Here is a 57671-nt window from a genome sequence, read left to right on the forward strand (position 1 = left end):
AATTTACTAAAAGAAATATAGTGGTTGTGAAAATAATGTTGAAATATTTTACTAAAAATGTTAGCAAAACAAGGTTTTGAATACCTAGTTTTGTACTATGTTTTTGAATTGCAAGACTTGGTTTAGTTTTCATTATGGCACGTATGAGCCTAAGAAATTGATAGCGCACGCTAAAGATTTAGGTATTAAATCTTTGGCGCTGACGAATATTAATTCGACGGCGGATTGCTGGGATTTTGTGGATAAATGCCAAAAGGAAGGTATTAAACCAATTATTGGCACTGAAGTGCGCAATGAAGATAACTTTTGTTATGTGCTGTTAGCCAAGAATAATGCAGGGCTTTTGGCGATACATACTTTCTTGTCTTACCATAAACAAAAGCAAATTCCTTTTCCTGCTAAGCCAAGTTTTACTGTGCACGACGTGTGGGTGATTTATCGTTATGAAGAACATATTTTACAACAGCACTTTGGTCCGAATGAACTGATTGGCTTGGATATTCCGCATCTAAATAATCTGACTTGGCAGTTGCATTTGGGATTGGACAAATTTGTGATTTTGCATCCAGTGACGTATCAGGACAAAACGCATTATGATGTACATCGGATTCTGCGTGCAATAGCAAAGAATACTTTGCTGTCCAAATTGAGTAAATCTGATTATGCAGGCGATGGAGAAATTCTGTTGGAAGAACAAGAGTTGGTGAGGGCTTTTGCACGTTTTCCATCCGTTATTTCCAAGACGATGGTAGTCATTAATACTTGTTCCATCGAAATGGAATTTCATACGGATAAGAATCGGAAATATTTCACCACTTCTGCGGAAGATGATTCAGCCTTGCTGCGCAAATTAGCAATGGAGGGATGTAAAGTACGTTATGGGCTACGAAACAAAGTCGCACTAGAACGAGTAGAGAAAGAGCTGAAAATGATTGCTGATTTGGGATTTAATGCTTACTTTCTGATAGTTTGGGATATTTTACGCTATGCGAATGAGCGTGGATTTTATCATGTGGGACGAGGGAGCGGGGCAAATTCTGTCGTAGCGTATTGTTTGCGAATTACGGATGTAGACCCGATTAAACTGGATTTATATTTCGAACGTTTTTTGAATCCTAATCGTACTTCGCCACCCGATTTTGATATTGATTTCAGTTGGCAGGATCGTGATGCCATTTTTGAATATATGTTTATGCGCTATGGTCGACAGTATGTGTCGTTATTGGGCATGTATAATACCCTTCAGCGACGAGCTATTATTCGGGAATTGGGAAAAGTTTTTGGTCTTCCCAAAGAAGAAATTGATCGGTTGGTAAGTGCTAGGGAATGGAATGCAGAAGATAAATTTCAACGCTGGATAAAGAAATATGGCGAGTTGCTGATCAATTTTCCGACAAATATTTCGGTACATGCAGGAGGGGTGCTTATAAGTGAAAAACCTTTAAATCAATATGCGGTGACCGAATTACCTCCAAAAGGTTTTGTGACAGCACATATGGATATGTTTGAAGCCGATAGGATAGGGCTATATAAATTTGATATTCTGAGCCAGCGTGGATTGGGACATATCAAAGATGCGTTGGAATTGATTGCCAAGAATCGAGGAAAGCACATTGATATTCATCAGGTCGAAGGCTTTTTTAATGATCCTAAATTGGCAAAAAAGATACGTGAAGCAGACACTATTGGCTGTTTTTATATAGAAAGCCCAGCTATGCGTCAGCTTTTGGGAAAATTGAAATGTTCGGATTACTTGACTTTGGTAGCAGCGAGTTCGATCATTCGTCCAGGTGTGGCGCAATCTGGTATGATGAAGCAATATATTGAGCGTTATCTTGATAAGGATAAAGTTGTTTATCTGCATCCTAAAATGAAAGAATTGCTTGAAGAAACTTATGGTGTAATGGTGTATCAAGAAGATGTAATCAAGGTAGCGCATCATTTTGGAGGTATTTCATTGGATGAAGCGGATATCTTGCGTCGGGCGATGAGTGGAAAATATCGTTCGGAAAATAAGTTTGAAATTCTACGACAAAAGTTCTTTGCAAACTGTCGTGCATTTGGTTACGAAGAATCTGTCACATCAGAAGTGTGGCGTCAGATGGAAAGTTTTGGTGGGTATTCTTTTGCGAAAGGGCACTCGGCTTCGTTTGCGGTAGAAAGCTACCAAAGTCTTTTTCTCAAAACCTATTATCCGCAGGAATTCTATGTTGCAGTAATCAACAATTTTGGCGGTTTCTATCGTACGGAATTTTACTTTCATGAGTTGCGTCGCAATGGTGGCGATATTCAGTTGCCTTGCCTCAATAACAGCGATTATCTAACGCATATTCAAGGCAATAAAGTCTATGTGGGTTTTATTCATTTGCAAGGTTTGGAAGAACGTTTTGCACATCAAATTATTGCGGAACGAAAACAACATGGTCCGTATCGCGACTTACATGATGTTTTCCAACGTTTGCACCCTTCTTCCGAACAGTTAAACTTATTGATTCGAATAGGCGCGTTGCGGTTTACAGGTTTGGATAAGAAAACATTGCTTTGGGAAGCAAATTTCAAAAGTAAGCGTGTAGAAAAGGAAATTCCAGTCAGTTTATTTTCTACAGATGAACCACATTTTTCGTTACCAACTTTCGAAGAAGATCGTTTGGAAGATTTGAAGGACGAATTGGATTTATTGGGATTTGTAGTGGGCGATTTTTTTGAACTGCTGGAAGAAAAATATTTGCAAGGCGTTATAAAAGCCAAAGATTTACCACAATATTTAGGACAACAGGTAAAAATCGTTGGACGGTTTGTGACGTTAAAAGAAACTTGGACGATAAAAAGGGAACGAATGTGTTTCGGAACTTTCTTGGATGCAGAAGGCGATTGGCTGGATACCGTTCATTTTCCACCAGTGTATAAACAATATCCTTTTTTAGGCGCTGGTTTTTATGAAATACACGGTCAAGTGCTGGAAGAATTTGGTGTGTATAGCATCGATGTATCCAGTATGCGCAAGTTAGGGTATAAGTTTGGAACTAAGAATAGGTGAAATTAAAAAATAAATATATCAAAAATGAAAAAGTATTCTATAGTAGTTCATCCTGCTGAGTTGTTGGATGAAATTAAGAAAATCAAACAAGGTTTAAAATCTCTAATAGGTTGGTATAGCAGTGTCAATGCATTGGCGCATTTTACGATTTGTGAGTTTTGGGCTGATGAAATACAGCTTTATAAAGTAAAAAAGGAAGTATCGAAGTTAGTGGCGACCTGGACTATACGATTTATTATTTTAGATTCTTTTGACGCTTTCAAAGGAGGAGCTTTCTACATTAGGCCAGATGAAGACTCTAGTCTTTATTTGCAAGAATTATTAAAAGCTGTAGGAACCAAAGTAAAAGAAATCATCCCAGAAGCTTATACCTGCACAACTCCCCATTTATCCATTGGGAGAAGATTAAATGAAGAACAATTGGAAGTAGCTAAAAGAACTTTTACTTAATATACGAATTCTTTTATTTGTGATGGCGTAATGATTCGGGAATTTAATCCTATACGTAAGCAGTATGATTTGAAGGAATTTATTCGGTTTTAAAAGCAGAGAAGGAATAGCATCCGCTATTCCTTCTCTTGTTTATTCTCGTCATCTTGTTTCAAATCCTCATAGGGATTGACTTCACTTTCATTGATTTCTTTATAAGTCATAGTAGCTTCAGGCTTTTCACCATCAGGCGTTTCTATTTGGACATCGACCTCAATTTTCTTTTTATTTTTCGGCATGCGTACAATACCCCATTTCATTAAGAGTTCTTGAGTCGAGTTGCGTTTCAAATGTTCTTTTTCAGGTTCACCAATTAAGAAACCGAAAGCTTCCATTGAAGGAATTGCATCAAAAAGAACTTTCAGTGTCGCTATAAAAGGTAAGGCTATAATTAAACCTGCCAAACCAAATAACATGCCACCAATTAAAATACCGACAATTGCCATCAAAGGATTGATACTGACTTTGCTGCCCACAATATTTGGCGTAATGATATTTCCCTCTAGAAATTGTACGACCTGAAACCAAGCTATTACACCTACAGCGTACCAAGCACTATCTTTCACCGCCAAAGCAAATAATGCAGGTAAGATGGAGCCAATCGCAATACCTATATAAGGTAGTAGCATTAATAGAGAAGCAAGAGAGCCGAAGAACCAAGCATACTCAATTCCCATAAGCATCAAACCAGCGGTGTTTAAGACTGCTACAATCCCCATTACGGTGATTAAACCAACCAAATAACTTTGAACAACTTCGTATATTTTGTTCAAAACTTCGTTGACTTTACGTTGCTGTGTAGATTTAAACGCTTTAAAGAAAAATTCGCGGAAGAAATCACGATAGTACAGCATAAAGAAACAGTACAAAGGTACCAAGATGGCATTCGCTAGTGTATTACCAAGAGAACCAAATGTCGATGTGATTAATCCTCCTACGTTTTCCATGGACTTGTTGCCTTGTTCACGCAATTTGTCCATAACTTGATTTCTTTCTATTCCAAATTTCTCTTGTAACCAAGTTTGTCCTTGTTCTAATACCGATAGTACCTTCCCGGTTATAGAAGAAGCATCTTTACCGATAATGATACTTTGGTGTACAATAAACCAAATAATTCCAGAAATAATAGCTATGGCAACCGTAACAGCTAAGATTGCTGCGAATGCTTTTCCTAACCTTAATTTCTCGAAAAGTCGAGCTAAAGGAAACAGCGAAATGGAAATAAGCGTGGCAAATAAGATAGGAATCAATAAGCTTTGTGACACATACATGAGTGCCAATATTAATACCAAAGCAAAGAGGCTCGAAGCCAAATTGATGGAATACGGTTTTTTAGAAGATGGTGAATCCATAATTTATATGGGTTAATAGTGCTGTGATTTTTTAGTTTTTTCCCAATAATAAATATACAGTAAAGCTATAAATACTACAATGGCATTCGCGTAGAAGATTTGCGGCACTCTATTCATTATATCTTGGTAAATATAACCTGCAAATAATGCGCCAAATCCGATGCCTGCTTCCAAAGCTATGTACATTGTAGCCATCGCTCTACCTCTATGCGATGGTTCTGACAAATCAATTGTCCAAGCATTCAGTGCAGGCGACAAAATACCACTTCCGATTCCAAAAATACTTGCGCCAAGAATAAGGTAATTAACGCTTTTACCAAAACCCAATACAAACAAGGAAAGAGCCATTATAACAATACCAATTCGCATCATAATGATGCGCCCATATTGATCCGCTGCCTTTCGTGATAACAATCGGATAGCTACAGAAGCAACAGTATATACTGTGAAAAATAATCCTTTATTGAGTACACCAAGGTTTTCGCTCCAATCTGGTATCAACGTCAGGATTACCCCAGAAGCACTGTAGCATAAAAGCATCACAATAGCAGCTGGCAATACCCGAACTTCCAGAATATCTTTTTTGGAGATGCTTAGCATGGAAGTATGGAACGGTCGTTTGGTTTTCAGAGTTTCTTTCATATTGAAAACAATAATGATAGAAAGAAAAGCAAATAGCGAGGAGAAGTAAAACATTGTATTGATTCCATACGTTTGCGCTACAAAGCCTCCTAAGGCAGGTCCTACAGCACTACCAATACTATAGCACAACCCGTGCATCCCCAAAGCTTCTCCCCATCGGTTCGAAGGAATAATATCTGCTATATAAGCGGAAGTAGCCGTAGGTTTGAAACCTGTAGAGAAACCATGAACCAATCTCAGAAGAAAAAATCCCGATAAACTGCTCAAAATAGGGTAGAGGAAACCACAGATCACACACACAATGGAGCCTATTGCCATAACAGGTACACGTCCCCATTGATCGGTTAATTTTCCGCTAAAAGGTCGAGATATTCCTGCAGTCAACGTGAATAAGGAAATAATTAATCCTTTATGTTCCGCACCACCTAAGGAAGATAGGTAGTTTGGTAATTCGGGAATAATCATATTAAAACTTGCTGAAAAAAGCAAAGTACTTGCGCACAATAAAAAGAAAGGGAGTGTATAGATTGATCGGTTTTGTTCGGAATCCATAGAAAGAGTGAGGAATGCTATTTTAATTTTTGTCTACTCAATTCAGAGCAAAATATAGTGGTAGCTACGGCTACATTTAAAGATTCAGCTTCGCCGATACGCGGAATCGTTACTGTTTTGTCGATTTTCGGAATCAAGCTAGGACGAATACCATTGCCCTCATTTCCCATTATTATTAGTCCTTCTGAACCAAAAGCAGTTTCGTAAATGGATTGTCCCTTAAGCAAGGCACCAAAGGTTGGTAAGGTAGTCTCTTCAATAAATTTTTCCAAATCCACATAATAAATCTGTACGCGAGATAAAGACCCCATAGTAGCCTGTACTACTTTAGGATTAAAAGCATCTACTGTTCCAATAGAACAAATAATATTTTTGATTCCAAACCATTCAGCGGTACGAATAATTGTTCCCAAGTTACCTGGATCTTGTACATCATCTAAGACGATGTGGTGCTTGCCTCGTAGTTGGGCGATGTCTAACTTATTGTTTTGCGGTAATTCTACTAATGCTAAAGCACCTTGTGGATTTTTTAAGCTCGATATTTTTTGAAATTCTCCTTCTGTTACCTCTTCTAATTTTATATTATGCGGTATTTTCTCCAACTTTGTCTGGGCTTGTGGGGTAGCATATATTTTTTGTACCTTGTATGAAGAATTGACAAACTCTAATACAGATTTAATTCCCTCTACGACAAAAATTTGATGTTGTAATCTGAACTTTTTGTTTTGTAAGGATGTGATTAAACTTATTTGAGCTTTTGATAACATTGGATTAATGAATATAAAGAGTAGATTATTTTTTATTGCAAGTATAACATTTTTACTTCTAATTTTTGAATCTTGCCGCTCGGCAAAATATCTGGAAGAAGATCAAGCTCTAGTTACAAAAGTTCATTTAGAAGGCTTTCCATCAAATCTAAAAGAACAAGCTTATCAATATATTTCCAACGAGATACGCCCCAATTCTGCATTAAATCTTACCATTTATAATATTTTCAATACCAAAAATGGTAAATATAAGACCGAAAAAATTCGTTCTGTGGGTGAAGCTCCGAGGGTGCTGGATAGCTCTTTGGTTGAACTATCCGCTTTGCAGATACAGCGTTTTTTACAAACGAAGGGTTATTTCAGAGCCAAGGTAAATCCACAAATATTCATCAATAACAAAAGATCGCGAATTAATTTTGAAGCCTATGCGGATTCCTTGTTTCATATTGGAAATGTCAAAACAAAGTTTGATACCTCGTTCGTAGAAGAAGTATATCAACAAAACGTAGTGGAAGATTCGAAGTTGAGATCTGGCCAACCTTATGATGTGAAAGTTTTCGCTGAATTGCGAGAGTCCATGTATGATGCGATGCGCAATGAGGGATATTATGATTATCTACGTCAATATATGCGTATTGCGGTGGACACGAATAGAAAGGTTCAAACAGCGGATATTGAGATTCAAGTTAATTTGCCGGATTCGGAAAGGCTTCAAGCCTATGACATTAACGATGTTTCGCTAAAAATAAATCATTATAGCGGTAATAATGCGGCGAATCTATCTGTCATAACGGATACATCGAAAGGAATAGAATTTATAGATCAGAATGCTAAGTACAAATTACGGCCTATTTCTCGCTATATGTTTCTACGAAAAGGAGATAGATATAGTTTAGAGAATGAAAATTTGTCCTACGACAGATTGTATGAAATGAATGGGTTCCGAAGTGTAAAAATCAATTACGAAAAGGAAAATGATAGTTTACTGAATGTCAATTATGAATTAACTCCTCGTTCGTTGATGTCTAACCAAATCGAAGGCGAATATACTTTTAGCTCAGGTATGAGTGGTTTCAATATTGGTAATACATTTTCCCACCGTAATATTTTTGGTGGTTCTGAATTGCTCGAATTGAAACTTAAATACGGTGTGCTTTTTGATCCTCGTCTAACTGGAAGTTTGTCTGATAAGATATTTAATAATGATTTTCAAGCTGGGGTCAATTTGATTATTCCGCGACTTATTCTTCCTTTCGGATGGAATGTGGAAGGAAAGTATGGATTACCACGCACGACTTTTTCCTCTAATGTGCAAATTTTCAACCAAGACCGTACCTATTCCAATACGTATTTTATTAATACCCTGAATTATTCCTGGTGGCAGACACCCAATCTTCAACACAGTTATACCCCAATTGTAGTTGAATACAGGGATGGACGTTTTGATGAAAGCTTCAGACGCCAATTGGAAGAAGAGGGGTATCAACTATATATAGCTTCCAATGACAGGCAGTACTTTGGTTTAGGCGCACAATATGCGTTAACCTATAACGCGAAGAAATTGCAATCACTTGATAACTTTCAGTTTTTTAGAGGAGCTATAGATTTGAGCGGAAACTCGTTGGGACTGTTAAGTAATATTTTCAACTTCCAAAAAAATGCAGACGGCACAAAAACACTTTTTGGCGTGACGTACTTACAGTATATTAAAGGGGAAATCGATTATAGATTGTATAAACATTTAGGCGGAAACCAACAGTTTATCTTTAGGTTTAATGGTGGAGCAATTGTCCCTTATGGCAATAATTCTAGTTTATTGATTTTCGAAAAAAGTTTTTATGCAGGAGGTATGAATGGTATTCGCGCTTGGCAAGCTCGTACATTAGGGCCAGGTAACTACAATCGTAGTTCTATTCGAGAAGAACTTAGAGTAAATTTGAGAAATCTGGATCAGTTGGGAGAGATGAAATTGGAAACGAACTTAGAGTATCGATTCCGAATTCTGAATAGATTTTTCGGAGCGAAGCTCAATGGGGCTACATTCTTGGATATGGGGAATGTGTGGTTGTTGCGTGAAAATCAGTTGAATGAAGGTGGGGTTTTCAAGTTCAATAAATTCTTTTCTCAAGTTGCCGTAGGAACAGGCTTTGGGTTACGTTTTGATCTGGATTATTTCACGATTCGTTTGGATACAGGATTGAAAATAAAAGATCCGCAATTTGTCGGTAAGGACCAATGGGTCATTAGACATTTGTTCACTTCATCCGACTTTAAAGATCGCTATTACGAATCTCATAAACCAGATCGCTATGGCTTATTTCAATACAACTTTGGGGTAGGATTACCTTTTTAAAACAAATTTTTCAATACATGAAAGGCGCTTTCCAATATTTGTGAAATGGAAAGTCCTTTGCTAAATGAAAAATATCCATAAACAACCGCTAATATGATAAACGTACTAAATAAACGTTTTGCTGTATAAGCAATCAACAAAATTATTGCGGGTATAATCAACAGCAACAGACCATTGATTTTAACAGGTGTGATCTTGTTTTCCTTTTTATACAGGAAATAAAGTTTACTTGTTGTTTTCTCCTGGTTTTTGTGTTTAAATAGTGCAAATGTAGAACTTTCAATTGGGTGCGAAGGAACGGCAACACCATTATTGAAAGCTAATGACTGTTCAAAACCGTTAATAGTGAATTTGAAAGTCCCATGAATATAATCTTGTGCTACCTCCGAAGAATCCACAGCGATGATAGCTACTTTTCCATTCGAAGTGAGATTTTCTTTAATAATAAAATTGTCAATATGCTGGTAAGTCGATTGTCCTTGGCTGACAATCGAAATCAACAAAAGTACAGATGTGATTAAAAATTTTCTCATATGAATAATTCATCGCAATATTACTAAATTATTCAGGGATAAAGAGCAATATTCCATGTTTTTAATGGACAAAATATTTTTGAAATGTAGATATACTTTGTACATTTGCAATAGTTAAAAAAGAGCATATTATTATGGAAAATACAGCAGCACAAAGACAACCGAAAAAAACTGATAACAATGCTAATCAAACGCATTACTATGTGACATTGACTATTGCTATAATCATTGGTTTATTTGGTGTGTTTGTAAGATTCGTGCCAGATGAAGTGACCGCGTTGAATCAATATACATTTTTATTTTCTACTCTAGCTAACATTGCAATCGTGATTGCTTCTTTTGTAGCCTTCAAAGTAGTTTTCAAAATTTTAGGTTTCGGAAATAAATAAGATAGCATACGCTAAATCTTTTCAAAAAGATACTATATGTGAAAGCAGCGAACAACATTCGCTGCTTTTATTTTTTACAATAATATTATCTTAAATATCTTAATAAGTTCTTAAATTTAAACTTAACGGTTTATTAACCATTTGTTCGCAACTAATTCGTTGCTTTGGATTGTACACACATATTCTTATAACTTATAAATCAAACTATTGAGATTTGCAGCAATTGACATCGGTTCCAATGCAGTACGTTTACTTATTGCAGATATCTTAAGGAAAGATAGCCGAGTTTATTATACAAAGAACACCCTTTTGCGAGTTCCTCTACGTTTGGGGGATGATGCTTTTGTAGAGAAGAAGATATCTCCACCCAAATTTGAAGATATGGTCAAGACCATGCGTGCATTCAAAGATTTGTTGGATGTATATAAGGTAAGTGATTATATCGCTTGCGCGACATCTGCCATGCGTGATTCCGAAAACGGTTCTCAAGTCGTAGCTGCTTGTAAAGAAGTGGGAATTGATATCCGTATAATCGATGGAGGTGTAGAAGCTAAAATCATTTATAGCGCTTATTTGAGTGGGATAATGGATAAGAATAAAGTCTATCTGTATATCGATGTAGGCGGAGGTAGTACAGAGGTCTCTTTATTTGCCAATGGTGAATTAAAAGGTTCTCGTTCATTTAATTTAGGTACTATTCGTGTTTTGGATAATCAAGATACACCCGAGACTTGGCAAGAGTTGCGAATTTGGGTCAAAGAGATAACGAAAGGGTATAAGGAAATCTACGGAATCGGTACTGGAGGAAACATCAATAAACTTTCGCGAATAGCCAACAAAGGGGAAGACAAGCCGTTTAGCTATGCCAAATTAAAGGCGATATATGATCATTTAAATTCGTTTTCACTAAAAGATCGTATCCATGATTTAGGACTCCGTTCTGATCGTGCCGATGTAATTATTCCAGCTGCTGAAATATTCTTAACGATTATGAAGGCGGGACATTTAAAGAATGTTGTGGCTCCACGTGTGGGTTTGGTGGATGGTATTATTCAGCAATTGATTCAAAAGAATTATGCAAAAATATTATCCGATTAACTCTTGCAAGTATTGAAAAAAGATATATTTTTGTGCCTATAAACACCTAGGTGGCGAAATTGGTAGACGCACCATCTTGAGGGGGTGGCGCTCGCAAGGGCGTGGCAGTTCGAATCTGCTCCTAGGTACAAAAAAGAAAGAGGAAAGTGTAAACTTTCCTCTTCTCATTTATTACAACCTATTTGCTCTAACAGTGATTTCGGCGATGTCCAATACCTGTATTTCCTGTTCTTTCTCCTTGACTTTTACTCCATCACGAAGCATAGTCATACAAAATGGACAAGCCGCTGCCACGATATTTGCTTTACTTTCAATGACGTCTTCCACACGTTCGACGTTGATATCTTTTTTACCTGGTTCAGGCTCTTTGAACATTTGAGCACCACCTGCGCCACAGCAAAGACCATTGTTTCGGCATCTTTTTAATTCCACTAAATCTGCGTCCAATGTTTCCAGCACTTTTCGAGGAGCTTCATACACTTCATTTGCACGACCTAAATAACAAGGATCATGATATGTGATTCTTTTTCCTTTGAATTCATTGCTATCATTAGGTTTTAATTTACCTTCATCAATTAAGGACTGGATTAATTGCGTATGATGTATGACTTCATAATGCCCCCCTAAAGCAGGGTATTCATTCTTGATAGTATTAAAACAATGCGGACAAGCTGTAACTATCTTTTTTATCTCATAGCCATCCAATACCTGAATATTCATCATGGCTTGCATTTGAAAGACAAATTCGTTACCTGCTCGTTTGGCAGGATCTCCAGTACAACTTTCTTCTGTGCCCAGTATAGCAAACTTAATACCTACGTGCTGTAATATTTTACAGATGTCACGCGTGATGCGTTGAGCTCGCTCATCGAATGAACCAGCACAGCCCACCCAAAATAATAAATCTGGCGCTTCTCCTTGCGCTAACAATTCAGCTACAGTAGGGATATGTATACGATTTTCCATAGAATTTGCAGTTTAATTTTGTACCCAATTAGCGCGATCTGCCTGTGCATATTTCCAAGGCGCGCCATTGTTTTCTAGATTTCCCAACATATTATTGATGCTGGAAGGAGCTTGTGATTCTTCCATAATGGCGTATTGACGTAAACCCATAATAATTTCCAATGGATTTATGTTCACAGGACATTGTTCTACACAAGCATTACAGCTTGTACATGCCCAAATTTCTTCTCTACTGATGTAGGAATCCAATAAGGATTTACCATCATCTACAAAAGATTTATTTTTATCTATATTCTTGCCCACTTCTTCAATACGATCTCTAGTGTCCATCATGATCTTACGTGGAGATAATAACTTTCCAGTGATATTTGCGGGACAAGATGCGGTACAACGACCACATTCTGTACAGGTGTAAGCATCCAACAAATTTTTCCAAGTCAAATCGTGAACATCCTTCACTCCAAAACGGCTTACTTCTCCAGATGGAGGAGGTAATGAAGGATCCAGCATGGCTTTTACTTCAGCAGTAACGCTCTCCATATTATTGAATTTGCCCTTTGGTTCCAAATTTGAAAAGTAGGTATTTGGAAAAGCTAGAATAATGTGCAAATGCTTTGAAATAGGTAAATAGTTCAAAAATGCCATAACACCTATGATATGGAACCACCAAGCAAAACGCTCTATAAAAACCAAGCTGCTAACTGTTTCTGGCAAAATTCCTACTATATATTGGCTGATAGGAAAGGAGCCCGCAGTGCTATAGTGATCGGTACCTAGTTGTTGTAATTTGTAATCAGCAGCATTCATTAATAAGAAAGCTGTCATCAATAGGATTTCTGTGATCAGAATGTAATTGGCATCTGATTTTGGCCAATTATTTAATTCGGGCTGATTTAGACGTTTTAATTTTAATACATTTCTGCGAATTAAAAATACCACACAGGATACGAATACTGTAAATGCAAGTACTTCAAATGAAGCGATCAAAAAGTCATAAAAGCCGCCTAGGAAAGATAATACACGATGCGTGCCCACAAGACCATCGATTAAGATTTCTAACATTTCAATGTTGATGATGCAAAATCCTACATACACAAATAAGTGTAAAATTGCAGGTATAGGTCTTTTGAACATTTTCTTTTGTCCTAAAGCAACGTGAAGCATAGTCTTCAGTCGCTCAGAAGGATTGTCAAATCTATTTACCGATTTCCCCAATCGAATATTACGATAGATCTTGCTTGCGTTTTTATAAAAAAACAAGACAGCAGCAATAAATACGATAGCAAATAGTAGTTGGCTTATCATAATGTTTATTCAGGTTTATAAACAAATATAATAATCTAATTAATATTATGCATGCATAATATAATATTTAGAAGAATTAAAAATAAATAAACAAAAAAAGGTGACTTTCTACAAAGTCACCTTTTTCTACATATAAATCGTTATTCTTATTTAATACCCAATTTAGTTTTTACGTCAGCTGATACATCTTCGCCACCAGCATAGTAAACAGCAGCACCAGAACCAATATCAAAGATATAAGCATAACCTTTTTCTTTAGCTACTGAAGTAATCGCATTCATTACTTTTGTTTGAATAGGAGCCATTAATTCTTGTTGTTTTTTAGCAACTTCCTCTTGTGCTACTTTTTGAACCTCTTGCACACGTTGTTGCATTTGTTGGTATTCTTGACCAATTGTTTGCAATTTAGTTTGTGTTTCCGCTTTATTAGCTTCGCTTTGGTTCAACATCAAATCGTTAGCTTCTTTTTCTTTCTTTTGAAGCTCCGTGATCATGCCTTCGATTTCCTTTTGCTTTGTTTCACTTAAAGTTTTAAGTGTAGCTGTTGCAGTTTTAAACTCTGCAGTTTGTTGAAATATTTCGTCAGCGTTGATATGTCCAATTTTTTGTTGTGCATTTGCAACAGAAGTAGCTGCAAACATACCTACTAATAATACTGCTCCTTTTAATAAATTTTTCATTCTTTTCATTTTAATCTCAATAATTACAAAAGTAATTTTTCTATACTATATTTTATATGTTAATAAATCAGTTTTATTCGACTATTAATTTCCTTGTAGCAATGAAGGATTAGGTTTGTAACCTAATTTAGTGATGACATCATTGCTCTTATCTAAAGCAGGGTTAACGTATAGGAATGTTAATTGACTTCCCTTATCTACGATAAAATCAAAACCTTGAGCTTTAGCATAATCTTGTACAGCTTTTGATACTTTATCCTGTACCGGCTGGAATAATCTAGCTCTTTCTTTTTCTAACTCACCACCGTAGCTGAATTTTTGACGTTGCAAATCTTTTACTTGTTTTTCTTTATTTACGATTTCATCTTCTCTACGTCTACGCATGTCTTCACTTAATAGTGCGTGATCATTTTGATAAGCTTTATACAATTTTTCGATTTCTGCATATTGATTATCAATTTCGTCTTGCCACTTTTTAGTTAAGTCGTCTATTTGTTTTTGGGCTGAAGTATACTCAGGTACATGTCTCAGGATATATTCAGAATCAACATAAGCCATGCGTTGCGCAAACGTAGCACTGATGCTTAATGTTAAGAATGTTAAAATTGCAAAAATCTTTTTCATATACTACAAATTACTTTTTTACTATAAGACAACAATTATACTAAAAAGTTTAATCTATTAAAAACCTCCCATATTTTGGATAATACTGAACGTAAAGCTTTGTTTCCAAGAGTCTGTACGCATACCAGGAATAGGGTCAAAGGCGTGTCCATAGTCAATACCCAACATACCAAAGATAGGTAAGAAGATACGTGCACCAACACCTGCCGAACGACGCATTTTGAATGGGTTCACTTCGGAGAATTTATTCCAAGTATTACCTGCTTCAGCAAATGCTAATGCAAATACTGTTGCTTGATCATTTAATAAAATCGGGTGACGCAATTCTAATTGATATTTCGCGTAAATAGGACTACCTGAGTTGATCGCAATATTTTGGTAACCATTACCTGTAGATGCAGGAATAATTGTACCATTTGCATAGCCTCTCATTGCAATGATTTCAGAACCTTGTAAGAAGTCAAAACCTTGCATACCGTCACCACCTAATTTGAAACGTTCGAATGTTGATGTTTCTGTTCTGTTAGTATAATTACCTAAATATCCGAATTGAGCTTGAGATTTTAAGATCAACTTACCAGCAATCTTTGTATACCATTGTGAATCAAATTTCCATTTGTGGTATTCTGTCCATTTGTAACGCACAGGATCTGGATCGGTTTTGTAATTGATATCATTCCATGATGAATATGGAGGCGTCAATGATACAGAGAATCGAATATTCGAACCCGAAGTAGGGTAGATAGGCGCATCTATAGAGTTACGGCTTATCTCTTGTGTAAAGTTGATGTTATAAGCAGTACCGTCAGAGAACAAGAAGTAGTTTCCGTAGTTCTGTAATTTATAACGTTGGAAAGACAATGAACTATTAATTTGGAAATAGTTGTCTGGCCATTGTAGACGTTTTCCCAATGAAGCAGTCACACCCGACATCCAAATACGTTGTAATTCTCTATCCGCAACCATTTGCTCTCCCGTATAGTAGTTGAAACCACCATAAGAAGAGTTCGAAGTATACGCACTCAAACCAAAGTAAATTGGTTTTTTACCACCTAACCAAGGTTCTGAGAATGAGAAACTATAGGATTGGTAACGTTTACCTGATGTTTGTCCACGAATACTCAACTTTTGTCCATCTCCACGAGGAAGTGGCTTCCAAGCTTCTTTTTTAAAGAAATTACTTGTAGAGAAGTTGTTAAATGTCAAACCTAATGTACCGATAATCTGTCCAGCACCGTAACCGCCCGATAGTTCTACTTGATCCGAAGGTTTTTCCACTACGTTGAATACCACATCAGTAGTACCTTCATCGTGGTTCATCGTAGAAGAAGGGATATCTGGAGTGATTTTTTGTTCGTCAAACATACCCAATTGAGAAATCTCACGAATACTACGCATGATCAATTCTCTAGAATACTTTTGACCAGGTTTTGTATAAATAGAACGCAACACTACACGGTCGTTTGTTACGTCGTTACCTTTTACGATGACATTGTTAATCGTGTATTGTTTACCTTCTGAAATTTGAATTTCAAGGTCAATAGTATCGTTATATATTCTTTTGATAATTGGATTAACATTGAATGTTAAATAACCATCATTTTGGTAAATAGCACTGATATCGTCACTATTACGTGTAGGCCCCATCAATTTACTTGTCAATTTCTCTTCAGAATAGATATTTCCTTTTTCTATACCTAAGATGATATTCAAAACAGAGTCTGTAAATTTCGTATTACCCGTCCAATCAATGTTACCTACATAATAACGAGGACCTTCGTACACTTCAATATCGATAGCAACTTCATTATTATCAAAACGGTATACCGAATCACGTATAATCTGTGCATCACGGTAACCCTTATCTTGCAGTTTAGCGACTAATTTTTCTTTTGCTTCTTTGTATTTATCATCTTTGAATTTGCCAGGGCCAAAGATTCTGTACCATTTACGAGGTCTTACACCTTTAAGGTATTTAGTAAGTTCACTGTTGCTGAATGTTTCATTTCCTGAGAAGTGAACACTATTAACTTTGATTTTTTTGTTTTTATCTACATCTACAACAACAATTTCGTTATTCGATTGAGCAGAATCTTTCAATGTCTGGATTTTAATATCCGGATACAAGAATGATTTTTCGCGTAAGAATTTGGTAATGGTATTTTTTGTAGATTGAAGCAAGTTGTCATTTACAATACGACCTGCATTTGCATTTAATCTTTTGTTGATTTCTTCGGTTTGTGATTTGCTAAGACCATTGATGTCAATGCGTGTCAAACGAGGTCTTTCTTGTACACGAATTTCGAAAAATATATTTTCTCCATCGATACGTGTCGCCCAAAGCTGCACATCTTCAAATAAGTTTTGAGCCATCAAATCTTTGATCACATTGGAAGTAGATTCACTGGGTACTTCGATATATTGTCCTACAGACAATTTGGAAATTGTAATCAAAACATCCGTATCCAGGTATTGAGCTCCTTTTACGGTCACTCCGGCAATGACATACTCTTTTGGTTGTAAGTAGCTAAATTCATCGGGATCCGAAAGATTGATAGGACCTTGAACTTGAGCAAAAGTATTGGACCAAGTGAATAATATAAATGCTAATGTCAGAATGTATAGTTGCTTCATTTATTTCTAATTATGGATGCTAAAGTACATCAAACTCTTGTTAATTTTTGTTAAAAGATAAATTATTGAAAACGGCGTTTAAATAGTCATTAAAGCTGTTCGCTGGTCTTTCCAAACCTTCTTTCGCGGTTTTGAAAATCGAGAATTGCACCAAATAAATCCTCTCTTGTGAAATCAGGCCATAGTTTTGGAGAGAACCACAATTCAGTGTAAGCCAATTGCCAAAGTAAAAAATTACTTATTCTTTGTTCTCCACTGGTACGAATCATCAAATCAGGATCAGGTGTTCCAGCAGTTTGAAGATTTTCAGAAAAAAGATTGTCATTGATGTCCTCAACCTTGATTTCGCCTTGAGCAACTTTTTGTGCTATATTCTTGGTAGTTTCGATTATTTCATCACGTGAGCCATAACTCAATGCTAATGTCAATACACAGGTGGTATTATTTTTTGTAAGTTCGATGGTGTCTGCCAATGTCTTTTGACAGTTTGAAGGTAGATTGGTAATGGAACCTATAGCTTTTACACGTACGCCATTTTCTTGGAAAGTAGGAAGCTCTTTATTCAACGAATTGATTAATAATTCCATTAAAGCTTGTACTTCCATTTTTGGTCGACTCCAATTTTCGGAAGAAAAAGCATATAAGGTAAGGTGTTTTACACCAACTTCAATCGCGCCTTCTAATACTTCGCGTACAGCAGTCACCCCATTTTTGTGTCCAAAAACTCTCAACTTACCCAATCCTTTCGCCCATCTGCCATTACCATCCATGATGATAGCAATATGTTGAGGTAGTTTTGATCTATCTATCTTATTCTTCAAGCTCATTCTCTTATCTTTTTATCCAGCAGTAGCAATTACGGTCAAATATAGTATACGTTAATGTAATTCCTGCTGTCATATACCCATCTTTACTTTTTCCATCGCCACGTGCCGTGCCACCATTCGCGTTCAAATTTTCAGAAGGATCAGCCAAATATCTCCAATCATTGGTGTCAAAAGGACGAGGATTGGCACCGCCTACCGTGATATTTGGAAAACTGATATCAGTCGGTAAACTGGTAGCGTAGTCGCGGTTCACATTATCCAAATAATCCGTAAAAGCCACTCGATAGTTTGCTTCGATACCAATTGCCCAAGCACTATTTAATTTATACTTGATACCTACAGCCAAAGGTATTGCAATATTCCAATTAGGATATACCTGAGCATTAGATTGCTCGTCGTACTCTAACTTTAACGGTCTTAGCAAGACTTTATTTTGGTCGTAATAAATATATGGGTCATGTTTAATTGCTGCGACACCAACCGAAACATAAGGTGTCAATTTTGATTTATGTCTGCTATCAAAGTAGGTCCAGAAATTAAAATCCAATCCCAATGCTACTTCTGTAATTTGATTTCTAAATTTTAAATTACGGATTTGCTGATGGTCATTTTCAAAATCCTGATCATTTCCTGAGATAAGTAAGTGGTTAGCACTTAATTTTAAACCCCATGTAGGATCAAGATTGTATTTAACAAAAAGACCTCCTCCATAATTTTTAAAATAGAATGGATTAGAAGTATTGATGTCACCCATGTAGCCTGTTGCCGCACCATTAGCACCAATTTCGTACCGTTGCGCATAGATTTCTAGCGACAACAACGATAAGAGGGTTAATATGGTTAAGCGTAAAAAACTCAAAGTCGTTTATTTTGGTTGTAAAGATAAAATTTTTGGAATAATTGTAATGATTTAAAGTAGGAAAACTCTATTAATAGTTTCTTACATCGATTCCCCAAAGCAACTTCTCTCGTAAAGTTCCAAAATAACTGTCATTCTGCAGTCTAATCAAATTTATCTCAAATGGTGCTTTACGAATAGTAATCTCAATATCTGTGGATAGTGTTTCACTTTTTGAGTCACAACTTAAAATATATTTGTCCGTTCTGCTTTCAATTTTTAGCTTGAGCGTCATGTCAGCTGAAACCACGATAGGGCGTACATTTAAATTATGTGGTGAAATAGGGGTAATCACAAAATTACCACTTCCGGGCATAATAATTGGACCTCCACAACTCAAGGAATAGGCGGTGGAACCTGTTGGTGTTGCAATGATCAATCCATCTGCCCAATAAGAATTTAACAATTCATCATTAAGCAAAGCATTTACGGTAATCATTGAGGAAGAATCAAATCTGAAAACAGTAATATCATTCAGGGCAAAGTTATCCTGACCAAATAATTCTTTTTGATCACTTTCCACACTCAGAAGTGTTCTTTTTTGAATCGTATATTGATTTTCTAAAATTTTGCTTAAAGCAGATTCGATATTTTCTTTCGGAATATTAGCCAAAAAGCCCAAACGTCCCAAATTGATACCTGCTATCGGAATGCCAGAATCTCGAATGACCGAAACAGCCGCCAACATGGTGCCATCGCCTCCAAGACTCAACAGAAAGTCAATGTCTTTTGGAAGATCAAGATGTGTATCAAAAGTCGTAAGATTCAACGGACATTTGCTAGTATTTAATAGGAAATCATAAAATTCACGATAAATGACGACTTCAATTTTTTTACTTTCCAAATAATTGAATAGTGTCTCAATGAATGGAGTGATAGATGTATTAAATACTCTTCCAAATATGGCAATCTTTTGATGTTGCATTTTTGCAGATTTGATATTCCTTACAAAGGTGCGAAGAATTGCTTATAAATCTAAATAATTCATCAAAAGGTCGTATCTGTCTTGTATATCAGACTGTGCACCACCATCTCTAAACGTAGCTTTGACGACATAATCATTTCGCCATAACGATGCTATAACTGAAGAAATATTTGTTTTATTTACTTTGATGGTCATTTCCAATTTTGAACTATCTGGAATTTGATGAACCGCCGTGCTCAGAATGGAAGTATTTTCGGCTTCTATGATACGTGCTACATGTGAGAGCGCATTATCGCGCATACCTAATTCCAGTACAATAATGGCGCCTTCGTCATTACCCAGGGTACTATTCAAGGCAGTTAACAATCCTTGCTTGGTCAGCACACCCTGGTACTCATGGTTTTTATTCAAAATAGGAATAAAGCAATAGTCAAATGCGACCATACTTTGCAACGCGTCATAGATGTGTTGGTAGTCAAAAAGGTAAACTGATTTGAAAAGAATCTTTATAGTTTCAAGAGAAGCGTACGGATCAATTTGATCTAATAAGACATCTTCGGTGATGATACCATAAAAAATTTGATCTTCGACAACCGCCAATTGTTTCAGGTGATTGTCCATCATTTTGTTTAAGGCAAAGTCAATGCTGTCAGAAAGTAAAACTTCGTGGTAATCAGTAGATATGTGTTGTCCTATGAACATGACTATGCTTTATTAAGTTAAACTTTAATTATTGCAAATCGTTTAATAAATATTGAAAAAAAATGGAGCAAAAGCAAAATTAACGGAATAAATATTGTAATTTATATCCATATTCGAGCATTATTTTTTATTTTTACGCGTCCTGATTTGTAGAGAAAACCGTGACAGATCGTATCATATGGCTGAAGATAAGAAGAAGTTTATACAGATAAGAGAAGTAATACGTAAGAAAAGCCCAGGTTTGGCCAAATGGATTCCAAGTCCTTTAGTAAGCTATCTTGAAAGAACTATACATGAAGATGATATCAATGACATCATGTACCGTTTTAGAGATCTGAAAGGGTTAGATTTCGTAGATGCTCTGATCAATGATTTAGGAGTTGATGTGGTATTGGAAGGGGAGGAAAACATTCCGAAAGACGACAGTGTTATTTTTGCTTCAAATCATCCGCTTGGTGGATTAGATGGTATTGCATTTATGCAAGCAATAGGACGTGTACGTAAGGATGTGAAATTTTTAGTCAACGATATACTCATGAATGTGGTTAATTTAGAACCGTTGTTTGTGGGAGTTAATAAGATCGGGGGACAAAATAAAAGTGCAGTATCGGCGATTGAAGAAGCTTATGCTGCTGATCATGCTTTGTTAGTATTTCCTGCAGGACTAGTTTCCCGCAAGATCAAAGGACAAATAGTAGATTTGGAATGGAAAAAAAGTTTTATTTCCAAGTCCAAAAAATATAAAAAGGATATTATTCCAGTATATATTGAAGGAAGAAATTCCAATTTTTTTTACAACCTTTCTAATTGGAGAAATAGATTAGGCGTAAAATTTAATTTAGAAATGTTGTATTTAGTGGATGAGTTTTTTGCGCAACGCAATCAGCGTGTCACCATTCGTGTAGGGGAGCGTATTCCTTATACAACATTTGATAATTCAAGGAATGAAAAACAGTGGGCTGCAGAAGTGAAGCAGTTGGTATACGATTTGAAGACGCAGAAATAATTATATGGAAGAAATTATTGCTCCAGTTGAGAGAGAATTGATTAAGGCAGAGTTGACGAGAGAAGCTTTTTTACGTTACACTAATAACGGCAACAACGAAGTGTATTTGGTTAACTACCATACAGCGCCCAATATTATGCGTGAGATAGGTCGTTTGCGAGAGGTAACTTTTAGAGCAGCGGGAGGAGGCACAGGTCAAGCATTGGATATTGATGAAAACGATACATGTACGCATAATTATGATCAATTAATAGCATGGAATCCAGATGATGAAGAGATTATTGCGGGATATAGAACTATTCGTTGTGATCAATCTGTAGATGAGAATGGAGATATTCATTTGTCCACCTCGCATTATTTTCAGTTTTCAGAAGAATTTAATAAAGAGTATTTACCTTATACGATTGAATTAGGTCGTTCATGGGTGCAACCCAAGTATCAGCCTTCTATAGATAACCGCAAAGGTTTATTTTCATTGGATAATCTTTGGGATGGATTAGGAGCATTAGTAGTAATCAATCCTGATATTAAATATCTTTTTGGAAAGGTGACCATGTATCCACACTTTAATGCTGAAGCTCGTGACTTGCTGATGTATTTTATGGAAACATATTTCCCAGATCGTAAAAATTTGGTGAAACCATTACCACATCTTAACTTAGGCTATAAGACAGATATTTCTAAATATATCGGCTTATTCGATGGGTTGAATTATAAAGATGGTTATAAGGTCCTAAATAAACATATTCGTGAGTTAGGCGAAAATATTCCTCCTTTGATCAATACGTATATGAATCTTTCGCCAACTATGATGACCTTCGGTACGGCTTTGAATGATGAATTTGGTGAAGTCGAAGAAACGGGTATATTAATTACTTTAGAAGATATTTATGTTCCGAAAAAAGAACGTCATATCAGTACATTTGAAAGAGACAAAGTATTTGTAGAGAAATAAGACTGCAAGAATTTTATAAAGAATAGAGCCTTTTATCGATGAGATAAAAGGTTTTTTATTAAGAAAGTCACAACGACTCTCTTTATTCAACCTTTGAAATATCCAATAAAGATTTCGGTAAGTTATCGATTAATAAAGATGGGGAGACCACTTCGTAGTGCTGGGCTAATTTATCTCCTGTATAGCCATGTATAAAACAGCCTAAAATTGCAGCCTCTTGTGGATTTAAACCTCTTGCCAACAAAGCTGCTATACATCCCGTGAGTGCATCACCCATTCCGCCTTGAGCCATTGCAGGATTGCCAGTGGAGTTTATGAATACTTTGCCATTAGGTGTGCATATATAGGTGTATTGATTTTTTAAGACGATGATTATCTTTAATTTTTCTGCAGACTTTTTGGCTGTTTGTAAACGTTCATACCATGATTCGTGCTGGCCGAATAATCGGTCAAATTCATTTACATGTGGGGTTATTATTAAGGATTCATGAGGATTCTTTGGAAAATCTTCCAACTGCAAAACATTCAATGCATCAGCGTCTAAGACTAATGGGGTGTTTTGCCTTAAAAAATAATGTACTAGTTCTTTTGCTTTTTCATCCGTGCCTAAGCCTGGACCGATAGCAATAGAAGAGAATTTTTCAAGGTTTATATCTTTGAATTGATTAATGTTCTTCGTCATCAGTTCAGGAGCTAAAACATTCACGAAAGGGAAAAAATCAGAATTCGTCAATAATGTTATGAGCCCAGCTCCTGTTTTTAAGACTGCTTTCGCGCATAATAAACTTGCTCCACGCATGTGTGGACTTCCCGCACAGACCAATACATGTCCGTAGGTGCCTTTATGTGTGAACTTCTTTCGTCTAGGCAACAATGATTTTGCGGCTTCTTTATCTACCCATAAATATTCCGAAGTAATAGATTGTATATATTCTTGTGATAAACCAATATCTACAACTTCAAAATCTTCAGTAACCATTTGAGATTCGGGAAGAGTAAAGAAGAACTTTGGTCTTTGAAAGGAAATGGTTAACTGTGCTCGAATTCCATTGTAGGAATTGTAATTGAAGGAATCAACATTGCAACCTGATGGTACATCTACGGAAACAATAAAATTACTGTTTGTATTGATGTGTTTAAAAATAGACGTAAAAAATAAATCCAGTTCTCTATTAAATCCTGATCCTAAAATTGCATCTATGGCTACATCAAACGTTGGAGGTAAATCATTTAGTGCAGTACAATGTAATATAGGAACTTCTGTTTGTTTAAGTCGCTCGTAGTTGATTACAAAGTCATTAGATTCGGAATTGAATTTTTCTAATATATAGACTTTAATATTTTTAAAACCTGTTTGATGCAAAAGTCTTGCAATTGCTAAGCCATCTCCACCATTATTTCCTTTACCAACAATAATGTACACTTCTCGTTCCGGATTGCAATAGCTTATGAAAGCTTTTACAAAAGCTATGGCTGCTTTTTCCATTAAGTCGACAGATGGAATTTTTAAGTTTTCGCAAGTGTAGGCATCTGCCATTCGCATCTGTTGATTAGTAATAAGATTGAGCATATTTTTTATATGCAATTTAATAAAATTGTGAGTAAAATAATATAGCCTTTTATCGATGAGATAAAAGGCTATATTATTAAAGGATATTATTATTTAAATATTATTAAAAAGGAGCGTCGTCAGGCATATCGTTCATACGAGAAGGCATGGTGATACCACCGCCACCCATGAAATCATCAAATGAGGATGAAGGCGACATCGCTGAACCACTAAAAGGAGAATCATTACTTCCGAATGAATCACCTCCACCCATTCCACCAAAGTCTTCATCCAAATCCGTAAATTTCACATATTTACCTACGAATTTCAACGGAACAATACCTGTTTCACCATTACGGTGTTTCGCAATGATAACTTCACCTACACCTGCAGTCGAACGACCTTCTTCGTCTTCTGTCAAACCATAATATTCTGGACGGTATAAGAATAATACCATATCGGCATCCTGCTCGATAGAACCAGATTCACGTAAATCGGATAACATTGGACGTTTACTATTTCCAGGACGTGACTCTACGGCACGGCTCAATTGGGACAAGGCTAATACAGGTACGTTCAATTCTTTCGCAACAGATTTCAATGCACGCGAAATACTACCGATTTCTTGCTCACGGTTACCGCCGCCTTTTCCTTCCGATTTACCATGCATTAACTGCAAGTAATCCACAATAACCATTTGAATATCGTGTTGCGCTTTTAGACGACGGCATTTTGCACGGAACTCAAATACGTTCAACGCAGGCGTGTCATCAATAATAATTGGAGCTTCTGTCAAGCGACCAATACGCGAGTGTAACTGTTGCCATTCGTGATCGGCAAGGTTACCCTTTTTTAATTTTTCTTGTTCGATTTCGGTTTCACCTGCAATAAGACGATTAACTAACTGAACCGATGACATCTCCAAAGAAAATACAACGACAGGTCTCTGGTGGTCTACTGCTGCATTACGCGCTACCGACAGTACAAAGGCCGTTTTACCCATCGCAGGACGAGCCGCGATAATAACTAAATCGGATGGTTGCCATCCAGAAGTCATTCTATCCAATGCGGTCAATCCAGAAGGAATCCCTGTAAGACCGTCCGTACGATCACGTAATAATTCAAGGTTGTTGATCGCTTCACGCATAATGTCATCCATTTTACGTGAGTCTCTTCTTAAGTTGTTTTGAGCAATATCAAATAGACTTTTCTCCGCTTGATCTAATAAATCAAAAATATCAGATGTCTCATCATAAGAGGAATTGATAATTTCTGTTGAAACTTTAATTAACTCACGTTGAATATATTTTTGCGAGATGATACGTGCGTGGTATTCAATATTAGCTGCAGAAACAACTCTATCTGTTAATTGCGTAATATAATAAGCGCCACCCACCATTTCCAATGCACCCATTTTGCGCAATTCGGCAGTGACCGTCAAAATATCTATAGGAGAAGTTTTTTGAAACAAAGAAAAAATTGCTTCAAAAATCTTTTGATGTGCTTCTTTATAAAATGAATCTGGCTTCAAAATATCAATGACTTCACTCAGTGCATTTTTCTCCAACATCAATGCGCCAAGTACTGCCTCTTCCAAGTCTACAGCTTGAGGAGGTAGCTTACCTAAACCACTAATCATGTTATTCAGACTAGTACGTTTTTTATTGACATTAGCTCTGTTAAAGTTTGTGTTTTGACCCGAAAATTCTTGCTCCATTATCCCGTTGATTATTTCTGTTTTTCAATAGATTCACTCTTGTGTTATACCAGTAAATCATCGTATAACAAAAGTAGTAAAAATACTTTCCATAGCGATTTTTAATTGTTCACATTCCTTTGTGAAGTAATTTTTGTAAATGCATTTTGTTCTATTTTATAACGGTTTATTATTAACATCTATTGTGGAATATGTGTGGACTGGGTTGTTAATATATTGTAAAACAATCCTTTAAAAATATGTGGAAAACTCTCTGCTGTGTTAATAACCTGAAATTGGTTGTTGTATCAATTGCTTGATTATACCAAGGTAAGTTAGTTTTTCATTATCAGTACTTTAAGAAAATTTCGTGTCGTAAAGAGCAATTTTTTCTTTTTTATAGTACATAAAATATATACTATCTTTGTCGTATGTCAAATGAAGCTTCTACACTAAAACCATATAAGTCGAAAGACGGAGGAAAAAAAGAACAAGTCGCAGATATGTTTAACAATATCTCGAAGAAATACGATCTTTTGAATCGTCTTATGACGATGCGTATTGATGTTATATGGCGTAAAAAAGCAATCAAATTACTTCAGGCTATTCAGCCACAAACCATCCTTGATGTAGCGACAGGAACAGGTGATTTTGCAATTGAGTCAATTAAGATTTTGGGACCAAAGAAAATTATTGGGGTCGATATCTCGCAAGGAATGTTGGAAGTTGCTAAAGAAAAGATTGTAAAGAAAGGGCTTCAAGAAGTATTTGAAGTGCAATTAGGTGATTCTGAAAATCTTCAATTTGCGGATAATTCATTTGATGCGGTAACCGTTGCCTTTGGGGTTCGTAATTTTGAAGATTTGGAAAAAGGCCTTTCTGAAATTCATCGCGTCTTGAAGCCAGGAGGTAAAGCTATTATTTTGGAATTGTCGAATCCAACGGCTTTTCCAATCAAACAGTTCTATAACTTTTATTTCCACAAAATTGTACCTGCATACGGTAAATTGATCTCTAAAGATTCAAGTGCGTACTCGTATTTGCCGGAGTCTGTGGCGAAATTTCCGGATGGACAGCGTTTCGCAAAAATTACGGATAAAGTTGGGTTTGCTTCTACTCATGTAAGACCCCAAACTTTTGGATTCTGTACGATTTACGAAGCTTCAAAATGATCAAATATGGCTTTACTATAATTATATCTTTTCTGCTAACAATTTCCACATCGTTGGCACAGAGTTTTGTGAGTTTCCCATTTAGCGGTTATGATGAAGATGCCGTAATTCAGATTGGGTTTCAGTATAATTATATAAATCAAAACTATCAATTGAAATTAAAGGATAATTGGAAGCAATTATTTGACAATTTCGATGATGATCCGCAGGATATTACTTATCTGGGAGGAATAAAATCTGTTAATAGCAAACGTTCACATGGATTTGCTATAGGTATTCCTATGGATTTCAGATGGAGTGAGAGACTTTCGATAAATTTCTCGCCTTCATTTAATATTCTTAATTCTCACAGCATTGACTACACGCCTTTAGATGTGGAGAAAGCTATTATTTCTCGTAAATCCAAACATATATTACAGGACTTAAGAGGGGATAATTTTACTTCGTTCGAATTTCCTATTGGACTGAATTATCGTTCGGAAGAAAAAAGATTTTTTAATTCCGATTCCAAATATCGAGCCTATATGTTGGGTGGAGTTCGACTTACAAGATGGACGGGGCTTTTAAATCAGTATTCTGACCTTATTGTTGAGAAAAGAAACAAAAGACCAATATCCGATGCTATTATCCTTAGACCTGAATATATGTCTTGGGAAGCAGGGTTGGGGTTTAATTTTTATTTATCTTACTTTAAGGTTTCACCAGAAGTGAGATTCAGTCAAAGTCTCAATAATGTATTGAGTACAAATCATATTTTATCTGCGGAAAACAAATTTATGGCTCCAATAGATCGAGGATTAATTCGCAATATCTATTTTAGCCTCATATTTCAATAAAAATGAGAACAGTTTTTATTACAGGTGCTAGTTCGGGAATAGGCGCTGCTTGTGCTAAGGTATTAGCAAAAGAAGGAAATTATAGGTTGCTTCTATGTGCGCGTCGCGAAGATAGGTTGGCGCAATTGAAAGAAGAATTGCAACAATCTGTCGAGGTTGAAGTACATACTTTTGTGTTGGATGTGCGCAATAAGGAAGAAGTATTTACAGCTATAGATACTCTACCCCAAGAATGGAAAAATATTGATGTATTAATCAATAATGCTGGTCTTAGTCAGGGATTGGATCCTATTCAAGATGGTGATACAGATGATTGGGATCGTATGATTGATACGAATGTTAAAGGTTTGTTATATGTCACAAAAGCTGTTACGCCTTTGCTGAAACAAAGCTCCAATGCACATATCATTAATTTGGGCTCAATCGCGGGTAAGGAAGTTTATCCAAACGGTAATGTGTATTGTGCCACAAAACATGCTGTGGATGCATTAAATAAAGGGATGCGTATCGATTTGTTGCCTTTTGGTATTAAAGTGACAGCGATAAATCCAGGTATGGTTGAAACCGAATTTTCGGAAGTAAGATTTCATGGAGATAAGGAACGTGCAAAATCGGTGTATAATGGTTTGATACCATTGAGTGGTGAAGATATTGCGGAGACAATTGCTTTTGTATTGTCTCGTCCTGAACATGTGAATATTAATGATTTGCTGATTATGCCTACGGCGCAAGCAAATGGAACTATTGTAAACAGAAAATAATTGTATTATGTCATTAGAATTAAAAATTAATCAAGATATCAAAGCGGCAATGATCGCTAAAGATGCTGTGCGTTTGAGAGGATTACGTGCGGTGAAAGCTGCTATTTTGTTAGCAAAAACCGAGAAAGCTGGAGTTGAGGAATTGACAGAAGATGCTGAAATAAAAGTGTTACAAAAATTAGTAAAACAACGCAAAGAATCTGGTGAAATCTATAAAGCACAAGGTCGTGAGGATTTATTTCAAACAGAATTTGAAGAGCAACAAGTAATCGAAGAATATCTTCCGAAACAATTATCTCGTGAAGAAATCGAGTTAGTGGTGAAAAATATCATTGCTGAAACTGGTGCTGCTGGCATGAAAGATATGGGTAAAGTGATGGGTGCTGCAAATGCACAATTAGCTGGTAAAGCAGACGGTAAGACGATCTCTGAAATCGTAAAATCAAGCTTAGCATAACCTTCATGAGCACCACTTGGATAGTTCGAGAATTTGCTGACTTGACAAGTCTTGAGTTGTATAAGATTTTACAACTTCGCATCAATGTGTTCATGCTAGAACAAGAATGTTTGTATCCTGAATGTGATAACAAAGATTTGAAAGGTAAACACTTGATGGGGATAATTAATGATGAGGTAGTAGCTTATGCGCGATTGCTTCCGCCAAATGTATCTTATACGGATGCATCAATTGGTCGGGTAGTCGTTAACCCCAATGCTCGCCATTTGAAATTAGGAACAGAACTTATGCGACAAGCTATTTCAGCAATGCGTAAGTATTTTCCATATGAAGCTATCCGAATTAGTGCACAAGCGCATTTACAAGCTTTCTATGAAAATGTAGGTTTTGTACGGGTAAGTGAAGAACCTTATTTAGAGGATAATATTCCCCATGTAGAAATGGTGTTAGCATAAAAAGGAAGGCTTTACAAATTTGTAAAGCCTTCCTTTTTATTATCCCTCTAATTCCATTATTTCTTCTGCTAATGTTTCCCAATTTTGTTGCAATTGGTCATATTCAGCTTTCGCAGAATTATAATTTCGAGTTGCTTCTTGCAATTTGATGGCATCCGAGTAAACTTCCTCTAAAGCTAAATGTGCTTCTAATTGTTTTACTTCCGATTCTTTTGTAGCAATCTGCTCCTCTAATTGTGCTAACTCTTTATTTTTCTTCAATAATATTCTTTTTGTATCATCCGAAGGCGCTTGCTTTTGTTTTTTCGGCTTTTCTTTGACTACCTTTTTATCTTCTTTAGGTTCTGCTTTTATGACACGTTTGGCATTCCATTCTTCGTATTCCTGATAAGTACCTGGGTATTCTTTGATTTCTTTGTTTTCGATAAACCAAATTTTATTAGCTACATTATCCAAGAAATAACGGTCATGGGATACGACGATGAAAGTTCCTTCGTATTGTTGCAACGCTTGAATCAAAATATTTACCGAAGCCATATCCAAGTGGTTGGTCGGCTCATCGAGTACCAAGAAGTTGGCATCCGCAGTCAAGGCTTTTGCTAAGGCAACACGTGATTTTTCACCTCCCGAAAGGACTTTGATTTTTTTGAAAGCATCATCGCCTGTGAATAAGAAACAGCCTAAAATAGAACGCAATTCCGTTTCGGTATGTTTTGGCGCGAATGCTTGCATTTCTGCAATAATGGAATTTTCCAAGTGCAAAGCCTCCAATTGATGCTGTGCAAAGAAAGTTTGCGAGACGTTATGTCCTTTTATAGCTTTACCTTCGAAATTTTGGTCTGCATCCGCTACTATACGCAACAGGGTAGACTTACCTTTACCATTGGCACCGATTAAGGCAATTTTATCGCCCTTTTCAATTAATGCGCTCGTATTGCGAAGAATTTCCAAATTCGGGTACGACTTCGAAATATTTTCCAAAGTCACCACATGACGACCCGAAGGTTTAGAAAACTTAAAGCTGAAGTTTACTTCTGGATTGTCATCATCAACATCGTCCACACGCTCCATACGTTCCAAAGCCTTGATACGAGACTGAGCCATTTTAGCTTTTGAAGCTTTGGCACGGAAACGTTCAATTAACTTTTCTTCCTGCTTGATTTTAGCCTGCTGATTTTTGAATTGTCCCGCTTGGATTTCATTACGCATAGCTTTTTCTTCTAAATAGAAGCTATAATTACCTGCATACAATGTCAATTTACCTTTGCGGGATTCTACAGTTTTTTTGATAATTCTATCTAAGAAATATCTATCGTGCGACACAATGACAATGGCACCTTCAAATGCTTGTAAGTAATTTTCCAACCATTTGATGGAAGGTAAGTCCATGTGGTTGGTCGGCTCATCCAATAGTAAGATATCAGGCGCTTGCAATAGAATTCGTGCCAACATCACACGCATACGCCAACCTCCAGAGAACGTCGCAAGCGGTCTTTTTTGTTCTTCTTCCGAAAAACCAAGACCCGCTAGGATTTCATGCGCACGGAATTCGATGTTGTATCCATCCAAAGCTTCAAACTCCATTTGTTTGTCGCTTAGTTTGTTTAGGATATCATCCGAATAATCCGTTTCTAATTTCTTAAGTAGATTTTCTATTTCTGTATGCAGCTGATTTTGGCGCTCGAAAGCCTCCATAGCTACATGTAAAATGCTTTTTTCCGAATGGTAAGACAATAAATCTTGGTTCAAATAACCAATTTTCAAGTCTTTGGCCATTGAAATGGTACCTGAGGTAGGTGTGTACTGTCCGACGATTAAACGCAATAAAGTGGATTTACCCGCACCGTTAGCACCGATTAAACCTACTTTGTCTCCCGGCTTGATGTGCCAGTTTGCTTCGTCGTACAAGGCTCTTGAGCCAATTTCAAATGTTAAGTTATTTATTGATATCATTTCGAATGCAAAAGTAGTGAATATTTCTGCTTCTTTTCTACCTTTGTAGCTACGCAAAAAGGATTATCATTTTTGGAATAAAGATTCATATTTATAATGTACAAACTAGTAAAACCAATTTTCTTCTCGATGCAGCCAGAACAGGCACATCACACCGTTACGAATGGATTACGCAACTTCACGAAAGTGTGGGGAGCAAAGTCGCTATTAAAGTCGATTTACACGGTAGAAGACCCTCGTTTGGAAAGAGAAGTGTTTGGTTTGAAATTCAAAAATCCTGTAGGATTGGCAGCTGGTTTTGACAAAAATGCTGAGTACATTGAAGATATGGCAAATTTTGGTTTCGGATTTATCGAAATCGGAACAGTGACTCCAAAACCTCAACCAGGAAATGATAAACCACGTATGTTTCGTTTGGTAAATGATGAAGCGCTAATCAACCGTATGGGTTTCAACAATCAAGGTGCGGATGTAGCAGCAGGTCGTTTGAAACATCTTAAAAAGCGTAATGGTGTCATTATCGGTGGAAATATTGGTAAAAATAAAGTGACGCCAAATGAAGAAGCTGTTAATGATTATATCTACTGTTTTCATGCATTATATGAGTATGTAGATTATTTCGTGGTGAATGTAAGTTCGCCGAATACACCGGGATTACGTGATTTGCAAGAGAAAGGTCCGTTGATGCATATCTTAAATACTTTACAAGGTTTGAATGCTGAAAAGCCTCTAGCAAAACCAATCTTATTGAAGATAGCACCAGATTTGACAGATTCGCAATTGGATGATATTGTTGAAATTGTAACGGAAACAAAAATTGCTGGATTAATCGCTACGAATACGACGATTTCGAGAGAAGGATTACAATCTGATCCGAACTTAGTGAAAGAAACTGGAGGAGTGAGTGGAAAACCATTGACCAAACGTTCGACAGAGGTGATCAAATATATTCATACTAAATCTAATGGCGCATTTCCAATTATTGGGGTAGGTGGTATTCATTCGGCTGAAGATGCCATAGAGAAATTGAATGCTGGGGCGTCTTTAGTGCAAGTATATACCGGTTTTATTTACGAAGGCCCAGCATTAGTAAGTAATATCTGTAAAGGATTATTGTAAAAGAAATAACGTTTTAGCAAAATATTGTTAAAATTTGTTAATAAGAAACTAACAGGATCAATTTTGGCATAAGTATTGAATAAGTTTTAGTAATTCATAATTTAGGTTAATAATTGGTTAGTTAAGAATCCTTCAATCTCCCCGGTTGAAGGATTTTTTTAATATAATTTAACAATAAAACATTGTAATTAGGTATTATAATTGCTAATTTTCATCAAAACAAAAAAACAGATTATGGTTACAATAAAAAGAATCCTTCCTCTAACAATATTGCTTGGCGGATTGATGATGACAGGATGTGTCAGCAATAAAAAATACGCTGCCTTAGACAGTCAATACAAAGACTTAGGTCAACTGTATCAAAAAACACAGTTGGAATTAACAGAAAGCCGTGCGAAGGTCAAAAGCTTAGAAGATCAACTAGAGTACGAACGTAAAAATAATGCTGCTTTGAAAGAAGCGTATGCTAAATTACAAGGCACATTGGACCAGAGTATAGCGCAAAACTCTCAAGGAAATGTTAACATTTCAAAGTTGGTGGACGAAATCAATGCTTCGAACAAATACATCCAACACTTAGTGAACACTAAAAATAAGTCAGACTCCTTAAACATGGTGTTGACTAACAATTTGACACGTTCATTGAGCCGCGAAGAATTGAAAGATGTGGATGTACAAGTATTAAAAGGTGTAGTTTACATTTCATTGTCGGATAACATGCTTTATAAATCAGGTAGTTATGAAATCTCGGATAAAGCAGGAGAAACATTAAGTAAAATCGCGAAGATTATTCAAGATTACAAAGATTACGAGGTGTTGATTGAAGGTAATACCGATTCGGATCCAATTTCTAAACCGAATATTCGCAACAACTGGGACTTATCAGCTTTGCGTGCTTCGTCGGTAGTACAGGCTTTACAAAATACATATGGTGTAGATCCTAAGCGATTAACAGCTGGAGGTCGTGGTGAATATAATCCTATTGCTGATAATTCTACTACAGCTGGTAAAGCAAGAAATAGACGTACGCAAATCATTATTACGCCTAAGTTGGATCAATTTATGGAGTTAATTGATCAAGCTCCTGAGACAGAATAAATCATTCGGATAAGAGATTTTCGTTAAAAAGTATAAAATTAAGTCCTTGGTTCATTACCAAGGACTTTTTCTTGTAATTTGGCATGATTGTTCGTGTCAAAGAGTATGTCAAAAATCATTACTAATCATTATTTATTTATACTGTTTTGTGCAGTATTTTTGTCAAGCTGTAGTTCAATATATATGCCTAACGTTCCAGCGACACCGATGTTTAAAAATGCTGGTGAAGTCTATGTTGCAGGACATTTTAATGCGAAAGGAAATATTTCGGCTACTGCTGGTGCGGCTCTTAGTGAGCATATAGCAGTTATTGCAAATGGTTCTTCTGTCAACACTGGCGCAAGTAATAACGATTATTTTCGTCAGCAATTAGTAGAAGGAGGAATTGGCTACTTTACAGCTATAGGAAAAGAAAAAAGACAGGTGTTGGAAATCTATGGAGGCTATGGTATAGGAAATACAAAGGATTTCAAGCAGCGTGCTTCTATCTACGGTTATGAGTTGGTGGAGTCGCGAGAAATGAATTTTGATAAAATATTTTTACAGCTAAACTATTCATCTACACGCAAAAAGAAAATAAATATTTTTGGTGACAAAAAAGAATTAAACTATGGTACCGCAATTCGTCTAAGTAGAGTAGGGATGAAAGAATTTTGGTTGAATGGAGCAACTTCTCCAACAGAAGAAAATTTCTTTATTGAACCTTTGTTTTATACCCGTATGCAATTGGTTAATGGTTTGCAACTACAATATACCAATGGCTTTAATATAGGATTAAACAACAATGAGTATTTGAAAGCGGGTAATTCTGTATTTACGTTAGGATTAGTTTACACATTTGGAAAATAAAATTTACATATGAAAAAAATAGGTTTATTAGTTATAGTAGCAACCGTCTTCATATTGAGCGGTTGTGCATTGAATCAAAAGGCGCAAATAGCTGCTTTAGGGAAATTCAATTATGATGTTACATCGGTAAATAATATGCGAATCGCTGGAAGAGATATCAATTCATTTGAAACAAATGGTGGCGTATCATTAAGTAGTCTTCCAGGAATTGCGATGGCGTTGTTGACTAAGGATTTACCTTTGGAGGCCACTGTTAATCTTCAAATGACTAATCCAACTTCAACAGTTACCAAGATTAATGAATTTAAATATTTAATCGAAATGGGCGGAAAGCCTTTGTTTGAAGGATCGGTAAATGAAAATATTAATTTGGCTCAGGGTCAAAGCATGGTTGTTCCTTTGAGTTTCAGAGCGAATTTGTTTGGAGTAGCTAAAGAAAAGGGTATTGAAAAAGTGTTAAGTGATATTTTTACACGTAACAGCGATGCTTTCTTAGCTTTGAAAATAAAACCGTCTGTGAAAATTGGTGGCAAAAATTACTTCTATCCAGGATATATTACTGTAGATAAAGATTTTGGAAGATCCATTTCTAAAGCGGTAGGAAGAAGCTTAAATTAAAATATGCGGACAATGGGATATTATCAATTAAAGGTATATCCCGTTGTCCATTCTATATAATCTGCTTTTCCTTTGTGTGCTTTGATGGAAACCCCTGCGTTGAGATTTTTGTACACATAATATCTAAAGCCTGCTCTTAAAAATATCTTTTGTATTTCACCATTGAAATCTTGGTTATGAATGTAATAGCCAATATTTCCGTTTAGAAGTAAGTCCTGATTTAAAACGTGCGCTACATAAAAGCTTGGACCTCCTGAGAGATATGAGCTCAACTTTCCCGACTTCTCTTCCGCAATTTCTTCACTATTTCCCGAAGCCGAATAAAATACTTCTCCTCCCAACCCCAATCTCCATTTGTGTGAAATATGCTTGCTGACATACGAACTCAATGTTGATTTGAAAAATCTTTTGTCCAGGTCCCGTTGCACTTGTTTCCAACCAGCTCCTATGTTTACGTGGTAATATAGTTTATCCGTATACGCTTGTATGGTGGAACTGTCTTTCATAGAATTTATAACATGAGGATAATATGTCACTGAAGCAGTCAACGGTACAAGGTTTACACCTTTATTTGGCAATTGCAAGGCTCCATTGGAGAAATGATGAAATGCTAGTCCCAATCCTGCCGTGATTTTTGAGCTAATTTTATATTGGCTACGAATACCGAAATCGATGAAAACATTATTTTTTGTTCCAATTGCCAGATTAAGCGGATTCTCATTCTCGTGATAAGGTTTGAAATTTCCGGAAAGCCCGAGTCCTATACGGTAATCAAACAACCATTTTTCATTGTCTATATTCCCGAAAGGAGTTTGTACAAAACCATAGACTGCATAAGGACTTCCAACTACTTTGTTGTGAAAAGTACTACTATATAAACCTATGCCATAGATAGGATTATTATATAATTTAAAATATTGATCTTGTGATTTGTGAATTTTCCAGCCTACTTTTACATTCACACCATTATAATAAGCGTCCTGAAAAGTTTTTTCCTTTACTTCACCAAAAGCTAATATCCCACCATTTTCAACTTCAGCTTCGATAACTAAAGAAGTTAAATTTTTAGTCTTAATACTATCTTGAATGACTATTGCAAGAGATTTTTCCGAATATAAAATAATAGTAAAAATTAGTAAAAAAATGTGTTTCAAAACGTAGATCTGAGTTATTAATGCTTTATTTTTGTGCAAAAATAGAGAAAATACTTTTTTACAGAGTTTAATATTTATAATATCTAAGTCAATTCTAATGACTTAGATTCTAAACCATTTGCTGATGTCTAATTTTATAGTAATCTTTTTGTGTTTGCTGTTTGGCTATCTTTTTAGATATTTTAAACTGACCAAAAAAGGAGGGCATTTAGCAATTAATACATGGGTGATTTATGTGGGGTTGCCATCTATTGCACTTAAGTATATCCCTCAAATTAACTGGAGTTTTAATTATGTATATACGGCAGCTTTACCTTTTGCAGGCTTTGGTTTATCGTATGTTTTCTTTCGGTTTCTAAACCGTTGGACGAAATTTTCCAAAAGAACATTATATACTTTGATCATCGTTGCAGGGTTGTCCAATACTTCTTTTATAGGATTTCCTTTAGTAAGCACTTATTACGGTGAAGAGTTTTTGAAAGTTGCAATTGTCAGTGATCAGGTTACCTTTTTTACGTTATCACTTTTCGGAGTATTATTAGCAGCAAGCTGCAAAGATATTTTTGCTTCGGATAAGGAAAAATACGAGTATATATTCAAGCGTATCCTTACTTTTCCACCTTTGATAGCCTGCTTTTTAGCGTTGATATTTCATTCATATTTGGAAAATGAAACCTTAAATAGTGTATTTTCATCATTTGCAGCAACAGTCAGTCCAATGGCCTTGTTTTCGATTGGTATGCAATTGAATTTCAAACGTATTTCGCATGAGCTGAATGCGCTTTACGCAGGTGTGGTTATGAAATTGTTAATAATACCCATTTTCGCTATAGGAACTTTTTATGCAATGGGTTTACATGGTGATTTTTTTAGAGTGTCTGTTTTTGAGATGACTATGCCATGCTTGGTGGCTTCTAGTATCGTTGTTGAAAAATTTGGTCTTAACGTAAAATTTGCAAATACCCTTATTGGTATAAGTATCATAATTGGCATATTTCTCTCATTTGTATGGTATAGTGTAATTAATACACTACTGTAATCTAATTGTTACTGTTGTTATTACTTTATTAAGTTATAATTCGCTTATCTTAGAATTTGATAACTGTTATAACATTTAAATAAAATATTAATAATTGTGATGCACAAAGCAATTTGTTCATTTCTACTTTTGGGAAGTATATATTCTGCCGATGCGCAAATAAAAAAGTCAGAAACGAAGAATCAAAATAAGCCATCTCACGAGAGATATGTTCAACAAATAAAAGGTACTACCCTTTCGTTTTCTATGGAAGCAATTCCTGCAGGTGTGTACACACGAGGTGATGATAAATCTGCCAAAGCAGATGAAAAACCAGCTCATCAAGTTGAAATCGATGCTTTCTGGATGGGAACACACGAAGTGACCTGGGATATTTTTCAATCTTTCCTATACAAAGACTACGAACAATCCAAGCAAAATGACGGTAAGGTACCAGCTGATGTAGATGCGGTAACACGGCCTACGAAACCTTATTTGGATATGACTTTTGGTTTTGGTAAAGAAGGGTTTCCTGCATTAGCGATGACGCATTACAATGCAATTCAGTTTTGTAAATGGCTGTACGTGCGTACAGGTGTATTTTATAGATTGCCAACAGAAGCGGAATGGGAATATGCTTGCCGCGCAGGTTCTACGGATGCTTATTTCTTTGGCAACGATGCAGGTAAATTGGATGATTATGCTTGGTTCGAAAACAATAGCGACCAGAAAACACATCCTGTAGGACAAAAGAAACCTAATCCATTTGGCTTGTATGATATTATTGGGAATGTGGCTGAATGGACATACGATCAATATCATGCTGATACTTATAAACAATTTGCTGGTAAAAAGGCAAAAAATCCAGTGGTAGTACCGACTGAATTGTATCCACATGTAGTACGAGGTGGGTCGTTCAGTAGCCCTGCTAATGAATTGCGTTCAGCAGCAAGAGGTGTCTCTGATCCAATATGGAAACAATTAGATCCACAAATGCCAAAATCGAATTGGTGGTTTCCAGAAGCACCATTCGTGGGGTTGCGTCTAGTACGTCCAGTAAACCCACCGACACACGAAGAAATTATGGCTTATTATGATCAAGCTCCAATAGAAGATTTTTAAACCTAGTATATATTTTACAACATTACCAATGATAAACAACATGGAAAATATAAAAAGAAGAGACTTTATAAAAACATCTGCCCTAGTTACGGGAGGTGTTGCTGTAAATGCTTCAAGCATTTCGTCAGTATTTGCAGCGGGTTCGGATGTCATTAAAGTAGCATTAATCGGCTGTGGGGGCCGAGGAACAGGTGCAGCTGCGGATGCGTTGAATTCAGGTCAAAACATTAAATTGGTAGCTTTGGCTGATGCTTTTAGGGATAATCTAGATGCAGCTTACAACAACTTATCCAAAAGATACTCGGATAAAATGGATATTCCTGAGTCTCGCAAATATGTTGGTTTTGATGCATACAAGCACGCTATTAAAGATGCTGATGTAGTTCTTCTAGTAACTCCTCCAGGATTCCGTCCTCAACATTTTGAGGAAGCGGTAAAACAAGGAAAACATATTTTTATGGAAAAGTCTGTAGCAGTGGATGTACCAGGGGTGCGTCGTATTTTAGCTGCTGCAAAGATTGCTGAACAAAAGAAATTGAATGTTGTAGTTGGTCTACAACGCCGTTATCAGTTCAACTATCGCGAAGGTATTAAACGTGTGTTGGATGGTGCAATTGGTGATATCGTAGCAGGTCAGGTATATTGGAATAGTGGTGGTGTATGGGTACGTCCGCGTAAACCAGAGCAAACGGAGATGGAATACCAAATGCGTAATTGGTATTATTTCAATTGGTTGTGTGGCGATCATATCGTAGAACAACACGTTCATAATATTGATATAGCGAATTGGATAAAAGGAAAATATCCGGTTTCTATCCAAGGTGTAGGTTCGAGAGCGCATCGTGTTGGTAAAGAATATGGGGAGATTTATGATAATTTCTCTATTGAAATGACTTATGATGATGGGGCTGTTGTGACAAGCCAATGTTGTCACTTTGAAGGATCACACAACCGTGTCGACGAAACTTTCCAAGGTACTAAAGGAAGAATCTACCTTTCAGCTGGAGGTAGAGCTATTCTTTGGGATGCTAAAGGAAACGAAATTTATCGACATGATCCTAAAGGAAATCCAAATCCGTATCAACAAGAGCACGTAGAACTATTTGCTGCGATTGCAAAAGGTGAATATAAATTTAATAATGCAGAATACGGTGCTTACAGCTCTTTAGCTGGTATCATCGGACGTATCGCATGTTATACAGGTAAGGTGATTAAATGGGAGGATGCATTGAAATCAGAAATTGATTTGATGCCAGAAACTTTGGCATGGGATGCAAAACCAAAAATTTTGCCGGATGCTAATGGTGTTTATCCAGTAGCAGTACCTGGTATTAATACCAATTTGTTTATTTAATATTTGAAACTTTTTATTCTTATATCATATGTTTTAATGGGATATGTTGCTTCTGCAGCATATCCTATTGTTACTATCCCCTATATAATTAGAGGTCAAGCCCAAGGAACGACTTACGAAGTGAAGTATTTTGCTGACGAAGAAATCGTAACAAAAGAAGATATTGATAGCATATTTAGCGTTATTGATGCGTCCATGTCTCTTTATAAACCCAATTCCTTAATTAGTTCTTTTAATTCGGGAGATAACAAGAAGGTTAAGCTTGATGAGCATATGTATAAGGTTATTCAGGCAAGTTTGAAATATCATAAGGTTACAAATGGCTATTTTGATGTAACCGTTTTTCCTCTTTTAAAACTGTGGGGGTTTGGTCCAGATGGTTTTCGGTTCAATCCCAGCAAGAGTCAGGTGGACAGTGTACTTCAACATATTGGTCGAGATAAACTTGTATTAAGCGGGAAATATCTCAAAAAAAGGAATAAAAATGTTGCCATTGATTTAAATGGTATCGCACAGGGGTACACTGTAGATGTGTTGTCTAAGTATTTAGTGCAAAAAAATATTACTTCTTTCATCGTAGAAGTTGGTGGTGAAATTTACTGTCAAGGCGAAAAGCCGAGTGGTGAAACGTATAAAATAGAAATACAAAGACCTGGCAACGATACGAAAGGTGGTTATAAAATATCTTTAAAAAATAAAGCCATAACAACTTCTGGTAGTTATGAAAAATATAGGGTCGTTGATGGAAAGCCAATTTCTCATCACATTGATCCCAAAACAGGTTATCCACTAACCAATAATACGCTTTCTGCTACTGTAATTGCCAATAAAGCAATGGAAGCAGATGCTTTGGACAATTATCTTATGTTTTTGCCACCTGAGGAAGCTATCTCATTTGTGGAGACTTTACCTCACGTGGAAGCATATATAATATATTATGAAAATAATACGTTAAAAGAATTGCAAAGCTCAGGATTTAATAATTATATTTATAAAGTACAAAACCCATTATAAACGGCATGAAAAGAAATGATTTTATTAAAAATTCCACTTTGCTAGTTACAGGCGCTTTCTTGTCAAGTAATAAAACCTCAGAATTTACAAACCCAAATAAAGAAATGATTAAATCAACCCCCTTTAAATTAGATTATGCACCTCATCAAGGTATGTTTTCTGCGAGTGCAGGGAAGAACTTTTTAGATGAAATACGTTACATGTATGATTTAGGATTCCGTAGCATCGAGGACAATGGAATGCCTGGTCGTTCAGTAGATGAGCAAAAACAAGTTGGTGAATTGTTAGCCAAATTGGGCATGCGTATGGGGGTATTTGTAGTCCCTAAAGGTGGTAATGGTCAAAATACATTGGCGGCAAATAAACAGGAGCATATTGATATATTCTTAAAAGGGTGTCGTGATTCTGTTGAAGTAGCAAAACGCGTAAACGCGAAATGGGTTACTGTTGTTCCTGGAGATTATCAACGAAACTTGCCTATTGGTGTTCAAACTGCTAACGTAATAGAAGGATTAAAACGAGGAGCCGAAATATTCGAGCCTCATGGCATTACAATGGTATTAGAACCATTAAGTGATACGCCAGATTTATTTTTAAGATTTACAGATCAAGCTTACGAAATTTGTAAAGCAGTTAATAGTCCTTCATGTAAAATATTATATGATGCGTATCATCAGCAAAAAAATGAAGGTAATCTAATCAGTTTAATGAATTTATGTTGGTCCGAAATCGCTTATATACAAGTAGGTGATAATCCAGGACGTAAGGAACCTTATACGGGAGAGATCAATTACAAAAATGTCTTCAAATGGCTTCATGAAAAAGGCTATAAAGGTATCGTAGGAATGGAACACGGTATGTCCAAATCTGGAAAAGAAGGAGAAGATAAACTAGTAGCGGCCTATAGAGAAGCAGATAACTTTTAAATTGATTAACCACTTATAAACATGAATTCACTTATAAAAAATAAATTATCATTTATGATGTTCCTTGAATTTTTCATTTGGGGAGCATGGTTCGTTACTTTAGGTACATTTTTAAACATTAATCTTAAGGCTGAAGGCTTTGAGATTGCAAATGTGTTTTCGACACAATCTTTAGGTGCGATTATCGCTCCATTTATTGTAGGGATGATTGCAGATAGATATTTCAATGCAGAACGTATCTTAGGTGTCTTACATTTAGTAGGCGCTTTTCTGATGTACCAAATGTATCAAGCGCAAGATTATTCTGGATTTTATCCTTATGTCTTGTCTTATATGATTTTGTATATGCCGACATTAGCTTTGACAAGTTCTATTTCATTTCGTCAGATGCTGAATCCGGAGAAGGAATTTTCAGGAATTCGTATTTGGGGTACTATTGGTTGGATCGCAGCTGGTTTGTCAATTAGTTACTTATTCAAATGGGATGCTTCAGCTTCTGAAGGCGCATTGTCTAATACGTTTTTGATGGCGGGAATAGCTTCATTGACATTAGGTTTATTTTCTTTTATTTTACCAAAAACACCTCCTGTAAAATCCAACGATGGCGAAAAAGCTTCGTTTGCTTCTATTGTAGGATTGGATGCAGTTAAATTATTGAAAGATAGAAATTTCTTTATTTTCTTTATTTCATCTGTCCTAATCTGTATTCCTCTTGCGTTTTATTATCAAAATGCTAACCTATTTTTGACTGAAGTAGGATTAGAAAATCCTACTGGAAAAATGACAATTGGCCAAGTTTCGGAAGTCTTGTTTTTATTATTGTTACCTGTATTCTTTAGCAAATTTGGTTTTAAAAAGACAATATTGGTAGGGATGCTAGCTTGGGCGGTTCGCTATTTATTATTTGCTTACGGTAATGCTGGCGAACTATCATTCATGTTAATATTAGGTATTGCTTTACACGGTATTTGTTATGATTTCTTTTTTGTATCAGGACAAATTTATACAGATAGTAAAGCAGGTGAAAAGTATAAATCAGCAGCACAAGGTCTAATTACTTTGGCTACATATGGTGTGGGTCAATTAATTGGTTTCTGGGTAGCAGGATTTATAGAGAATAAATACAAAGATTTGAAAGGAACCGATCTGGCAGGCTTTTGGGAGCAAACATGGATTGTACCAGCAGGAATTGCCTTTGTGGTTATGCTAATTTTCTTGGTTTTCTTTAAAGACGAAAAAGTCAAAAGCGCAGAATAATACAATTATTTTTTACAAATTTATAAGCTTAAATACTAATGGTAGAGAACAATAAGTATGACGCAATTGTCATAGGATCAGGTATCAGTGGGGGATGGGCAGCGAAAGAGCTGACAGAGAAAGGTCTTAAGACAATTATGTTGGAGAGAGGTAGAAATATAGAGCATATCAAAGACTATACTTCTCCAACCAAATCACCATGGGAATTCCCACACGCTGGTGGCAGAACTCAACAAATGATTCAAGATTATCCCGTATTGAAACGTGATTATCCTTTGAATGAAAAGAATCTTGGATACTGGGTAAATGAAAAAGAAAGCCCTTATACGGAAATCAAAAGATTTGACTGGTATCGTGGTTACCACGTAGGTGGTCGATCATTGATGTGGGGACGTCAATCTTACCGTTTAGGAGATTTGGATTTTGAGGCTAATTTAAAGGATGGCCATGGTGTTGATTGGCCTATTCGCTATAAGGATTTAGCTTCTTGGTATAGTTATGTAGAGAAATTTGCTGGTATTTCTGGTAATAGAGACGGTTTGGATGTTTTACCTGATGGTGAATTCATGCCTCCGATGCCTATGAATGTGGTTGAAAAGGACTACGCTGAAAGATTGAAAAAATCGCAATACGGTGGTAAACGTCATTTCATCATGGGAAGAACAGCAAATATTACTGTACCTCATAATGGACGTGTAAACTGTCAATATCAAAATAGATGTTGGGAAGGATGTAACTTTGGAGCTTATTTCAGTACACAATCTGCTACACTTCCTGCGGCAGTGAAAACTGGAAATTTGACAGTTAGACCATTCTCAATCGTTACACGTATTCTTTATGATAAAGACACAAAACGTGCAACAGGTGTTGAAATTATTGATGCTGAAACAAATCAAACCTATGAATTTTATGCAAAAGTAGTATTCGTATGTGCTTCTGCATTGAACTCGGCTTGGGTGTTGATGAATTCAGCAACTGATGTATGGGAAGGTGGTCTAGGCAGTAGCAGTGGTGAGTTAGGACACAATTTGATGGATCACCATTTAGGTGTAGGTGCATCAGGTCGTGTAGAAGGATATTTAGACAAAACAATTTTCGGTAGACGTGCAAATGGTATTTATGTGCCAAGGTTTGTAAACGTAGACTTTGACGATAAAAAACGTGATTATGTACGTGGTTTTGGTTACCAAGGTGGTGCGAATCGCGGGAGAGCATGGCGTTCAGAAGAGGAAAAATTCGTAGGAGGTGCATTCAAAGACGCTATTTGTGAGCCAGGCGATTGGACATTAGGATTTGGTGGATTTGGTGAAATATTACCTTATCACGAAAATCATATCAAATTAGATAAGGATAAAAAAGATAAATGGGGATTACCTGTACTTGCATTTGATGCTGAAATCAAAGATAACGAGTTGAAGATGCGTAACGATATGCAAAACGAGATGAAAGAAATGCTTGAAAGCATAGGCGTTAAAGATGTAAGTAGCTGGAACAATGTGTACGGATTAGGACAAGGTATCCATGAAATGGGTACCGCACGTATGGGGCGTGATCCAAAAACTTCCGTATTGAATGGTAATAACCAAGTATGGGATGCACTTAATGTATTCGTAACAGATGGAGCAGCTATGACCTCATCAGGTTGTGTTAACCCTTCATTGACTTACATGGCATTGACAGCTAGAGCGGTGGATTTTGCTGTTAATGAGTTGAAAAAAGGTAATCTTTAATCTATTAATCATCTATCCAATGGAAAACAAAAGCAGAAGAGATTTTATCAAAACAACAGCTGTTGCGGCAGCTGGAATTACTATAGTTCCTCGCCATGTATTGGGCGGTTCTGGTTTCAGAGCACCCAGTGATATGCTTCAAGTAGCATCAATTGGTGTTGGTGGTATGGGAGGTTCGGATGTAAACAATATTTACGGAAGCGGTAAAGCAAATATTGCTTTTTTATGTGATGTAGATAAAGCAAGAGCGAAAGGAAGTGTTGAAAAATTTCCAAAAGCAAAATTCTACACAGACTTCCGTGAGATGTTAGACAAAGAACACAAGTCTATTGATGCGGTTTCTGTGTCTACTCCTGATCACAACCATGCTATTCAAGCTTTAGCTGCTATGCAGTTAGGTAAGCATGTCTATGTACAAAAGCCTTTAGCGCATGATGTATGGGAAGCGCGTGCATTGACTCACGCCGCTAAAAAATATAAAGTAGTAACGCAAATGGGTAATCAAGGTTCTTCTGGTGATGGAGTACGTCAAATGCGTGAATGGGTGGATGCTGGTTTAATCGGAGATTTAGTGGAAATCTATGCATGGACAGATCGTCCAGTATGGCCACAAGGTATCCAATGGCCTAGTCAAAAAGCTAAAGTTCCTTCGACATTAGATTGGGACAAATGGTTAGGAACAGCGCCATATACAGAGTATTTTGATAAGTTAGTTCCATTTAACTGGCGTGGCTGGTGGCCTTACGGTACAGGTGCGTTAGGGGATATGGGCTGTCACAATTTGGAAGCTCCATTCAGTATCTATGGTTTGCAATATGTAAAAGATGTGCAAGCTAGTGTAGGTTCTGTGTATGTGGATGAATTCAAACGTGGATACTTCCCAGAATCTTGTCCTCCATCAAGTTCGGTAACAATGACTTTCCCCAAAACAGCTAAAACAAAAGGCGATGTGAAAGTACACTGGATGGATGGTGGTATTCAACCTCCAAGACCAGAGGAGTTAGCGCCAGATGAAATCTTTGGGGATGGCGGTAATGGTATTTTATTGATTGGTAAAAAAGGAAAGATTTTAGCCGATACTTATGCAGCGAATCCGCGTCTTTTGCCAACAAGTAAAACTTACCGTGAAGTAAAACAAAAATATCAAAGAGTACCAAAAGGTGCGAATGGACACTGGGCACAGTGGGTAGAAGGTTGTATTGCTGGATACGGCAATATGGAGATGTCTTCACCATTCGAAATTGCAGGTCCTTTGACTGAAGCATTATTGATGGCTAATTTGGCTATTCGTGGTGTGGATTTGAAAGTGGGTGATAAATACCCTGGTAGAAGTAAAAAATTGATTTGGGACAATGATAATATGCGTGTAACTAATTTTGATGAAGTGAATCAATATGTGAAACGCAACTATCGCCCAGGTTGGGAAGTAAACTATACATTTTAATAAAACTAAAAGATGAATAGAAGAGAAGCATTACAGCGCGTGGCTATGATCCTTGGAGGATCTATTGTTGGAGCCAACTTGTTTTTAGAAGGATGTACTCGATCTGCAACAAAAACAGTTGAAGTGCTGTTCGAAGAAAAAATGATTGACAGAATAGGTGATTTGGCAGATGCCATTTTGCCGCCTACATCAACACCAGGCGCTAAAGAAGCTGGTGTAGGTAATTTTATACCTGTATATGTTCGCGATTGCTACACTGAAAAGCAACAGAAAGCAATTGTAGATGGTTTAGCTACATTAGATAAAACTAGCAAAGACCTAAAAGGTAAAGATTTCGCAAACTTGACTTTGGATGAAAAAACTGAGGTAGCTGATAAACTTTACAAAGAAGCAGAGGAATATAATGGTCAACGCTGGGAAAGAATTAAAGATGAAGTCGAAAAGAATTCGACTAAACAAAATGAACTGGTTAAAGATGATGTAGAATACGAACCAGAGCATTGGTTCCATCTATTCAGACAAATGACTTTGACAGGATATTTTAATTCTGAGCTAGGATTGACCAAAGCTGTACGCTATGTAAAGATTCCAGGAAAATACGATGGAAATTATCCATACAAAAAAGGTGACCGTGCCTTTGTTTAATAAAATTCAAAGAAGGTGAAATGAAAATTTCACCTTCTTTGGTTAAATGCGTATACTGCTGCATTTTGAATCAAATAATATTTATCAATTTGTTATGTTTGTATACGAATAAATATATCTCATCAAATAGTATAAAATGTCATCAATACTTATTAAAAATGCACAGGTGGTAAATGAAGGAACGATTCAAGTTTTTGATATTTACGTGAAAGATGGAAGAATAGAAAAGCTTGCTCCGCAAATTGATATTCAAGCTGATCAAGAAATTAATGCTGAAGGGTTACATCTTCTTCCTGGATTGATAGATGATCAGGTGCATTTTAGAGAGCCAGGATTGACTTATAAAGCTAATATTTTTACAGAGAGCCGTGCTGCTGTGGCGGGAGGTACGACTTCTTTTATGGAAATGCCTAATACTGTTCCAAATACATTAACACAAAAACTACTTCAGGATAAATATGATATTGGACAAGATTCATCCTTGGCCAATTATTCATTTTTCATGGGTGCAGCAAATGATAATCTGGATGAAGTATTGAAGACTAATCCACGTGACGTATGTGGCGTTAAAGTTTTTATGGGCTCCTCTACCGGTAATATGTTGGTGGATAATGAAACAGCGTTGGAAAATATTTTTCGAAACTCCCCGACATTGATTGCAACTCATTGTGAGGATGAGGCTACTATAAAAGCTAACTTAGCTGCATACAAAGAAAAATACGGAGAGAATGTAACTATAGATATGCATCCTCTAATTCGTTCGGCAGAGGCTTGCTATTTATCTTCATCCAAAGCGGTAGAATTAGCCAAAAAGAACAACGCACGCTTACATATTCTGCACATTAGTACAGGTAAAGAAACATTTTTATTTGATAATTCTATTCCATTAGATCAGAAGAAAATCACAGCTGAAGCGTGTATTCATCATTTATGGTTTTCGGACGAAGATTATAAAACGAAAGGAAATTATATCAAATGGAATCCAGCTGTGAAAACAGCTGCTGATAGAGATCAGATTTTGAAAGCGGTATTGGATGGCCATATTGACGTAATAGCAACGGACCACGCTCCGCACACTATAGAGGAAAAAGAACAAGCTTATTTGCATGCTCCATCCGGTGGTCCTTTGGTACAACATGCTTTATTAGCTTTGTTAGATGTGGTACACCAAGGCAAAATGACCTTAGAACAGTTGGTTCAAAAAACAGCACATAATACGGCGACTTGTTTCCAAATAGAGCAACGTGGATTCATTCGTGAAGGCTATTGGGCGGATTTAGTATTGGTGAATTTAAATAAACCGTTCGAGGTCACACGTCAAAATATTCTTTCAAAATGTGGGTGGTCACCTTTTGAAAACCATACTTTTACATCTACAATAGAACATACAATCGTGTCAGGAAATCTTGCTTATTCCAGTGGTCAAATCATTGAAGTAGGTTCTGGACATCGATTATTATTTAACCGATAATGAACAAAAGAACGTTTTTAAAATCGATTGGACTAGGTTTGGGGGCCTTCGCCATTTCTGATCATACTGTAAAAGCGGTATCAGAAGCTACAGGTGCTGTCAAATCATTATTAAAAGCGAAGGTTTTGAAAGAGGGTGATACGATTGGTATCATCACGCCAGCGGGAGCTTTATCCGAAGAAGAGACTATTACCACTACCAAAGAGGTTTTAGCTTATTTTGGATTTAAGGTAAAGGAAGGAAAGCATATTCGGTCCCGCTATGGTAACTTAGCCGGTACGGATGAAGAGCGCCTGGAAGACTTACATGCTATGTTTGCTGATAAAGAGGTGCATGGTATACTCTGTATTCGAGGGGGGAATGGAGCATCTCGTCTTCTTTCGAAAATCGATTATGACTTAATTCGAAAAAATCCAAAAGTCCTATTGGGATATAGCGATATTACCGCTTTAATTTTTGCATTTTATGCAAAAGTTGGATTAGTTTCGTTTCATGGTGTAGTGGGAAGTAGTACATGGAGCACATATGTGGCTAAATTATTCAAAGAACAATTTCTGGAGAATAAATTAGCAGTGTATGAGAATCCGAAAAAATCGGAAAATCACATCGTCCAATATAAGGATAGAATACAAACAATCACTCCAGGAATTGCTGAAGGTACCATATTAGGAGGAAACTTGACTTTACTATCAGGATTGTGTGGTACACCGTATTTGCCAGACTTCAAAGACGCTATTCTTTTTGTAGAAGAAATTGATGAAAAGTCCGAGCGATTAGACCGTATGTTTTGCCAATTGATGAATGCAGGGATTTTATCGCAAATTAAAGGTTTTATTTTCGGTAAATGTACCAACTGTGGTCCATCAGGCGGATATGGTTCATTGTCATTAGATCAAATGATGAATGACTATATCAAACCTTTGGGGATTCCAGCCTACAGCGGAGCTATGATTGGACATATTTCGGATCAGTTTTTAATGCCTGTGGGGGTTCGTGTAAGAATGGATGCCAATACGGGCAAAATCGAATACCTAGAAAAATCACTCTTATGAAAAAATTAATCTTTTTGTTTTTCTTATTCGGACTATTCTTCTCTTGTGATCAGAAAAATAAATATTCTGAACAAAACACTAATTTCATGAACATCGATACATCTACTTTTAATTCCATTTATTCTACATATAAAGAGCCAGCTTTAAAGCATCGACGTTTTAAACATCAAGATATAGATTCATTATTGCGGGTTCATAAAAATAACGGCACATTGGCGATTGACCAAATCGGAAAATCGTTTGAAGGTAGAGCAATTTATGAAGTAGCTTTTGGAAAAGGGGAAAAGAAAGTAATGCTGTGGTCCCAAATGCATGGTGATGAACCTACTGCGACAATGGCTTTATTTGATTTGTTTAATTTCTTGGAGGGAAAGCAAGATGGGTATGAGGAAATTCGCAAACTGTTAAATGATAAATTGGAAATTCATTTTATCCCAATGTTGAATCCTGATGGAGCAGAGCGTTACCAACGTCGCACCGCGCAAGGTATTGACATGAACCGTGATGCGCGTGCTGGACAGACCGTTGAAGGTGCTTTGCTTCGTGCACGAGCACAAGCTATAAAACCTCAATACGGTTTTAATCTGCATGATCAAAGCATATATTACAATGTACCAGGAACAAAAAATCCCGTAACGATTTCATTATTAGCGCCTGCGTTTAATGAGCCACGTGAGATCAATTCAGTGCGTGAAAACGCCATGAAGATTGCTGGTGGAATGAATGAAATTCTGCAGAAATATATTCCCGATGCTGTAGCAAAATACGATGATACGTACACACCAAGAGGTTTTGGGGATAATTTTCAATCGTGGGATGCAAGTACGGTGCTTATTGAATCGGGTGGAATGAAAGGGGATCCAGAGAAACAAGAAATCCGAAAGCTAAATTTTATCATCATATTGAACGCCTTAGTTCAGATTGCTGAAGGCAGTTATGCACAATTCGATAAACAGCAATATGAGGATATTCCATTCAATGCTTCACAGCTGCATGATATTGTCATTCGTAATATTACTATAAGTTCTGACTCTACATCTTTTAAAACGGATTTAGCTATCCGTCGCAACGAAACCACGATAGGAAGAGATTTTTTTGTGCGCGGTAAAATAGAAGATATCGGAGATTTAAAAGAATCAATCGGTTATGAAGAAATCGATGTTGAAGGACTTCAATTTATTCCAGCTAAGACATCTACAGTAACTATTAGTAATGTAGCACAATTGACAACTCAACAATCATTTGATTTACTGAAACAAGGTTTTATGGCTGTGCAAGTAAAAGAAGTAGGAGCTACGAAGGAAAAAGCTTTACATAACCTTCCTATACATTTATTCACACAGACTAATTTTTATTTGCCTATTACGGCAGATTTTGGAGGAATGGCAAATTTCTTTATTGGTGATAAAAGTGGGAATCTGAAATATGCAGTCATGAACGGTTACTTGATTGACTTGACAAAAGGTTTGGATAACTCTACGCTATTAAAAAATAGAGTGAATTAAATATAAGGCTATGGAAACGAATATTGAACAATTGAAATATCCGATTGGAAAATTTATTCAACCGTCTTTAATAACAGCTGTGGAGATTAATAATTGGATTGATATCATTAGAGAGTTTCCATCAAGGCTAAGAAAAGAAGTGGAAAGTTTGAATGCTGAGGATTTGCAAAAAAAGTATAGACCGAATGGCTGGACGATTGCACAGGTCGTACATCATCTTGCGGATAGTCATATCAACAGCTTTATTCGATTCAAACTAGCTCTGACAGAAGAAAAGCCGACTATTAAGCCTTACTTTGAAAACTTGTGGGCTGAACTTCCTGATTCAAAAGATTTCCCAATCGCTGGATCATTAAAACTGTTGGAGGGTTTGCATGCGAGGTGGGTGTATCTTCTTAGAAATCTGAGCATAGAAGAATGGGATAAGGAATTTGTTCATCCCGAAAGTGGTAAAACAATAAGCTTAAAAACCAATCTCGGTATCTACGCTTGGCATTGTGAGCACCATTTAGCGCATATTGTAAATGCTAAAAAGTTATAATAATAAAAAGAACTCCACATTTTTTTAATTAATATGTGGAGTTCTTTTATTATGGTCTAACGGAGAAGATAATTCTATATCCATCTGGATCCAGAATCATTAACCCATTCTCTTCCCAAAGGTGGATTTTTTGGCTTTATTAATTCAATTCCGTTTTGCTGTAGGAAATTCTGTTTTAGTGCTAATTCTTCCATTGAGGACAAATAGAAAACTAAAGCATCATCTTCGTCAAATGTAGATTCTGGTTTATCAGGAGAAACTGTGAATTCCAAATGCCAATCTACGTTTTCTAGACCAAGAAAGACACCATCGTAATTGCTGTGTCCTTCAAAACCTCCCAACATTTTTAATCCTACAATATCCGTATAGAATTTAATTATTTGAGCAAGGTCGGTTGTATGTCTTGCATATCTGAATCTCATAATTTTAGTTTATTTTAAAATCAAAATATTTATCCTTAAAAGGTTCATTATTTAGCGTATAATGCCACCATTCTTTGCTGTAGGCTCTAAAGCCATATTTTTCCATGATTTTTTTAAGCTTAATACGATTCTGTTTCTGCGTGGTGGTGATTTTTTGGTAATCATGTCCAGATTCTTCACCAAAGAAATCAAAAGGTGCACCCATATCGAGTTCTTTTTTATTTTCTAAATCAATAATAGTTAAATCAATGGTACTTCCGCGACTATGTCCTGATTTGGAAGCAATAAACCCTTTTTTAAACAAATCTCGCTTATCTACTCGCGGATAAAATTCCTGACGCATCAATGTATCTTTAATATCTTGCGCCCATCGTTTGAAATGATTAACAGCTGTCTGTGGTCTGTAAGCATCAAATACTTTCAACCCTAAACCTTCCTTATTGAGTTCATTTTCTATTTTTTGTAATGCTTGCGTTGCACGTTTAGTTAGGATGACTTTGTTTGCGTTATAGCCATCCACTCTTTTACCCACAAAATTGTGTGTTGTATAATATCTTAATTCCACTGCAATATGTGGAATATAATCAGTGACATAGACAAATCCTTCTGGTAAGGTAGACTTTTTCTGTCCGTAAACAATTAGGTTTAATATTAAAAATAACGTCAATAAAAGATGCTTCATAGATGTAAGGTTTAAGTCATAAAGGTAATCAAAAGTGCTAATAATTATAGTAAAGCTGTGGTACATTGGATCAAAATTCCTAACTTTACAACCTATTTCTAACGAAAAAATAAAGCATTATATTTTGGATTTTTTAGCAGGATTAAATCCCTCCCAACGAGCTGCTGTAGAACAAACCGAAGGACCGGTGATGATAGTAGCGGGAGCTGGTTCAGGAAAGACACGTGTAATTACTTATAGGGTTGCTCACCTTATTCAAAAAAGAGTAGATCCATTTAATATTTTGGTTCTGACCTTTACAAATAAGGCGGCCAAAGAGATGCGTGAACGTATTATGAAAGTGGTAGGTTCAGAGGCTAAGAATATTTGGATGGGAACATTTCACTCTATTTTTGCGCGTATTCTACGTGTAGAAGCAGAGTTGATCGGCTATCCAAAGAATTTCACGATTTACGATACAGATGATACCAAAAGTTTGTTGCGTGCAATCTTGAAAGAAATGAATCTTGACGACAAGCTTTACAATGTGAATCACGTGTATGGTCGTATATCTTCTGCAAAGAATAATTTGATATCTCCACAGGAGTATAATAAAAATGAAGCCTTGATGGCTGAAGACCGTGAAAATGGTCGCCCACAAATGGGACAAATCTATATGACCTATGCGCAACGTTGTTACCGTGCTGGGGCAATGGACTTTGACGATTTGCTGTTCAAGACGAATGTGTTATTGAATAAATACCCAGAAACGCTTTACAAATACCAGCATCAGTTCAAATATCTGATGGTGGATGAGTATCAGGATACCAACTTCTCACAATATCTGATCGTAAAAAGATTGGCTGCGGTAAATGAAAATATCTGTGTGGTAGGGGATGATGCCCAAAGTATTTATGCCTTTCGTGGTGCGAATATTCAAAACATCTTGAATTTCCAAAAGGATTATCCAGATGTGAAAGTCTTCAAATTAGAGCAAAATTACCGTTCGACAAAAACTATTGTAAACGCAGCGAATAGCATTATCGCAAATAACAAAAATCAATTGGAGAAAAATGTTTTCTCTGATAATGAGGAAGGCGATAAAATCAAAGTAGCGCGTGCATTTTCGGATAATGAGGAAGGTAAGATTGTAGCCGAAGCCATTATTCAAGAGAAAACGTTAAAATCGCTTCCTTACAAAGCTTTTGCGATTCTATATCGTACCAATGCGCAGTCACGTGCGATGGAGGAATCGTTGCGTAAATTAAATATTCCATACAAACTGTACGGTGGAACTTCATTCTATCAACGTAAGGAGATTAAGGATTTAATTGCCTACTTCCGTCTGACTTACAATCCAAACGATGAGGAAGCGTTGAAACGTGTAATCAATTATCCGCGTCGTGGTATTGGTGATACTACTGTAGAAAAAATTATCGTGGCTGCAGATCGTAATCAATATAGACTTTGGGATGTTGTTGCTAATGCGCAGATGTTTTTGGATGGTCGTAGCGCTACTTCAGTAGGGAATTTTGCTACAATGATTCAAAGTTTTCAAGCCGTTGGTAATAACTCTAGTGCTTTCGATACTGCGATGCATATTGCGCAGCATTCTGGCATTTTGAAAGATTTGTACGAAGATAAATCAGTAGAAGGTTTAGCACGATACGAAAATATTCAAGAGTTGTTGAATGGTATCAAAGAGTTTTCGGAACGAGAGGATATTGAGCAAAAGTCTTTGGATGTATTCTTGCAAGATGTCGCATTGTTGACAAACGATGATAATGACAAGGATCCAAATGCGGATACGGTATCTTTGATGACTATTCACGCTTCTAAAGGGTTGGAATTCCCTGTGGTATTTATAGTTGGATTAGAAGAAAATTTATTTCCTTCACAATTATCCTTAAATTCGCGCAGTGAATTGGAAGAAGAACGTCGATTGTTCTATGTGGCTGTAACACGTGCTGAGAAAAAATTGCATTTGTCTTATGCTACATCTCGTTACCGTTGGGGAACATTGAATAATTGCGAACCAAGTCGTTTCATCGATGAGTTGAATCCAAGCTATTTGGATTTGGACTTCAATCCGCGCACTTCTGGACCTTCGGATGGTGCTTTCAAATCCGATCGTATCGCTTGGCAAACTAAAGAAAAAGATGCTTTTTCGAAGCCTAAGCCAAAGGTAGTCAAGACGACTTCTATTTTACCAAAGGCGCATGTACCGACCGCAGGGTTTGCTCCATCGGATACAAGCAATTTGCAAGTAGGTATGGAAGTAGAGCACGAACGTTTCGGTTTTGGAAAAGTTGTCAACTTAGAAGGAAACAAACCTGATATTAAAGCAACTATTTTCTTCAAAGAGTTGGGACAGAAACAATTGTTGCTTAAATTTGCAAAACTTAGGATAGTTCAATAAGAACTTATATCTTTACTAGATTAAAAAATAATAACGTATTATACGTTTAATATCACTATATGAATTTTGATTATAACAGTACTCGTCCCAAATTAATATTGGCCGAATATGGTAGAAATGTGCAAAATATGGTCGACTATATTTGCACGGTGCCTGATAAAGAAGAGCGCAACAGATTGGCTCAGGTGGTGATTGATATGATGGGCGTGCTTAATCCACATTTGCGTGATGTATCTGATTTCAAGCACAAACTTTGGGATCACTTGTATATAATTTCGGATTTCAAAATCGATGTAGATTCGCCGTATCCAGTTCCAAAACGTGAGGAAATACATCATAAGCCAGAAACGTTACCTTATCCTCAACATAAGATTCGTTTCAAACACTATGGTCATATCGTAGAAGAAATGATCCAGAAGGCTATTTCCGTATCTAACGAAGAGACTAGAGCTAAATTAACTTTAGGTGTAGCTAATTTTATGAAAATGGCTTATACCACTTGGAATAAAGATTCTGTTAATGACTTGCAGATCATTGAGGACTTGAAAGAGTTGTCAAAAGGCGCATTGACATTGCCAGAGGATACTGTATTGACAAAATTAGATTTCCGTACTCCGCCTCCAGGAAACCGTGTGAAAACACAACAAAGTTCTTCGAATAATAATCATAAGAGTGCGCAATCTAATAACAATAATAGAAAGCCGAGCAATAATACAAGAAGCAATAATAACAACAACGATAAGAGAAAATCGTACAGCAATAACAACAACAATAGCGGTAGCGGTTTCAAAAAAAATTATCAAAATAACAACTACAAAAAATAATCTTTGTAGTTTGTTTTAGTATTTTCAATAAGTAACTAATACAGTAATTAGTTACTTATTTTATTTAATGAAATATCCTTTTTAGTATATATGAACGCATTTGAAATACATGGTGGAAAACCTTTGAAAGGTGAAATTATTCCTCAGGGGGCAAAAAACGAAGCATTACAGATTTTGTCAGCGGTATTGTTGACAGAAGAAAAAATGACGATTAGTAATATTCCTGACATCAAAGACGTGAATAAGTTGATTGACTTATTGGGGTCATTAGGAGTTACTGTAAACAAATTAAATAAGGATACTTACGAATTCGAAGCGAAAAATATTAATATAGATTATTTCACATCTGAGGAATTCAAACAGAAAGGTGGAGGTCTTCGTGGTTCTATTATGATTGTAGGTCCATTGTTAGCTCGCTTTGGAAAGGCTGCAATCCCTAAACCAGGAGGTGATAAAATCGGACGTCGTCGTTTGGATACACACTTCTTAGGATTTGAAAAACTAGGTGCAAAGTTTATCTACGATGCCGAAAATGAATTTTTCAATGTAGATGCTACGCAATTACGAGGTACATATATCTTGTTGGATGAAGCGTCAGTGACAGGTACGGCAAACGTAGTCATGGCAGCTGTATTAGCAAAAGGCACTACGACGATTTACAATGCAGCGTGTGAGCCCTACTTACAGCAATTGTGCAAAATGTTGAACCGTATGGGAGCGAAAATCTCTGGAATAGGTTCTAATTTGTTGACAATTGAAGGTGTAGAAAAATTAGGTGGTACGGAACATCGTATGTTGCCAGATATGATTGAGATTGGTTCTTTCATTGGTTTGGCAGCTATGACGGGTTCGGAAATTACGATCAAAGATGTAGCCTATCCAGAATTGGGTATTATTCCTTCCGTATTCCAACGTTTGGGTATCAAGATGGAACTGCGTGACGACGATATCTTTATTCCCGCACAAGATTCCTATGAGATCGATACATTTATCGATGGATCAATCTTAACGATTTCTGATGCACCTTGGCCGGGTTTTACACCTGATTTATTGAGTATAGTGTTAGTGACTGCGATTCAGGCAAAAGGTAATGTATTGATTCACCAAAAAATGTTTGAAAGTAGATTGTTCTTCGTGGATAAACTAATCGATATGGGTGCTCAAATTATTTTGTGTGATCCACACCGTGCTACAGTAATTGGTTTGAACAAACAAACACAATTACGTGGTATTCCGATGTCTTCGCCAGATATCCGTGCCGGTGTTTCTTTATTGATCGCCGCCTTATCAGCTCAGGGTAAATCTACTATTTTTAATATTGAACAGATTGAGCGCGGTTATCAAAATATCGAAGAGCGTTTACGTGCTTTAGGAGCTGATATCAAACGAGTAGAAGCACAACCGATGGGTCACTAATTGTCTGCTTAATGTTAATAAACAACAAATAACTTTCTTTTATGTCTAAGAATTCTATTTTTGCGTATTAACTATTTAAACACATTATTTAGCATGAAAAAATTAGTTTTATTTGCAGCAGTAGCTTCTCTTGTATTAGCGTCATGTGCTGGAAATCCAGAAGGTAAAAAAGCAGAAGCAACAGATTCAGTAGCAGTTGCTGATTCAGTAGCTGGTAATACGTATACTGTCGATACTACACAATCGCAATTGGTATGGAAAGGTACTAAAGTGACAGGTGCTCACGAAGGTACTGTAGCTATCAAATCAGGTTCTCTATTTGTAGATAATGGTGCTATCACTGGTGGTAACTTCGTATTGGATATGAATACAATCAGCAGCACTGACTTAGATGGTGAA

At 36.4% G+C, this 57671-nt stretch carries 52 protein-coding genes and 1 tRNA gene (1 of these 53 only partly in view); 34 read left to right on the forward strand and 19 right to left on the reverse strand.

Annotated elements, in window-relative coordinates; genetic code table 11:
* Positions 1-97: 97 nt before the first annotated feature.
* Both H8B04_RS00315 and H8B04_RS00320 read left to right on the forward strand, forming a co-directional pair.
* Positions 98-3037, forward strand: coding sequence for a DNA polymerase III subunit alpha (locus H8B04_RS00315; RefSeq protein WP_190301098.1), 2940 nt, complete (start codon positions 98-100; stop codon positions 3035-3037).
* 24 nt (positions 3038-3061) lie between these two features.
* On the forward strand, positions 3062-3487 hold the full coding sequence (locus H8B04_RS00320; RefSeq protein WP_165289871.1) for a 2'-5' RNA ligase family protein: 426 nt from the start codon (positions 3062-3064) through the stop codon (positions 3485-3487).
* Between the two features lie 116 nt (positions 3488-3603).
* Here H8B04_RS00320 and H8B04_RS00325 read toward each other — a convergent pair whose 3' ends face one another.
* From H8B04_RS00325 to H8B04_RS00335, 3 genes are read right to left on the reverse strand one after another with little or no spacing between them, the layout of a single operon-like run.
* A complete protein-coding gene (locus tag H8B04_RS00325; RefSeq protein ID WP_190301099.1) occupies positions 3604-4878 on the reverse strand; it encodes an AI-2E family transporter in 1275 nt (424 codons plus the stop codon).
* Positions 4879-4890: 12 nt separating this feature from the next.
* Positions 4891-6072 carry an MFS transporter gene (locus tag H8B04_RS00330; protein ID WP_190301100.1) on the reverse strand — a complete coding sequence of 394 codons (1182 nt, stop codon included), beginning with the start codon at positions 6070-6072 and terminating at the stop codon, positions 4891-4893.
* 17 nt (positions 6073-6089) lie between these two features.
* A complete protein-coding gene (locus H8B04_RS00335; RefSeq protein WP_190301101.1) occupies positions 6090-6839 on the reverse strand; it encodes a TrmH family RNA methyltransferase in 750 nt (249 codons plus the stop codon).
* 7 nt (positions 6840-6846) lie between these two features.
* Between H8B04_RS00335 and tamL the strand changes: the two genes are divergently transcribed.
* Entirely contained in the window at positions 6847-9192 is a 2346-nt protein-coding gene (gene tamL, locus H8B04_RS00340) for a translocation and assembly module lipoprotein TamL (protein ID WP_190301102.1), read from the forward strand.
* Here the strand turns inward: tamL and H8B04_RS00345 are convergent.
* The gene (locus tag H8B04_RS00345; protein WP_165289876.1) at positions 9189-9725 is read right to left on the reverse strand and encodes a hypothetical protein; all 537 of its coding nucleotides are present in this window, start codon (positions 9723-9725) and stop codon (positions 9189-9191) included. The two genes, tamL and H8B04_RS00345, sit on opposite strands and share 4 nt — an antisense overlap.
* Before the next feature lie 134 nt (positions 9726-9859).
* Between H8B04_RS00345 and H8B04_RS00350 the strand changes: the two genes are divergently transcribed.
* The 3 genes from H8B04_RS00350 (at position 9860) to H8B04_RS00360 (ending at position 11340) form a co-directional block, all read left to right on the forward strand.
* Complete coding sequence (locus H8B04_RS00350; RefSeq protein WP_165289877.1) at positions 9860-10114, forward strand: hypothetical protein; 255 nt, start codon at positions 9860-9862, stop codon at positions 10112-10114.
* Between the two features lie 207 nt (positions 10115-10321).
* Complete coding sequence (locus H8B04_RS00355) at positions 10322-11212, forward strand: Ppx/GppA phosphatase family protein (RefSeq protein ID WP_165289878.1); 891 nt, start codon at positions 10322-10324, stop codon at positions 11210-11212.
* 44 nt (positions 11213-11256) lie between these two features.
* Positions 11257-11340: transfer RNA gene (locus tag H8B04_RS00360), tRNA-Leu, on the forward strand.
* 43 nt (positions 11341-11383) lie between these two features.
* Here the strand turns inward: H8B04_RS00360 and H8B04_RS00365 are convergent.
* The 9 genes from H8B04_RS00365 to H8B04_RS00405 form a co-directional block, all read right to left on the reverse strand.
* Positions 11384-12178: a (Fe-S)-binding protein gene (locus H8B04_RS00365; protein WP_165289879.1), complete on the reverse strand. Its 795-nt coding sequence runs from the start codon at positions 12176-12178 to the stop codon at positions 11384-11386.
* 12 nt (positions 12179-12190) lie between these two features.
* Complete coding sequence (locus H8B04_RS00370) at positions 12191-13483, reverse strand: 4Fe-4S dicluster domain-containing protein (RefSeq protein WP_165289880.1); 1293 nt, start codon at positions 13481-13483, stop codon at positions 12191-12193.
* A 146-nt stretch (positions 13484-13629) separates the two neighbouring features.
* Positions 13630-14163, reverse strand: a complete 534-nt coding sequence (locus tag H8B04_RS00375) for an OmpH family outer membrane protein (protein WP_165289881.1) — start codon at positions 14161-14163, stop codon at positions 13630-13632.
* 84 nt (positions 14164-14247) lie between these two features.
* On the reverse strand, positions 14248-14787 hold the full coding sequence (locus H8B04_RS00380; protein ID WP_165289882.1) for an OmpH family outer membrane protein: 540 nt from the start codon (positions 14785-14787) through the stop codon (positions 14248-14250).
* A 57-nt stretch (positions 14788-14844) separates the two neighbouring features.
* A complete protein-coding gene (gene bamA / locus H8B04_RS00385; protein WP_165289883.1) occupies positions 14845-17421 on the reverse strand; it encodes an outer membrane protein assembly factor BamA in 2577 nt (858 codons plus the stop codon).
* Between the two features lie 89 nt (positions 17422-17510).
* On the reverse strand, positions 17511-18248 hold the full coding sequence (locus H8B04_RS00390) for an isoprenyl transferase (RefSeq protein WP_165289884.1): 738 nt from the start codon (positions 18246-18248) through the stop codon (positions 17511-17513).
* A gap of 4 nt (positions 18249-18252) precedes the next feature.
* Complete coding sequence (gene porG / locus H8B04_RS00395; RefSeq protein ID WP_190301103.1) at positions 18253-19107, reverse strand: type IX secretion system protein PorG; 855 nt, start codon at positions 19105-19107, stop codon at positions 18253-18255.
* 70 nt (positions 19108-19177) lie between these two features.
* The gene (locus H8B04_RS00400; RefSeq protein WP_165289886.1) at positions 19178-20071 is read right to left on the reverse strand and encodes an NAD kinase; all 894 of its coding nucleotides are present in this window, start codon (positions 20069-20071) and stop codon (positions 19178-19180) included.
* A 42-nt stretch (positions 20072-20113) separates the two neighbouring features.
* Positions 20114-20773 carry a CBS domain-containing protein gene (locus H8B04_RS00405; protein WP_165289887.1) on the reverse strand — a complete coding sequence of 220 codons (660 nt, stop codon included), beginning with the start codon at positions 20771-20773 and terminating at the stop codon, positions 20114-20116.
* A 178-nt stretch (positions 20774-20951) separates the two neighbouring features.
* Between H8B04_RS00405 and H8B04_RS00410 the strand changes: the two genes are divergently transcribed.
* Both H8B04_RS00410 and H8B04_RS00415 read left to right on the forward strand, forming a co-directional pair.
* Complete coding sequence (locus tag H8B04_RS00410) at positions 20952-21779, forward strand: 1-acyl-sn-glycerol-3-phosphate acyltransferase (RefSeq protein WP_165289888.1); 828 nt, start codon at positions 20952-20954, stop codon at positions 21777-21779.
* Positions 21780-21783: 4 nt separating this feature from the next.
* Entirely contained in the window at positions 21784-22734 is a 951-nt protein-coding gene (locus tag H8B04_RS00415) for a GNAT family N-acetyltransferase (protein WP_165289889.1), read from the forward strand.
* Between the two features lie 82 nt (positions 22735-22816).
* Here H8B04_RS00415 and H8B04_RS00420 read toward each other — a convergent pair whose 3' ends face one another.
* Both H8B04_RS00420 and dnaB read right to left on the reverse strand, forming a co-directional pair.
* The gene (locus tag H8B04_RS00420; RefSeq protein WP_190301104.1) at positions 22817-24304 is read right to left on the reverse strand and encodes an NAD(P)H-hydrate dehydratase; all 1488 of its coding nucleotides are present in this window, start codon (positions 24302-24304) and stop codon (positions 22817-22819) included.
* 103 nt (positions 24305-24407) lie between these two features.
* The gene (gene dnaB, locus H8B04_RS00425) at positions 24408-26000 is read right to left on the reverse strand and encodes a replicative DNA helicase (protein WP_165289891.1); all 1593 of its coding nucleotides are present in this window, start codon (positions 25998-26000) and stop codon (positions 24408-24410) included.
* 410 nt (positions 26001-26410) lie between these two features.
* Between dnaB and ubiE the strand changes: the two genes are divergently transcribed.
* The 5 genes from ubiE to H8B04_RS00450 are packed head-to-tail and all read left to right on the forward strand — an operon-like array spanning position 26411 to position 29660.
* The gene (gene ubiE / locus H8B04_RS00430) at positions 26411-27151 is read left to right on the forward strand and encodes a bifunctional demethylmenaquinone methyltransferase/2-methoxy-6-polyprenyl-1,4-benzoquinol methylase UbiE (RefSeq protein WP_165289892.1); all 741 of its coding nucleotides are present in this window, start codon (positions 26411-26413) and stop codon (positions 27149-27151) included.
* Between the two features lie 53 nt (positions 27152-27204).
* Positions 27205-27987 (forward strand): PorT, encoded by a 783-nt coding sequence (locus tag H8B04_RS00435; protein WP_190301105.1) that lies wholly within the window; start codon positions 27205-27207, stop codon positions 27985-27987.
* A 2-nt stretch (positions 27988-27989) separates the two neighbouring features.
* Positions 27990-28748 carry an SDR family oxidoreductase gene (locus H8B04_RS00440; RefSeq protein ID WP_165289894.1) on the forward strand — a complete coding sequence of 253 codons (759 nt, stop codon included), beginning with the start codon at positions 27990-27992 and terminating at the stop codon, positions 28746-28748.
* A gap of 7 nt (positions 28749-28755) precedes the next feature.
* The gene (locus H8B04_RS00445) at positions 28756-29205 is read left to right on the forward strand and encodes a GatB/YqeY domain-containing protein (protein ID WP_190301106.1); all 450 of its coding nucleotides are present in this window, start codon (positions 28756-28758) and stop codon (positions 29203-29205) included.
* Between the two features lie 5 nt (positions 29206-29210).
* Entirely contained in the window at positions 29211-29660 is a 450-nt protein-coding gene (locus H8B04_RS00450; protein WP_165289896.1) for a GNAT family N-acetyltransferase, read from the forward strand.
* A gap of 39 nt (positions 29661-29699) precedes the next feature.
* Here H8B04_RS00450 and H8B04_RS00455 read toward each other — a convergent pair whose 3' ends face one another.
* The gene (locus H8B04_RS00455) at positions 29700-31613 is read right to left on the reverse strand and encodes an ABC-F family ATP-binding cassette domain-containing protein (RefSeq protein ID WP_190301107.1); all 1914 of its coding nucleotides are present in this window, start codon (positions 31611-31613) and stop codon (positions 29700-29702) included.
* A gap of 96 nt (positions 31614-31709) precedes the next feature.
* Here H8B04_RS00455 and H8B04_RS00460 point away from each other — a divergent pair, with 96 nt between their 5' ends.
* The 4 genes from H8B04_RS00460 to H8B04_RS00475 all read left to right on the forward strand — a co-directional run bounded on the left by H8B04_RS00460 (position 31710) and on the right by H8B04_RS00475 (position 35297).
* Positions 31710-32732 (forward strand): quinone-dependent dihydroorotate dehydrogenase, encoded by a 1023-nt coding sequence (locus tag H8B04_RS00460; RefSeq protein ID WP_190301108.1) that lies wholly within the window; start codon positions 31710-31712, stop codon positions 32730-32732.
* Positions 32733-32966: 234 nt separating this feature from the next.
* Positions 32967-33830, forward strand: a complete 864-nt coding sequence (locus H8B04_RS00465) for an OmpA/MotB family protein (protein ID WP_165289899.1) — start codon at positions 32967-32969, stop codon at positions 33828-33830.
* Between the two features lie 183 nt (positions 33831-34013).
* Positions 34014-34679 (forward strand): hypothetical protein, encoded by a 666-nt coding sequence (locus tag H8B04_RS00470; protein ID WP_223815176.1) that lies wholly within the window; start codon positions 34014-34016, stop codon positions 34677-34679.
* 9 nt (positions 34680-34688) lie between these two features.
* The gene (locus H8B04_RS00475) at positions 34689-35297 is read left to right on the forward strand and encodes a hypothetical protein (protein WP_165289901.1); all 609 of its coding nucleotides are present in this window, start codon (positions 34689-34691) and stop codon (positions 35295-35297) included.
* A 23-nt stretch (positions 35298-35320) separates the two neighbouring features.
* Here H8B04_RS00475 and H8B04_RS00480 read toward each other — a convergent pair whose 3' ends face one another.
* Positions 35321-36451: an acyloxyacyl hydrolase gene (locus H8B04_RS00480; RefSeq protein ID WP_223815177.1), complete on the reverse strand. Its 1131-nt coding sequence runs from the start codon at positions 36449-36451 to the stop codon at positions 35321-35323.
* A gap of 124 nt (positions 36452-36575) precedes the next feature.
* Between H8B04_RS00480 and H8B04_RS00485 the strand changes: the two genes are divergently transcribed.
* From H8B04_RS00485 to H8B04_RS00545, 13 genes are all read left to right on the forward strand, one after another.
* On the forward strand, positions 36576-37490 hold the full coding sequence (locus H8B04_RS00485) for an AEC family transporter (RefSeq protein ID WP_190301109.1): 915 nt from the start codon (positions 36576-36578) through the stop codon (positions 37488-37490).
* Between the two features lie 99 nt (positions 37491-37589).
* Entirely contained in the window at positions 37590-38591 is a 1002-nt protein-coding gene (locus tag H8B04_RS00490) for a formylglycine-generating enzyme family protein (RefSeq protein WP_190301203.1), read from the forward strand.
* A gap of 40 nt (positions 38592-38631) precedes the next feature.
* Entirely contained in the window at positions 38632-39945 is a 1314-nt protein-coding gene (locus H8B04_RS00495) for a Gfo/Idh/MocA family protein (RefSeq protein ID WP_223815178.1), read from the forward strand.
* Positions 39946-39948: 3 nt separating this feature from the next.
* The gene (locus H8B04_RS00500; RefSeq protein WP_165289904.1) at positions 39949-40959 is read left to right on the forward strand and encodes an FAD:protein FMN transferase; all 1011 of its coding nucleotides are present in this window, start codon (positions 39949-39951) and stop codon (positions 40957-40959) included.
* A gap of 5 nt (positions 40960-40964) precedes the next feature.
* A complete protein-coding gene (locus H8B04_RS00505) occupies positions 40965-41885 on the forward strand; it encodes a hydroxypyruvate isomerase family protein (protein ID WP_190301110.1) in 921 nt (306 codons plus the stop codon).
* Between the two features lie 21 nt (positions 41886-41906).
* Positions 41907-43142 (forward strand): MFS transporter, encoded by a 1236-nt coding sequence (locus H8B04_RS00510; RefSeq protein WP_190301111.1) that lies wholly within the window; start codon positions 41907-41909, stop codon positions 43140-43142.
* Positions 43143-43180: 38 nt separating this feature from the next.
* The gene (locus H8B04_RS00515; protein WP_165289907.1) at positions 43181-44872 is read left to right on the forward strand and encodes a GMC oxidoreductase; all 1692 of its coding nucleotides are present in this window, start codon (positions 43181-43183) and stop codon (positions 44870-44872) included.
* A 19-nt stretch (positions 44873-44891) separates the two neighbouring features.
* Entirely contained in the window at positions 44892-46316 is a 1425-nt protein-coding gene (locus tag H8B04_RS00520; RefSeq protein ID WP_165289908.1) for a Gfo/Idh/MocA family protein, read from the forward strand.
* 12 nt (positions 46317-46328) lie between these two features.
* Positions 46329-46961, forward strand: coding sequence for a gluconate 2-dehydrogenase subunit 3 family protein (locus tag H8B04_RS00525; protein WP_165289909.1), 633 nt, complete (start codon positions 46329-46331; stop codon positions 46959-46961).
* A 136-nt stretch (positions 46962-47097) separates the two neighbouring features.
* Positions 47098-48432, forward strand: coding sequence for a dihydroorotase (locus H8B04_RS00530; protein ID WP_190301112.1), 1335 nt, complete (start codon positions 47098-47100; stop codon positions 48430-48432).
* Positions 48432-49484, forward strand: coding sequence for a S66 peptidase family protein (locus H8B04_RS00535; RefSeq protein WP_190301113.1), 1053 nt, complete (start codon positions 48432-48434; stop codon positions 49482-49484). Before H8B04_RS00530 ends, H8B04_RS00535 begins: the two co-directional genes overlap by 1 nt.
* Positions 49481-50989 (forward strand): M14 family zinc carboxypeptidase, encoded by a 1509-nt coding sequence (locus tag H8B04_RS00540; protein WP_223815180.1) that lies wholly within the window; start codon positions 49481-49483, stop codon positions 50987-50989. Before H8B04_RS00535 ends, H8B04_RS00540 begins: the two co-directional genes overlap by 4 nt.
* 10 nt (positions 50990-50999) lie before the next feature.
* Positions 51000-51530, forward strand: a complete 531-nt coding sequence (locus H8B04_RS00545; protein ID WP_190301114.1) for a YfiT family bacillithiol transferase — start codon at positions 51000-51002, stop codon at positions 51528-51530.
* Between the two features lie 74 nt (positions 51531-51604).
* Here H8B04_RS00545 and H8B04_RS00550 read toward each other — a convergent pair whose 3' ends face one another.
* A complete protein-coding gene (locus H8B04_RS00550; protein ID WP_223815181.1) occupies positions 51605-51952 on the reverse strand; it encodes a VOC family protein in 348 nt (115 codons plus the stop codon).
* A gap of 4 nt (positions 51953-51956) precedes the next feature.
* Positions 51957-52634: a M15 family metallopeptidase gene (locus H8B04_RS00555; protein WP_165289913.1), complete on the reverse strand. Its 678-nt coding sequence runs from the start codon at positions 52632-52634 to the stop codon at positions 51957-51959.
* A 124-nt stretch (positions 52635-52758) separates the two neighbouring features.
* Here H8B04_RS00555 and H8B04_RS00560 point away from each other — a divergent pair, with 124 nt between their 5' ends.
* The 4 genes from H8B04_RS00560 to H8B04_RS00575 all read left to right on the forward strand — a co-directional run.
* The gene (locus tag H8B04_RS00560) at positions 52759-55032 is read left to right on the forward strand and encodes an ATP-dependent helicase (protein ID WP_165289914.1); all 2274 of its coding nucleotides are present in this window, start codon (positions 52759-52761) and stop codon (positions 55030-55032) included.
* Positions 55033-55091: 59 nt separating this feature from the next.
* Entirely contained in the window at positions 55092-55856 is a 765-nt protein-coding gene (locus H8B04_RS00565; protein ID WP_165289915.1) for a DUF4290 domain-containing protein, read from the forward strand.
* A gap of 90 nt (positions 55857-55946) precedes the next feature.
* Positions 55947-57272 (forward strand): UDP-N-acetylglucosamine 1-carboxyvinyltransferase, encoded by a 1326-nt coding sequence (gene murA / locus H8B04_RS00570; protein ID WP_165289916.1) that lies wholly within the window; start codon positions 55947-55949, stop codon positions 57270-57272.
* Positions 57273-57365: 93 nt separating this feature from the next.
* Positions 57366-57671, forward strand: the 5' portion of a protein-coding gene (locus H8B04_RS00575) for a YceI family protein (protein WP_190301115.1). The gene runs 324 nt beyond the window's last position; the window shows 306 of its 630 coding nt (coding positions 1-306); the start codon lies at positions 57366-57368; the stop codon falls past the right edge of the window.

Source organism: Sphingobacterium litopenaei (genome assembly GCF_014692495.1).
GTDB classification, from domain to species: domain Bacteria; phylum Bacteroidota; class Bacteroidia; order Sphingobacteriales; family Sphingobacteriaceae; genus Sphingobacterium; species Sphingobacterium litopenaei.

Bases quoted from the DNA above. Each gene is read 5' to 3' on its own strand.
- ubiE (WP_165289892.1), top strand. From the start codon at position 26,411: ATGTCAAATGAAGCTTCTACACTAAAACCATATAAGTCGAAAGACGGA.
- tamL (WP_190301102.1), top strand. From the start codon at position 6,847: ATGAATATAAAGAGTAGATTATTTTTTATTGCAAGTATAACATTTTTA.
- H8B04_RS00530 (WP_190301112.1), top strand. From the start codon at position 47,098: ATGTCATCAATACTTATTAAAAATGCACAGGTGGTAAATGAAGGAACG.
- H8B04_RS00400 (WP_165289886.1), bottom strand. From the start codon at position 20,071: ATGCAACATCAAAAGATTGCCATATTTGGAAGAGTATTTAATACATCT.
- H8B04_RS00365 (WP_165289879.1), bottom strand. From the start codon at position 12,178: ATGGAAAATCGTATACATATCCCTACTGTAGCTGAATTGTTAGCGCAA.
- H8B04_RS00525 (WP_165289909.1), top strand. From the start codon at position 46,329: ATGAATAGAAGAGAAGCATTACAGCGCGTGGCTATGATCCTTGGAGGA.
- H8B04_RS00315 (WP_190301098.1), top strand. From the start codon at position 98: ATGTTTTTGAATTGCAAGACTTGGTTTAGTTTTCATTATGGCACGTAT.
- H8B04_RS00460 (WP_190301108.1), top strand. From the start codon at position 31,710: ATGTACAAACTAGTAAAACCAATTTTCTTCTCGATGCAGCCAGAACAG.
- H8B04_RS00345 (WP_165289876.1), bottom strand. From the start codon at position 9,725: ATGAGAAAATTTTTAATCACATCTGTACTTTTGTTGATTTCGATTGTC.
- H8B04_RS00370 (WP_165289880.1), bottom strand. From the start codon at position 13,483: ATGATAAGCCAACTACTATTTGCTATCGTATTTATTGCTGCTGTCTTG.
- H8B04_RS00465 (WP_165289899.1), top strand. From the start codon at position 32,967: ATGGTTACAATAAAAAGAATCCTTCCTCTAACAATATTGCTTGGCGGA.
- H8B04_RS00380 (WP_165289882.1), bottom strand. From the start codon at position 14,787: ATGAAAAAGATTTTTGCAATTTTAACATTCTTAACATTAAGCATCAGT.
- H8B04_RS00490 (WP_190301203.1), top strand. From the start codon at position 37,590: ATGCACAAAGCAATTTGTTCATTTCTACTTTTGGGAAGTATATATTCT.
- H8B04_RS00555 (WP_165289913.1), bottom strand. From the start codon at position 52,634: ATGAAGCATCTTTTATTGACGTTATTTTTAATATTAAACCTAATTGTT.
- H8B04_RS00510 (WP_190301111.1), top strand. From the start codon at position 41,907: ATGAATTCACTTATAAAAAATAAATTATCATTTATGATGTTCCTTGAA.
- H8B04_RS00320 (WP_165289871.1), top strand. From the start codon at position 3,062: ATGAAAAAGTATTCTATAGTAGTTCATCCTGCTGAGTTGTTGGATGAA.
- H8B04_RS00505 (WP_190301110.1), top strand. From the start codon at position 40,965: ATGAAAAGAAATGATTTTATTAAAAATTCCACTTTGCTAGTTACAGGC.
- bamA (WP_165289883.1), bottom strand. From the start codon at position 17,421: ATGAAGCAACTATACATTCTGACATTAGCATTTATATTATTCACTTGG.
- H8B04_RS00520 (WP_165289908.1), top strand. From the start codon at position 44,892: ATGGAAAACAAAAGCAGAAGAGATTTTATCAAAACAACAGCTGTTGCG.
- H8B04_RS00495 (WP_223815178.1), top strand. From the start codon at position 38,632: ATGGAAAATATAAAAAGAAGAGACTTTATAAAAACATCTGCCCTAGTT.
- H8B04_RS00540 (WP_223815180.1), top strand. From the start codon at position 49,481: ATGAAAAAATTAATCTTTTTGTTTTTCTTATTCGGACTATTCTTCTCT.
- H8B04_RS00440 (WP_165289894.1), top strand. From the start codon at position 27,990: ATGAGAACAGTTTTTATTACAGGTGCTAGTTCGGGAATAGGCGCTGCT.
- H8B04_RS00405 (WP_165289887.1), bottom strand. From the start codon at position 20,773: ATGTTCATAGGACAACACATATCTACTGATTACCACGAAGTTTTACTT.
- murA (WP_165289916.1), top strand. From the start codon at position 55,947: ATGAACGCATTTGAAATACATGGTGGAAAACCTTTGAAAGGTGAAATT.
- H8B04_RS00455 (WP_190301107.1), bottom strand. From the start codon at position 31,613: ATGATATCAATAAATAACTTAACATTTGAAATTGGCTCAAGAGCCTTG.
- H8B04_RS00350 (WP_165289877.1), top strand. From the start codon at position 9,860: ATGGAAAATACAGCAGCACAAAGACAACCGAAAAAAACTGATAACAAT.
- H8B04_RS00445 (WP_190301106.1), top strand. From the start codon at position 28,756: ATGTCATTAGAATTAAAAATTAATCAAGATATCAAAGCGGCAATGATC.
- H8B04_RS00475 (WP_165289901.1), top strand. From the start codon at position 34,689: ATGAAAAAAATAGGTTTATTAGTTATAGTAGCAACCGTCTTCATATTG.
- H8B04_RS00335 (WP_190301101.1), bottom strand. From the start codon at position 6,839: ATGTTATCAAAAGCTCAAATAAGTTTAATCACATCCTTACAAAACAAA.
- H8B04_RS00470 (WP_223815176.1), top strand. From the start codon at position 34,014: ATGCCTAACGTTCCAGCGACACCGATGTTTAAAAATGCTGGTGAAGTC.
- H8B04_RS00565 (WP_165289915.1), top strand. From the start codon at position 55,092: ATGAATTTTGATTATAACAGTACTCGTCCCAAATTAATATTGGCCGAA.
- H8B04_RS00325 (WP_190301099.1), bottom strand. From the start codon at position 4,878: ATGGATTCACCATCTTCTAAAAAACCGTATTCCATCAATTTGGCTTCG.
- H8B04_RS00545 (WP_190301114.1), top strand. From the start codon at position 51,000: ATGGAAACGAATATTGAACAATTGAAATATCCGATTGGAAAATTTATT.
- H8B04_RS00415 (WP_165289889.1), top strand. From the start codon at position 21,784: ATGGAAGAAATTATTGCTCCAGTTGAGAGAGAATTGATTAAGGCAGAG.
- H8B04_RS00550 (WP_223815181.1), bottom strand. From the start codon at position 51,952: ATGAGATTCAGATATGCAAGACATACAACCGACCTTGCTCAAATAATT.
- H8B04_RS00375 (WP_165289881.1), bottom strand. From the start codon at position 14,163: ATGAAAAATTTATTAAAAGGAGCAGTATTATTAGTAGGTATGTTTGCA.
- H8B04_RS00410 (WP_165289888.1), top strand. From the start codon at position 20,952: ATGGCTGAAGATAAGAAGAAGTTTATACAGATAAGAGAAGTAATACGT.
- H8B04_RS00420 (WP_190301104.1), bottom strand. From the start codon at position 24,304: ATGCTCAATCTTATTACTAATCAACAGATGCGAATGGCAGATGCCTAC.
- H8B04_RS00515 (WP_165289907.1), top strand. From the start codon at position 43,181: ATGGTAGAGAACAATAAGTATGACGCAATTGTCATAGGATCAGGTATC.
- H8B04_RS00450 (WP_165289896.1), top strand. From the start codon at position 29,211: ATGAGCACCACTTGGATAGTTCGAGAATTTGCTGACTTGACAAGTCTT.
- H8B04_RS00330 (WP_190301100.1), bottom strand. From the start codon at position 6,072: ATGGATTCCGAACAAAACCGATCAATCTATACACTCCCTTTCTTTTTA.
- dnaB (WP_165289891.1), bottom strand. From the start codon at position 26,000: ATGGAGCAAGAATTTTCGGGTCAAAACACAAACTTTAACAGAGCTAAT.
- H8B04_RS00390 (WP_165289884.1), bottom strand. From the start codon at position 18,248: ATGAGCTTGAAGAATAAGATAGATAGATCAAAACTACCTCAACATATT.
- H8B04_RS00485 (WP_190301109.1), top strand. From the start codon at position 36,576: ATGTCTAATTTTATAGTAATCTTTTTGTGTTTGCTGTTTGGCTATCTT.
- H8B04_RS00535 (WP_190301113.1), top strand. From the start codon at position 48,432: ATGAACAAAAGAACGTTTTTAAAATCGATTGGACTAGGTTTGGGGGCC.